Source organism: Streptococcus sp. A12 (genome assembly GCF_905372335.1).
GTDB lineage: Bacteria > Bacillota > Bacilli > Lactobacillales > Streptococcaceae > Streptococcus.
The window spans coordinates 1-42,962 of the sequence record NZ_CAJPOU010000011.1 but is presented as its reverse complement, the minus strand read 5'-3'; the positions used below and the strand labels follow the sequence as shown (position 1 = coordinate 42,962).

The following is a 42,962-nucleotide window of genomic DNA, read 5'->3' as shown; positions in this document are numbered from 1 at the left end:
AGCGTAGTAGAGCCCACTCAACCACTGCGTCTTGCTCGATAATCCAAAGACAATTTAGAGGCTAGGACTTTTGTCCCAGCTTTTTTTGTTTCTATGCAGGAGTAGTTCCGTCATTCTTCAAAAATTGGTTCCCAATGTCCATAAATCTGATTAAGCTTTCATTCACTATTCAAATGGCTTCTGATTTGTAAGGATTTATGTGATAATTTCACATTACAATCGAAAATAATAGTGTTTTACAGTATAATAGTTTTATTAGAATGAAGGAGTTGCCGTATGGAAAGGATCGTATATAGAGAAGCAAGGCTAGATGAGTACAAGCTAATTGGAAAAGTCTGCGCCGATGCTTTTATGAATTATCCATTTTTAACCGTCATTAAAGAAGATTTAAAAAAGTCTGAATACTTTCCGGCCTTTATTGAGCTATTACATACCTTGTTAGTCAAGCTCTACATCAAAGGGGAAACGTGCTTAGTTGCTGAACGAGATGGAGAAATTATAGCTGTAGGACTCTTGCAACAAAAAGATTTCTCGATGGTCTCTTACTTACTAAATGGAATTTTTAAGTTATTCCGTTACATTAGCCCTTGGAAATTGATGAAATATCTGGACCTGGTGGAGCGTTCGGAGCAACATTTGAAAAAATCCGGAAACTTCGACTGGTATTTAATGATGTTTGCTGTGAGGCCAACTGTTCAGGGCCAAGGGGTTGGTAGTCATTTTCTCCAAAACGGGATTGAGCCTTACGTCAAAGCCAAAGGTTGTAAGCGTCTAGGCTTGATTACCAGTACCCAGCAAAATGTCTTTTTCTATGAAAAAAATGAATTCGTCCTATTAGATTCTATGGTTCTTGACTATGGAAAACAAAGTGTTGGAAATTGGGCCTTTTTGAAGACCCTTGATGACGAATCCTAGATGATTAAAAAAAGGAGCTCTTGGGAGCTCCTTTTAGCATGCAAACAGATGATTGTTAGATCATTTAGGTGTCTTTTTGTTCTGGATCTAGTTTAGATTGTTGATGCTTGATATAGGTCAGTTTTTCCTCTCGGCTCTTCCGTTTAAAGAGTGCTTCGGCTGACATAGCAGCTCTTTTGTCGGGGAAAGACTCTTGGTAGATCAAGGTCACAGGAAGTCTGGGACGTGTATATTTGGCGCCTTTGCCAGCATTGTGGGTTTTGATACGGCGTTCGATATCGGTGGTGTAGCCAGTATAAAGGGTCCCATCTGCACACTGGACTACATACATATAAGCTTTAGTTTCCATAATAAATTTCATGAATCTCCGGCGTATAGCTTCCATCTTCCTCATGGATGAACAGTGGAGGCAGAATTTTTAGACCATCTCGCGATCCATCTTTAATGGCCTCAATGAGAAGCATGTTGGCATCTTTATGGACCTTGGGATAGACAAATTGAATCCGTTTAGGAGCCAGATTGTAGTGTTTCATGGTTTCAATGATATCTAAGAAGCGATCCGGACGATGGACCATGACGAGTCGGCCATTGGACTTGAGAGTCCGTTGGGCCACTTGACAAATTTGGTCCAAATTGGTGGTGATCTCGTGACGTGCTAGCAAATAATGAGGGCTCTCATTTAAATTGGAATGCTCGTCCACTTTAAAGTAGGGAGGATTACAGAGAATAAGGTCGATTTTACTACCAGGGAAATGGTGGGGCAAATTTTTTAAATCATCGGTAATCATGGACATACGGTCGGAGAGGTCATTCAATTGGATGGAACGCTCTGCCATGTCGGCGAGTCTTTCTTGTATCTCCACTCCAACGATGGTTGCTTTGGTTCGCGTGCTAGCGAAGAGTCCGACAGCGCCATTGCCGGCACAAAGATCGACAATCAGACCACGGTTGGGCAACTTAGGAAAACGTGACAAAAGGACACTATCAATAGAATAGCTAAAAACCTCTCTGTTTTGAATGATTTTTACATCACTAGAAAATAGTTGGTTGACGCGTTCGCCGTCTTTTAATTCGATATCGTTCATGGCTCTATTATAGCATGAAAAGAGGGCGGGGAAAAGCATAGAAAGGGATAAGAAAAAATAAGGACAGAACTTTTGTTCCATCCTTATCCAAGAGTTGTTTAATCAAATTCATAATTTTGATAAATAGTCGCCAAGATGAAGATTCCCGTAAAGAGAGCCATCAAGGCAAGGTAGACTGGGAAGGTCACAGCTGTCAATGTTCCGATTTCAATCAGACCTTTCAAGTAAAAGGCAGAGAGATAGAAACCGCAGACAGAGAAGATAATTAAGAGACCTCGCCAGATATTGAGTGGCAAGCAAGCTCGAATAACGGACAAGAAGCCAATAGATCCTAACAAGTAGTAGGAAAGGGTAGACATGTCCAGGATAGACCAGCCATGATGAGCTCCCCATAAACGAACAAATAAGACGCTAAAGACAACCATCAAGGCATTTGGTAAGGCCAGATGCAAGGAGCGTTTGAGGAAGTGTTTTTCCACTGGCTTAATGTTTCGTTCAAAGGTTAAGACAAATGGAGGGAATCCTTCGACAAACTGGTCAATCAGCGTAATCTGAATCGGAATAAATGGGAAGATCAACAAGTAGTTGATGTCAAATAAAAGGGCACTTGCGATACAAATAATCGCCAGAACGAAGGAGTAGATCGTCTTAATAAAGAAGATAGGAGCGATTCGTCCAATGTTATTGACGACCCGACGACCTTCAAAGAGAATTTCTGGAACATCATTAAAGTCAGAGTTTAACAAGACGAGATTGGCAATTTGACGGGTTGCAGGATCGCCTTCGGCCATCACGATGGAGCAGTCAGCTTCTCGTAAGGCTAGGATATCATTGACCCCGTCCCCTGTCATGGCAGTGGTTCGACCAGCGGCCTTGAGGGTTTGAATCAAGAGTTTCTTCTGATGAGGAGAAACCCGTCCAAAAATGGCTGTACTTTCAGCTAGGTCCACCAACTCATCGTCCTCAATCTTAGAACAGTCAATATAACTTTCGTAGCTTTCAAAACCAGCTTCCTTAGCAATGTAAGAAACAGTGACAGGATTATCACCAGAGATGATTTTGAGATCCACATCTTGGGAGCGAAGATAATCCAAGGTTTCGGCAGCCCCTTCGCGGATTGGATCGAGGATTTCAATGACGGCGATCGCTTCTACATCACTTGGCAAAGTCAAATCATGCATATCGATGGCTTCCACACTGCGAGCTAAGATCAAGACCCGAGATCCATGGGCTTGGGCTTCCAATACCGCTGGAAGATTTTCTTTGAGGAGCATTTCTGGTGCCCCCAAATAAACGGTCCCCAAGTTTTTCAGAGTCATGGCACCCCATTTTCGATCACTTGAAAATGGAATGATTGATTCGGCTGTATAAGCGTGTTCTAACTCGCCATATGCTTTGCGGATAGCTTGGGCAGTTGGGTTGTTATCCTCAGAATTTTGCATATAGGCAGAGAGAATAACTTCGATAGTTTCTTCAGAAAAGTGTTCAGACAGGGAGTGAATGCCTTTGACGGTCATTTTTCCTTGGGTGATGGTTCCTGTCTTATCCAAACAAAGAGTATCAACACGAGCCAAGGTTTCCACAGAGTACATCTCTTGGACCAAGACCTTGCGCATCCCTAACTTGATCACGGCTGTCAAGAGAGAGGTCACTGTCAGAAGGGCAATCCCTTTTGGCAACATGCCTAAGAGAGCAGTGGAAGAGGTAATCACAGAATCTTTCATTGGAAGCAGTTTAATCAAAAAGGCTTCACAGAAGAGAGCAATTCCAAATGGGATAATAATCTTTCCAGTAAAACTAGAGATTTTTGCGAGATTATAGAGAATGCGGGAATTGATGGGTTTGAGAGTTTTTGCCTCTACCATTAATTTATTAGCATAGTTATTGGCCCCCACACGACTGACACGAGCGTAGACCTGACCACTCGCTAAGAAGCTTCCGGATAGAAGTTCATCTCCCTCTTCCTTGAGAACCAAGTCACTTTCTCCTGTGAGCATGGCTTCATTGGCTTCAGCAACTCCCTTTTGAACGATGGCATCACTCGGAATTTGGCCTCCAGCTGATAGCTTAATCAGGTCGCCAAGGACGATTTTCTCTGGATCAATGGTTTCTTCTTCCCCGGCTCGGATGACAATGACGAGTTCCTTACTCATCAAATTCAATTTATCAATCATCCGTTTAGCGCGGAGCTCTGTGGCAATTCCGGATAAGGCATTAAAGCAGATGACTGCAAAAAAGACCAGGTTGCTCCAGGCTTGTACCGCAACCAAAGCGAGGGCGATCACAAAGTTTAAAGCATTAAACAAGGTGAAGACATTGCGCTTGATGATTTGCCAGGTACTGGTACTGGTATTCGCTTTAAATTCGTTGGTTTGGCCACGCTGTATTTTTTTGCGGACCTCTTCATGGGTTAATCCCTTTAATTCATTCATTTCCATAAAAACATCATATCATTTTTTTAAGAAAAAGACTAGGTGCAGTCGGTTTGTTGAGTCATCCAGTTTTTGAAAAGATTTGCGGGGAAGAGAAGGATAAGGTATAATGGATAAACAAGAGAATTATCAAAGGAGAAAGCATGTTTTATACCTATTTACGTGGCTTAGTGACCTTTATTTTATGGGTTCTGAATGGAAATGCTCATTACCATCATAAGGAACTGATTCCGAGTCAAGAGGAAAATTACATTCTCGTAGCTCCTCATCGAACTTGGTGGGATCCTGTCTACATGGCCTTTGCGACCAAACCCAAGCAATTTATCTTTATGGCTAAGAAGGAACTCTTTACTAATCGGATTTTTGGATGGTGGATTCGTATGTGCGGGGCTTTTCCAATTGACCGTGAAAATCCAGGTGCAGCAGCGATTAAATACCCAGTGAGTATGCTCAAAAAAAGCAAGCGTTCCCTGATTATGTTTCCAAGTGGAAGCCGCCATTCTCAGGATGTTAAAGGTGGAGTTGCCGTGATTGCCAAGATGGCCAAGGTACGTATTATGCCTGTTACTTATACGGGTCCAATGACTTTGAAAGGACTAGCGACCTGTGAACGGGTTGACATGAACTTTGGGCACCCTATTGATATCTCTGATATTGCAAAAATGAATGATGAGGGAGTGGAAGAAGTTGCAAGACGAATCCAGGCTGAGTTTGATCGCTTAGATGCGGAATCTCAGGCACTGCGCAATGACCGGAAACCTTTTATCCTCATCCGTTTGTTGAAGTTTTTACTGTTGCCATTTGTTTTGGTTGTTGCTCTATTGACCCTCTTGTTTAGTTATATCGCTAGTTTTGTATGGGATCCGGACAAGCATCGGAAAGACTAAGCAGTACTCTAGATAAAAAGAATGTCAAAAATCATGTGATTTTTGACATTCTTTTTTTATTTCTTCGATTTTTTACGAATAATAAAAATAAAAGGGGTATTTATGGAGACGTGGATTGAGAAGCTCAAGGAATATAAACTGTTTTTAGGTTTGGCTGCTGTGGGGCTAGTGATGGGAGGAATATTTCTCTTTTGGCCCAAGCAAGCTCCACAAGCACCGGAAACTGTCATTTCACAGTTAGAAATGGTGGATCAGGAGGCTTCTCCTAAGGAAGACACCAGCCTCCCTTCTAGCTCTCAGCAGAGGAGTGAGGAAAAGACGGACTCCTCTCAAGAGAAAATCATGGTGGATGTGAAGGGTGCTGTTAGACAGGAAGGGGTCTACGAACTTCCAGTGGGGAGCCGGGTCTATGATGCTGTCCAAAAAGCAGGAGGGATGACAGACGAAGCCAACAGCCAATCCGTCAACTTAGCGCAAAAATTGGAGGATGAGTCCATCGTCTATGTTGCTAAGAATGGAGAGGAGGTAGCGCCTGTTGCGTCCGCATCTGCTGGGACGACAGGTGGCGAAAAGCAGTCAAAAGATGGAAAGGTCAATCTCAATACGGCAACAGAAGCAGAACTACAGACGATTTCTGGGATAGGTCAAAAGCGAGCCCAAGATATCATTGCTTATCGAGAGGAAAAAGGAAAATTTCAGTCTGTTGATGAACTAAAGAATGTTTCTGGGATTGGCCAAAAGACGCTAGAAAAGTTAAAAGAGCATGTTACAGTGGATTAGAAGTCTCAACATTCATCCATTTCATCTCACCCTGCCGGTCTTATCTCTCTATTATTGGATATACACGGGACACTGGTTCGCTTCGTTCTTCCTTCTGGCCTTCTTCATCTTGTTTAGGAGACGCTACGATAGCAAACGATTTCTGTGCCTCATAGGGTTTCTTTCCCTCTTTGCCCTTTGTTTTGCTTTCCGGATCGAACAGGGAAAACAAGAGTCAAGCGATCATAGGGTCCCAAGGGTCATTCAGCTTTTACCGGATACCATCAAGGTGAATGGAGATGCTTTATCCTTTCGTGCCAAGTCAGGTAGCCGTACTTTTCAGGTTTTCTACCAGCTTCAGTCAGAGGAAGAACAAGCCTATTTTAAACACCTGGATCAGGGGCTAGAATTACGGATCAAAGGGGAATTGGAACCCCCGACAAAACAGCGTAATTTTATGGGCTTTGATTATCAGGCTTATCTGAAAACACAAGGGATCTATCACCTTTTGAAAATTAATCACATCCTTGAAAAGAGACCTGCTGAGCCTAGAGATTTCATAGGGCTACTGTCTAGTTGGAGGCGAAAGGCCCTTGTATGGGTTCACCAGCATTTTCCCCAGCCCATGAGCCACTATATGACGGGCTTGCTTTTTGGTTTTTTAGATGTAGAGTTTGAAGAAATGAGCCAGTTATATTCGAACTTGGGGATTATCCATCTGTTTGCCTTGTCGGGCATGCAGGTTGCCTTTTTCTTAGAAGCCTTTAGACGCTTTTTTCTACGTTTGGGACTGGAGCAGGAAAAGGTTGCCTACCTCCTCTATCCGTTTTCGCTTCTTTATGCTGGGATGACAGGCTTTTCGGTTTCGGTCGTTCGAAGCCTCTTACAGAAACTCCTGGCCCAGGCTGGGCTCAAAGGAATGGAGAATATGGGGGTCACTCTCCTCTTGTTAGTCCTTCTTTTACCATCCTCCTTGTTGACTGCTGGAGGTCTCTTATCCTGCGCCTACGCCTTTGTATTGACGCTAACCTCTTCTGAAGAGGAGAAGGAGGGAATCCGAAAAGTCATCAAGGAGAGTCTAGTGTTAACACTAGGGGTTCTTCCTTTTCTCATTTTTTTCTTTGGAGAATACCAACCCTGGTCCCTTCCTCTAACCTTCATTTTTTCTCTCTTATTTGACCTTCTGTTGTTGCCAGGACTGAGTGTCGTTTTTCTCCTCTCTTTTCTGTATCCCTTGACCTTCTGGAATCCTTTCTTCGTCTGGATGGAAAAAAGTATGGAGTATCTAGCGGGCTTCACTAGTCAATCCTTGGTTTTCGGGCAGCCAAGCATTTACTATTTCATCTTGCTCTTGTGCTTGCTAGCTTGTCTCTATGAGATGCGAAAGGTTAAGAAATGGAGATACCTGTTCCTACTCTTAGTATGCTCTGTATTTGCCCTTGTGAAGCATCCTTTAGAAAATGAGATTACCATCATTGATATTGGTCAAGGTGATAGTATTTTACTACGTGATTGGCGTGGGAAAACCATCCTAATTGATACAGGAGGAAAAGTGGACTTTGGCCAAAAGGAGGCATGGAAGAAGCGAAGGTCTACTAGCAATGCAGAACGGACCCTGCTTCCCTATCTCAAGAGCAGGGGGATTGACCAGATTGATCATATGATTCTCACGCATACTGACACAGATCACATGGGAGATTTGGAAGTGCTCGCGACTAAGGTTAGGATAAAGGAAATCAACATTTCCAAGGGGAGCTTAAAAAAAGCCTCTTTTGTCCGTTTGCTCAAACGGTTGAACTTACCGGTAAAAACGTTGGAGGCTGGTGATCAATTGTCGATCTTTGATGGGAGTGCAGAAGTCCTCTATCCGGTAGAAATAGGAGATGGGAGTAATAACGATTCCATTGTTCTTTATGGCCGCTTTTATGGGTTGTCCTTCCTTTTTACAGGAGATTTAGAAGAAGAAGGGGAAAAGACCTTGTTAGCCCGTTATCCTCAACTGCGCGTAGATGTCCTCAAAGCAGGCCACCATGGTTCTAAGGGTTCTTCTCACCCTGCCTTCTTAGAGAAAATACAAGCAAAAATTGCCCTGATATCTGCAGGCGAAAAAAATCGTTATCAGCACCCTCATCAGGAAACCTTGGAGCGTTTCAAAGAGTTACAAATGACTGTTTTTCGTACAGACCAGCAAGGAGCGATTCGTTTTAGAGGGTGGAATCAGTGGAAGATTGAAACCGTTCGATAGGAGCTGTTTGATTTCTAGCTTGAAAATTGCTATGATAAAGTCAAGGAAATGAGGTTACAAGTATGAAATCATTACAGTTGTTTTGGACGCAATATGCTGATTTTTCAAGAAGATCAGATAGAAAAGAATTTTGGATTAGCCAAGCCTGGCATTTACTATTTACAAGTCCATTTTGGATTTACCAATTGGTCTTACTCTTTTCAAATTCGAAATCAGAGGAAGACGTGATTCCCTTGACCGGGATGGACGTTTCAGCTTGGTTCAGCATCTTTTTTCTCCTTTATCTCTATCTTATTTTTGTTCCCCAGCAAGCAGTAGTCGTTCGGCGATTGAGAGATGCAGGTTTTCATTGGTCGTTGATTTTCCTATTTCTAGGCCCTATCTTGCTCTACCTTTTATCTCCTATTTCCATTTTTCTAGTCTTAGCTCTTGCGGGTTTGCTCTGCTTGGCTTGTCTCCTGGTCCTTCCAAGTGCTAGACTTGCACAACCGGACCAGAATGCTTCTCAAGGATTTGCTTCGACAAATCCAGTGGTCTCTTCGCCAAGTATGCCATCCCATTTGATGGATCCCAACAGTTTTTCATCTATTCCCCAGATTGTTTCGGCTCCACCAACTCCACTAGAGAAAGCACCGCTTGAAAAGAAAATGGAATCGGAACAGACCCAGCATCAGTTTAGAGAGTGGAATGAGGTACCTTCAGAACATGCAGGCTTTACAAACAATTAAAAAAATCAGTGCCGAGAACCTTCCTCCTATCCTGGTTTTATCAGGGGATGACATCGGTCAGTTTGAGTGGATGAAAGAGCAACTTTTAAAGAAAGTTGGCTACGATTCGTCTGATTTGAACTATTCCTATTTTGACATGAAGGAAACAGCTTATTCTGAAGTCGAGCTTGACTTGGTTAGCCTTCCATTTTTTGCGGACGAAAAAATAGTGATTTTGGATCATTTTGTCGATGTGACGACCGCAAAAAAAAGATACCTGACGGATGATGAATTGCAGTCCTTTGAAGGATACTTATCAGCACCTTTAGAAACGACTCGCTTGATTGTCTTTGCGGAAGGAAAACTGGATAGCAAACGAAGAATTGTCAAGCTCTTAAAAAGGGATGCCCAGTTGCTGGAAGCAACTGAATTAAAGGAACAGGAGTTGCGTGCCCATTTCACAGAAGAGATCAAGTCTCTAGGGCTAGCGATTGATTCACAAGCCTTCGACCAACTTTTGATCAAATCTGGCTTTGATTTTAGTGAGATTCAGAAAAATTTGGAGTTTCTTAAAAACTATAAGGGATCCTCAAGCATTACCATCTCAGATATTGAAGAGGCTATTCCAAAGACGCTCCAGGATAATCTGTTTGATCTGATCCAGATGATCCTAAAGAAACAAATTGATCCCGCCCGTAGTTTGGTCAAGGATCTTCGGCTGCAAGGAGAGGATGAAATCAAGCTTTTGGCCATTTTATTGAGTCAGTTCCGCATCTACACACAGGTCAAGCTGTTGAAGCAAGAGGGACGAACAGAATCCCAAATCGTTTCAGACCTATCAGAGCTGACCGGTCGAAAAGTAAATCCCTATCAAGTCAAATTTGCTCTAAGAGATAGTAGAGGGATATCTTTAAGCTATTTGGAGCAGGCGATTTGTCTTTTGATTAATACCGATTTCCAAATGAAATCGGGAACCTATGAGAAAGATTATCTATTTGATTTGACTTTGCTAAAGTTGGCCAACCCATCTGTGTAAGCAGAATAGTTGAATAAATTAGATGATTGCGTTATCATTTTTATATACATAAAGAAATAGAGGTATTTTCCATGGCAATTATTTTACCAGATCTTCCGTACGCATACGATGCATTGGAACCATATATTGATGCTGAAACAATGCACTTGCACCATGATAAACACCATCAAACTTACGTAAACAATGCAAATGCAGCTCTTGAAAAACACCCTGAAATTGGTGAAGACCTTGAAGCTTTGTTGGCAGATGTAGAATCTATCCCAGCTGATATCCGCCAAGCGCTTATCAACAACGGTGGTGGACACTTGAACCACGCTCTTTTCTGGGAATTGATGACTCCTGAAAAGACAGCTCCTTCAGCAGAACTTGCAGCAGCAATCGATGCAACATTTGGTTCATTCGAAGAATTCCAAGCAGCATTTACTGCAGCAGCAACAACTCGTTTCGGTTCTGGATGGGCATGGTTGGTTGTTAACAAAGAAGGTAAACTTGAAGTGACTTCAACAGCAAACCAAGATACACCAATCTCAGAAGGTAAAAAACCAATCTTGGGCTTGGACGTTTGGGAACATGCTTACTACGTGAAATACCGCAACGTGCGTCCTGACTACATCAAAGCTTTCTTCTCAGTGATTAACTGGAACAAAGTAGACGAGCTATATGCAACAGCTAAATAAGCTTTCATAATAAAAAAAGTTTGAATCAAGAGGTCACTTAAAGGAGCCCTCGATTCAGGCTTTTTATTTTTCGAATTGCTCAACATAGTCTCAAATGAAACCCCCATTTTAGGAGGGATATTTCTTGCGTTTATACCTGAAAATGATACACTAGAAGAGTATGTGAAAGTGAGGAGAAAGGCTTCCTACATAAGGAAGAAGCCGTGTCACTTTTTTTGAAAAAAAACTGTACCTCAACAAAAGGGAGAATGAAAATGACAAGTATTACGATTACAAAAGGAGCAGTGGATACGCCACTTTATCTAAAAATGATCAACCGCCACGGGTTAATTGCAGGAGCTACTGGTACAGGGAAAACCGTTACCCTAAAAGTCATAACTGAAAAATTAAGTCAGCAAGGGATTCCGGTGTTTCTAGCAGATATCAAGGGAGATCTTTCAGGTCTTGCCAAAGCAGGACAATGGACGCCAAAGATGGAAGAGCGCTATAAACTACTTGGTATTACAGATCCTTTTGAACCTCAAGCTTTTCCAGTTCGCCTATGGGATGTCTTTGGTCAAGCAGGCCATCCAGTCCGTGCAACGATTGAAGGAATGGGCTCTCTTTTGCTAGCTCGCTTGTTGGACCTCAACGAAACACAAACAGGGATTTTGGCCATCGTCTTTAAATTGGCCAAAGAAAAAAATTGGCCTTTGATTGATCTGAAGGATTTGCAGAGTCTTTTGAAGGAAGTATATGATCATGCCTCAGATTATTCCGCTCAATACGGCAATATCAGTAAACAATCAGTAGGAGCTATTCAACGAAGCTTGTTAGTGCTAGAGCAAGAGGGGGCAGATCAATTCTTCGGAGAGCCAGCCTTGGATCTTCAAGATTTTATGCAATTGGACAGCAGTGGACGAGGCTACATCAACATTCTATCAGCGACTCGTCTTTTCAACTCCCCTAAGCTCTATTCAACCTTCCTGATCTGGTTGTTGTCTCGTCTGTTCGAGACCTTACCAGAAGTTGGAGATCTAGAAAAACCGAAATTTGTCTTCTTCTTTGATGAAGCTCACCTCTTGTTTAATGATGCGAGCAAGCTCTTCCTTGAAAAAGTTGAGCAAGTCGTTCGCCTCATCCGGTCTAAAGGAGTAGGGATCTACTTTATTACGCAGAATCCTCAAGATCTTCCTGAGTCTGTCTTAGCTCAGCTCGGGAATCGTGTTCAACATGCTTTGCGAGCCTATACACCAAAGGAAATGAAGGCCATCAAGGTTGCTGCACAAAGTTTCCGGCCAAACCCAGAATTTGATACGGAAACTGTCTTGACGGAGTTGGGAACAGGGGAAGCTCTAGTTTCCTTCCTAAATGAAAAGGGGCAACCAAGTGTGGTGGAACGTTCTTATATTTTGTCTCCACAATCGAGCTTTGATTTGTTAAACGAGAGTGAACAGTTGGCCTTGATTACCAGCTCTCCTTTCCATCAAAAATATGCTGTTCGAGTAGACAATGAATCAGCTTATGAAAAATTGACTGAAAAATCTGCTAGAGAAGAGAAGGAAAAGGAGCGGGAAGAGGAAGATAAAGCAAGAGTTGCAGAAGAGAAGGCCAGTCAAAAACGGAGTCCGGGCCGTCCGCGGAAATCTAGTTTAGAAAAGGCCAAAGATTCCTTTATCAGTTCCTTGTTCCGTACCATTGCGCGTGAAGTGGCAAAATTGATCATGGGATCCTTTAAGAGGAAATAAGACAGTCAAAAGGGGATGGACTATTAGGAAAATGAAGAAGGATTGATCTGAAAATCGCTAAAAAATTTCTTCTAGAAGAAATCGTTTTCTGATCCGGAAACACCTTGTTATTTTAAAGAGAATCTTTTATAATTAACTTCATATGAAAAAAATATTTAATGTTCGATCGATCATGATTGTGTTGGGAATTTTACTATGTATAGGAGGAGTTGGAGCTTTAACTTACCTCCATCTTCATCAGGCTCCAGCCTCACCACTTGCTCAAGAGGGAACGACGGCTCAAGCAGTGGACTCCAAGGAAGAGAAGCAACCCCTCCAACCTCCTCGTGTCAAAACTCCTGAGGAAAAACAAGCTGTCATGGATCAAGATCGTGAAACCATGGAGAATTTGGGTCTTGTCTATGATTATGCCAATAAAGGCATGGTAGAAGTTGTACAAGACTACATGGCTGAATATGGTGTTGATCCTTCCCAAATTACCTTTACCTACAAAAATCCTGCGACAGGCCAACAATTTTCGATGAATGAGTTGCAGCCGATGAGAGCTGGAAGTACCTATAAACTACCCCTAAATATGTTAGTCGTGGATGAAGTCGATGCAGGGAAGTTAAACTTAACGGATGAATTTGATATTACCAATACTTACTACGAGTACCTTGAGGAGCATGATAATTATGTAGCTGCCTTTGGTGGAGCTATGACGATTCCAGATATGCAGCGATATTCTCTTGTCTATTCAGAAAATACGCCAGCATATGCCTTGGCCGACCGCTTTGGTGGTATGGATAATGTCTACGGGAAGTATGAAAAGTATGGAAAATCCCGTGCAGAAATAAAAACAATTAGTCCTGAAAACAAAACGACTTCTGATTACTATATTCAAGTCTTGGACTATCTATGGAATCATAAAGAAAAATATGCGACCTTGCTAGAATTAATCGGAGAGTCCTTCCCGAATGAATACTACAAACGGTATTTACCAGATTTAGTCATTCAGCAAAAACCTGGTTATGTAGCGGAAGCACTCAATGTCGAAGCCATCGTTTACGAACAAACACCTTACCTCATCTCGATTTTTACAGCTGGTCTAGGGGGAACAACTCCAGAAAGTACGGAGATCAGTGGTTACGGCCTTCATTTACTTGGTCAACTCTGCTATGTGATCAATGAATGGCACCGTGTAAATGTCAATTAATGATTTAGAAGCTTTCCCAAAACAGCTTTGGGAAGGTTTTTTCTATGGAAAATATTGTTTCATGGTTAAATCTTGGGGACATTCTTTGAGGTCAGTGAATAAATATGATAGAATAACTAAAGAACCTAAAGAAAGAATAGAAATGATTACAAAAGAAGATTATCAGTTGATTCGCTCCCATCCAGCTTTCTCTGAGATTCCAGTTGAAAAATTTGATAAATTAGCTGTCGAAATCCATTATAGAGAAATCCCAAAGGGACAGATCCTATTTTTTGCCGGTGATAAGCGCGATCGAATTTTTTTAGTGGTGGAAGGCTATGTCCGTATTGAGGAGTTTGACTCTTCAGATACCTTCTCGTATATGGATTACATTAAAGAAGGAGCCGTCTTCCCATACGGTGGTATGTTTACAGATTCCAATTATCACTATACAGCCACTTCCATGACAACCGTTAAATACTTCAGTATTCCTGTTCAGCTTTATGAGGAAATTGTCCAGTCCAGTATGGAACAAGTTCTCTTTATAACGAGAAAACTTTCAAAAATATTGGAATTTCAGGAGTTGCGACTTCGCAATGTGGTTGCAGCCAGTGCCAGTGATCGTGTGATCCAATCCTTAGCTCTACTCTGTAAGGATTATCAAAAGTTTGGTCCAACCATTCCTTTTCCGATGAGTATGAAAGAGTTGGCCAGATTAGCTGCAACGACGAGAGAAACGGTCAATCAAGTATTAAAGAAGCTCCTAGAAGAGGAGCGAATCGAGTACAAACATAAGAAATTGACCTTTCTCGATCTTCCATTCTTTTTAGATAGTTTTGAAGAAGCTTAGTAGGGCTTCTTTTATTTTCTGTCAAAAACGATAAAAGTTCTTCAATTTAAATAAAAAATATTTACCCGCAAAAAAAATATATATAATAAAATATCCAAAGAAAGCGGTTCATATTTCATAAAATGAGGGTGATATTTAAAAAAACGTCAGATTCTTGGCATTCGTAATGGAAGATTGGTTGTGAAAGCGATACCAATCGGTGGTAAAATTAAACCTGTAAACGGGATTAGCTATGCTAAACCGCAAGAAAAAAGGAGGACTATAGATGTCTACACACCCAATTCATGTTTTCTCAGAAATTGGAAAACTGAAAAAAGTTTGTTTGCACCGTCCAGGTAAAGAGTTGGAAAACTTGATGCCTGACTATCTTGAACGTCTTCTTTTTGATGATATTCCATTCTTGGAAGATGCTCAAAAAGAACACGACGCATTTGCTGAAGCACTTCGTAACGAAGGTATCGAAGTACTTTATCTTGAACAGTTGGCTGCTGAGTCATTGACTTCTCCAGAAATTCGCGATCAGTTCATCGAAGAATACCTTGAAGAAGCAAACATTCGTGGACGCCAAACAAAAGTTGCGATCCGTGAATTGCTTCACAGCATTGAAGACAACCAAGAATTGGTTGAAAAAACAATGGCAGGGGTTCAAAAAGCTGAACTTCCAGAAATTCCTGAAGAAGCAAAAGGATTGACAGACCTTGTTGAATCTGACTATCCATTTGCCATCGACCCAATGCCAAACTTGTACTTCACACGTGACCCATTTGCTACAATTGGTAATGCAGTATCATTGAACCACATGTACGCAGATACACGTAACCGTGAAACTTTGTATGGTAAATACATCTTCAAATACCACCCAGTTTATGGTGGAAAAGTTGAACTTGTCTACAACCGTGAAGAAGATACTCGTATCGAAGGTGGAGATGAGTTGGTACTTTCTAAAGATGTCTTGGCAGTTGGTATCTCACAACGTACAGATGCTGCATCAATCGAAAAATTGTTGGTAAACATCTTCAAGAAGAACGTTGGCTTCAAGAAAGTATTGGCCTTCGAATTTGCTAACAACCGTAAATTCATGCACTTGGATACAGTATTCACAATGGTGGACTACGATAAATTCACAATCCACCCAGAAATCCAAGGCAACCTTCGCGTCTTCTCTGTAACTTATGAAAACGAACAATTGAAGATCGTTGAAGAAAAAGGTGATTTGGCTGAATTACTTGCTGAAAACCTTGGTGTTGAAAAAGTTACTTTGATTCCATGTGGAGATGGCAACATCGTTGCTGCTGCGCGTGAACAATGGAACGACGGATCAAATACTCTTACAATCGCACCTGGTGTGGTAGTCGTATACGACCGTAACACTGTAACCAACAAGAAATTAGAAGAATACGGACTTCGTTTGATCAAGATCCGCGGAAGTGAATTGGTTCGCGGTCGTGGTGGACCTCGTTGTATGTCAATGCCATTCGAACGTGAAGAAATCTAATCATCCTTCTACAGGTTAGACGGGCTCAGTGTCTAAACTGAGCCCTCTAAACTGGTTGACAGGATCCAATCAAGCATAATAAAAGGAGATAATTAATGACAACTTCAGTATTCCAAGGACGTAGCTTTTTAGCAGAAAAAGACTTTACACGTGCAGAGTTAGAATACCTTATCGGACTTTCAGCTCACTTGAAAGATCTTAAAAAACGCAACATCCAACACCACTACCTAGCTGGTAAAAACATTGCGCTTTTGTTTGAAAAAACTTCAACTCGTACTCGTGCTGCCTTCACTACTGCAGCCATCGACCTTGGTGCTCACCCAGAATACCTTGGTGCAAACGACATCCAACTCGGTAAAAAAGAATCTACAGAAGATACTGCTAAAGTTCTTGGACGTATGTTTGACGGTATTGAATTCCGTGGTTTCAGCCAACGTATGGTTGAAGAATTGGCTGAATTCTCAGGTGTTCCAGTATGGAATGGTTTGACTGACGAATGGCACCCAACTCAAATGCTTGCAGACTACTTGACTGTTCAAGAAAACTTTGGACGCCTTGAAGGTTTGACACTTGTGTACTGTGGTGACGGACGTAACAACGTTGCAAACAGCCTTCTTGTAACAGGTGCTATCCTTGGTGTGAACGTACACATCTTCTCACCAAAAGAACTCTTCCCAGAGCAAGAAATTGTTGAATTGGCAGAAGGATTCGCAAAAGAAAGTGGCGCTCATATCTTAATCACTGAAGATGCTGACGAAGCTGTGAAAGGTGCTGATGTACTTTACACTGACGTTTGGGTATCTATGGGTGAAGAAGACAAATTTGCAGAACGCGTTGCCCTTTTGAAACCTTACCAAGTAAACATGGAATTGGTTAAGAAAGCTGATAACGAAGATTTGATCTTCTTGCACTGCTTGCCAGCTTTCCACGACACAAACACTGTTTATGGTAAAGATGTTGCTGAAAAATTCGGCGTAGAAGAAATGGAAGTTACTGACGAAGTGTTCCGTAGCAAATATGCTCGTCACTTTGACCAAGCTGAAAACCGTATGCACACCATCAAAGCGGTGATGGCAGCTACTCTTGGTAACTTGTACATTCCAAAAGTTTAAGACTTTATAACCGTATACCAACAGCTATAGGGGCTGGACTGCTAGCTTTAGTCCTGCCCCTATTTTTTATAGAAAGGGAAAACCTATGTCAAGAAAAATCGTCGTTGCTTTGGGAGGAAACGCCATCCTTTCATCTGATCCTTCTGCAAAAGCTCAACAAGAAGCACTTGTAGAAACAGCAAAACACTTAGTAAAATTAATCAAAAATGGGGATGACTTGATCATCACTCACGGAAATGGTCCTCAAGTAGGAAACCTCTTGCTCCAACACTTGGCAGCTAATTCTGAAAAGAACCCAGCTTTCCCATTGGATTCATTGGTTGCAATGACTGAAGGAAGCATTGGTTTCTGGCTTCAAAACGCTCTTCAAAATGCTCTTCTTGAAGAAGGAATTGAAAAAGATGTGGCTTCCGTTGTGACACAAGTCGTTGTCGATAAGAACGACCCAGCCTTCGTCAACCTCAGCAAACCAATCGGTCCTTTCTACTCAGAAGAAGAAGCAAAAGCAGAAGCTGAAAAATCTGGAGCAACCTTTAAAGAAGATGCTGGTCGTGGCTGGCGTAAAGTTGTTGCTTCACCAAAACCAGTGGATATCAAAGAAATCAATACCATCCGTACTTTGTTGAACGACGGTCAAGTCGTGGTTGCTGCTGGTGGTGGCGGTATCCCAGTTGTGAAAGAAGCAAATGGTAGCTTGACTGGTGTTGAAGCCGTTATCGATAAAGACTTTGCATCTCAACGTTTGGCTGAATTAGTAGAAGCAGACCTCTTCATCGTTTTGACTGGTGTAGACTATGTTTTTGTAAACTACAACAAACCAGACCAGGAAAAATTGGAACATGTCAATGTCGCTCAATTGGAAGAGTACATCAAACAAGATCAATTTGCACCAGGAAGCATGCTTCCTAAAGTAGAAGCTGCCATCGCCTTTGTAAACGGTCGTCCAGAAGGAAAAGCAGTCATCACTTCACTTGAAAACCTTGGCGCTTTGATTGAGTCTGAAAGTGGAACGATTATCGTAAAAGACTAATTCATATACATGAGTGAGGGGAGTGAATCCCATATTTACAGGAGTTTGTACAAAGTTCCTCCCCTCTTTTTTTCTAAAAAAGATTAGGAAAAACTAGTTTTTTAATCTTAAATATGGTAAAATTAACATATAGGTAAGCGCTTTCTAAAAGTTTAATCTTTTGAAAGACTCACTCAAATTTTGTTGCGTTAGGAGGATAAACAAATGAGTGAAAAAGCGAAAAAAGGGTTTAAGATGCCTTCATCTTATACCGTATTGTTAATCATCATTGCCATTATGGCAGTGATGACTTGGATTATCCCAGCAGGGGCTTTTGTCGATGGTGTTTATAAATCACAACCTCAAAACCCTCAAGGTATCTGGGATGTATTGATGGCACCGATTCGTGCTATGCTAGGAACGACTCCTGAAGAAGGATCTTTGATTAAAGGAACTAGTGCAGCGATCGACGTAGCCTTCTTCATCTTGATGGTTGGTGGTTTCCTTGGTGTAGTCAATGAAACTGGTATGCTAGACACTGGTATTGCTTCTATCGTGAAGAAATACAAGGGTCGCGAAAAAATGTTGATTTTGGTGCTTATGCCTTTGTTTGCCCTTGGTGGTACAACTTATGGTATGGGTGAAGAAACCATGGCCTTCTATCCTCTCCTTGTGCCAGTTATGATGGCCGTTGGATTTGATAGCTTGACTGGGGTAGCCATTATCTTGCTCGGTTCACAGATTGGATGTTTGGCATCTACCTTGAACCCATTCGCGACAGGTATCGCATCTTCAACTGCAGGTGTTGGTCTTGGTGAAGGGATCATCCTTCGTTTGATCTTCTGGGTTGTCTTGACTGGTCTTAGCACTTGGTTTGTATACAAGTATGCAGATAAGATTCAAAAAGATCCAACTAAATCCCTCACTTATGCAACTCGTGAAGAAGATATGAAATTCTTCAATGTTGGTGAAGATGAAGAAAATGTTAATTCAACTCTTTCAAAGAAACAAAAACAAGTCTTTGTACTCTTTGTATTGACCTTTGTTTTGATGGTCTTGAGTTTCATTCCTTGGAAAGATCTCCATGTTACTATTTTCAGTGACTTTAATACTTGGTTAACTAGTCTTCCAGTTGTTGGTAAGATTGTTGGTGGCTCAACTGCAGCCCTAGGTACTTGGTACTTCCCTGAAGGAGCAATGCTCTTTGCCTTTATGGGTATCTTGATTGGTATTGTCTACGGATTGAAAGAAGAACAAATCATTTCTTCCTTTATGACTGGTGCAGCTGACTTGCTCAGCGTAGCCTTGATCGTAGCGATCGCTCGTGGTATCCAAGTTATCATGAACAATGGTATGATTACAGATACGATCCTTAACTGGGGTAAACAAGGACTCAGTGGTCTATCTTCTCAAGTCTTCATCGTCTTGACTTATATCTTCTACTTGCCAATGTCATTCTTGATCCCATCTTCATCTGGTCTTGCCAGTGCGACAATGGGTATCATGGCTCCATTGGGAGAATTCGTCAATGTACGTCCTAGCTTGATTATCACTGCCTACCAATCTGCATCTGGTGTCTTGAACTTGATCGCTCCAACTTCTGGTATCGTAATGGGAGCTCTTGCTCTTGGACGTATCAACATTGCAACTTGGTGGAAATTCATGGCAAAACTTGTTGTTGCCGTTATTGTGATCACCATTGCCCTCCTTCTTCTCGGAACTTTCGTTCCATTCCTATAAGAAGTAAAGAGGTGATTCCATGAAAATTGAGATTACAAATCAAGTCAAAGATGACTTTCTAGATTCATTAAAGACTCTGATTTCTTATCCTTCGGTTTTAAACGAAGGTGAAAATGGAACACCGTTTGGACAAGCTATCCAAGATGTCCTTGAGAAAACGTTAGAAATTGCTCAAGAAATGGGCTTTCAAACCTATCTAGATCCTGAAGGATACTATGGATATGCAGAGATCGGTCAGGGGGAAGAACTCCTGGCCGTTCTTTGTCACTTGGATGTTGTTCCAGCCGGTGATTTAGAAGATTGGCAAACGCCACCTTTTGAGGCGATTCTGAAAGATGGATGGTTGATTGGACGTGGAGTGCAAGATGATAAGGGACCATCCCTTGCGGCGCTTTACGCAGTTAAGAGTCTGCTTGACCAAGGAGTTGTATTTACCAAACGGATTCGTTTTATATTTGGTACAGACGAGGAAACTCTCTGGCGCTGTATGAACCGCTACAATCAGCTAGAAGAAAAAGCAGATCTTGGCTTTGCTCCAGATTCGTCCTTCCCATTAACCTATGCTGAAAAAGGCTTGCTTCAAGTGAAGCTCCATGGACCAGGCTGGGAGGATCGTCCCTTACAAGCTGGTCGTGCCCTTAACGTGGTACCAGATAAAGCAATTTATAAGGGTGACCTCTTAGAGGAACTCTTACCAGTCATCGAGCAAAGTGGTGTGAACTATACAGAAGAAGCAGGAGCAGTAACCGTTCATGGTCTGTCTAAACACTCCAAGGATGCGGCTGAGGGTGTCAATGCCATTGTAGGCTTAGCTGAAAGTCTTTCATTGATCCAGCCTCATCCAGCCCTTCTCTTTATCGCAGATGCTGTTGGGGAAGATGCGACAGGAGCAGCTCTCTTTGGTGAAATAAAAGATGAACCAAGTGGTGCTCTTTCCTTCAATATTGCAACCCTCTCCATTGATGAACAGCAATCTGAAATCGGGATTGATATTCGGATCCCTGTCTTAGCGGATAAGGAGGCTTTGGTAAAACGTTTAAGTGAGGTGGCAACTAACTATCAACTTCAGTATGAAGAGTTTGATTATGTAGCTCCACTATACGTTCCATTAGATAGTCCGTTGGTGAGTACCCTGATGGCGGTCTACCAAGAGGAAACGGGGGATCAGACCCCAGCTATGTCCTCAGGGGGAGCGACCTTTGCTCGAACCATGGAAAATTGTGTGGCTTATGGGGCCCTCTTCCCTGATGCTCTCCAAACAGAGCACCAGGCGAATGAACGAGCTAAACTGGATGATTTATATCGTGCAATGGAAATCTATGCAGAGACCATTCGACGATTAGCAGTCAAGGAAGCCTAATAGAGATTAGAAAAAAGCTTAGATGGTCTGACCATCTAAGCTTTCTTTTATTTGCTAAAGAAGAAGGGAGGAGTGAATTCTTTCAATTTTTCAAAGCAGTCCAAGGCTCCCTGATTGTCTTCACAAATGATGAGGCAGACATCATCCCCGCAGACGGTTGCGACAATTTGTGGCAATTCAAGGGCATCTAAGATGGCTCCGAAGGACTGGGCCAGACCAGGGAGTGTTTTGACGACTACTTGGTTTTGGACGGGACGAAGCATGACGAGGGCATCTTCCATATAAAAACGCAGTCGGTTTTCCCAGCGAGATGGGGCAATGCTATTGATGGCATAATAAGAGCTATCCCCTTCGTTAATTTTTACCAGATTCAAGGATTTGACATCTCTTGAGAGGGTTGACTGGGTCACGATGATGCCGTTCGCTTTCAGGCTGTCCTGCAATTCTTGTTGGGTTCGAATTTTCTTTTCTGAAATAATGGACCGGATCAGGCGGTGGCGACTTTCAATCTTATTCATAAGGGGCTCTCTCCTTATTTGATAAACATAGCATCTCCAAAGCTAAAGAAACGGTAGCCTTGGTCGATAGCGTGCTGATAAGCATCCAGAGTGAGTTCTCGACCTGCGAAGGCAGAAACGAGCATGACTAAGGTTGATTTTGGTAAGTGGAAGTTGGTTGAAAAGGCGTCGACAACCTGCCACTGATAGCCTGGTTTGATAAAAATATTGGTCCAACCAGAGTCGGCTTGTAACTCTCCATTAAACTTGTTGCCAATTGTTTCTAAGGTTCGGATAGAAGTGGTCCCAACGGCAATGATGCGGTGTCTACTCGCTTTGACTTGTCGAAGGGTTTGGGCAGCTTCTTCAGAGAGCTGATAAAATTCGGAATGCATCTCATGTTGGTCTAGATCATCGACGGATACAGGACGGAAGGTACCCAGCCCGACATGAAGGGTTAGATAAACCAAGTGAACCCCTTTGTCTTCGATCTTTTGTAAGAGCTCTGGTGTGAAATGGAGGCCAGCTGTAGGAGCTGCGGCAGATCCATTTTCTTTGGCATAGACCGTCTGGTAACGTTCCTGATCTTCTAATTTTTCATGGATGTAAGGTGGTAGGGGCATTTCTCCTAGACTTTCCAAGACTTCAAGGAAAATCCCTTGGTAAGAAAACTCTACGATACATCCTCCGTGTTCCAGCTTTTTGATTAGGGTAGCTTGAAGACGTCCATCTCCAAAGCTGACGACCCCTCCCTCTTTGAGACGTTTAGCAGGTTTGGCAAGCACCTCCCATTGATCGCCCTCGATATTTTTTAAGAGGAGAAGCTCCACATGACCTCCTGTATCCGGTTTGACCCCATGGAGACGAGCTGGAAGGACACGGGTATTGTTCATGACCAAAGCATCCCCTGGTTCTAATTCATTGATAATGGCGTCAAAATGCTGGTCTTCCATCTGACCTGTTTGTCGATTGAGGATTAGTAGTTTTGAGGCATCGCGCTTCTCTAGTGGGGTTTGCGCAATTAACTCCTCGGGGAGGTGGAAATCAAAGTCATTCGTGTTCATGTTCTCTCCTTGTATCTAAATTCTTCTATTTCTTACATTTAACCTTCCCCATTATATCATGAAATAAGAGTGAAACAAAGGAAATCACTAGCCGAATTTTAAAGGGATGAAGGTAAAAAATCCTTTTCTAACATCAAGAAAGCGCTTGACAAAAATTGGTCTATACCATATAATAAATATAAGAAATAAGCGGAGGATTTATCATGAAAGTTATTGAAGTAGCTAATCAAATCGAAGGAGGGCAGGTTGCTTTTGACCTGCTAAAAGAAAAGTTAGAGCAGGGTGCCAAAACTCTGGGGCTTGCGACTGGAAGCAGTCCACTTGAATTTTATAAATTAATTCGGGAGAGTGACCTGGATTTCTCAGATATGGTCAGTGTCAACTTGGATGAGTATGTCGGCTTGACGGGAGAAGATCCTCAATCCTATCGTTACTTTATGCAGGAAAATTTATTCAATGAGAAGCCGTTTAAAGTTAGCTATCTTCCAAAAGGAAACGAAGATACTGCAGAAGAAGAAACAGCCCATTACAATGAAATTTTGGCCCAACATCCAGTAGATCTGCAAATTCTAGGGATTGGTCGCAACGGCCACATTGGTTTTAACGAACCAGGTACACCATTTGATAGCCAAACGCATTTGGTCCATTTGGATCAATCAACGATTGAAGCCAACTCTCGCTTCTTTGAAAAAATCGAAGACGTTCCAACTCAAGCCATCTCTATGGGGATTGCAAACATTCTCGCGGCTAAATCCATCATTCTCTTTGCATATGGAGAATCAAAGGCGCAAGCAATCGCAGGAACGGTTAATGGTCCAAAAACAGAGAGTTTACCAGCGAGTGCCCTTCAAGGTCATCCAGATGTCGTGATTATTGCAGACCAAGCAGCCTTGAGCCTACTGTAACCAGTTGAAACAGAGAGACCTATCTGAAATATCCTGAAAGATAGGTTTTTTTATAGATTGAAGTATGGTACAATAAGATAAAATTCTATATTTGAGGAAAATATATTTTGAAAAAGAAGTTGCTCGTTTTAGGAATCGTCATTCTATCTCTACTCCGCCCTCTGTCGATCGCGGCGGATGAGCTAGTGGATATGGCGCAAAAAATGTATCCCAATGATCATGTGCAGGCCTATAACCGACCAAGGTCTTCTCTCGTCATCGATGCGAATACCGGTGATGTTTTGTGGAGAGACAATATTGATGAAGTGCGGGATCCAGCAAGTATGAGTAAGCTCATGACTCTGTATCTGCTCTTCGAAACCATGAAAGAGGGAAAAATTACCAAAGATACGGTTGTCACTGCAACAGCTGCGGATCAATCCATGTCAAAAATCTATGAGATTTCCAACAATAACATCGTTGCAGGTGTGGACTATACGGTCTCTGAATTGATTACCATGACGGCTGTTCCATCTTCCAATGTGGCTACGATTATGTTGGCCAATCTCCTTTCTAACCACGATGCTGACGCTTTTATTCAGCGGATGAACGAAAAGTCCAAGGAGTTGGGGATGACCAATACCATTTGGAACAATCCTAGTGGAGCGGCCATTTCAACCTTCCAAGGTTTGTATACCAGTTATAACTATCCAAATGATGCAGCCAACCAGACAACTGCAAGAGATTTGGCGATTCTCGTCTATCATTTCGTGAAAGAATATCCAGAGATCCTTAGTTATACCAATCAGGCTAAGGTGACCGTGAAACAAGGAACGCCTTATGAGGAGACTTTTGATACCTATAACTATTCCTTGCCAGGAGCTAGATATGCTCTTGAAGGAGTAGATGGTCTGAAGACAGGTTCGAGTCCACGTGGTGCTTTTAACTATATCGCAACCGCTAAACGGGGGGAGCAACGAATTATCTCCGTAGTCATGGGTGTTGGTGATTGGTCCGACCAGGATGGTGAATACTATCGACATCCATTTGGTAATGCCTTGATTGAAAAGGCTTTTGCAGATTATAGTTATAAGAAGTTGTTGGACAAGGGTGTTCAGACGATCGATGGAAAGACCTACACCCTAGATCAACCTTTCTATGCCACGGTCAAAAAGGGAGAAGAGGATCCGAAACTCGTTGTCAAAGATGGACAGGTTGAAGCGGATTCAGGCTTGGTGACCCTATCAGAAAAGATTTCTGATGGACTTCCAGTCAAAGAAGGAGCAGTGAATCAATCGGATTCCCAAAGTACTGCGTCCCCAGCAAGAGAGAAATCCTTCCATTTTCCTCTTGAAATCCTGGTTATTCTGATTCCAATTTTCATTCTTGCGATGATTCTGTATATAGAAAGAGCCCATCGCAAAGGACGTGCGCGCAAGGCTCAGGATCACTACAAAAAATAACTGATCAAAACTCAACTGAAATCCAGTTGGGTTTTGTCATTGCCTTTTATTTCTCAAATTGAAAGGAAACTTATGAAAGCATTTCGAAATTCCTATCCTGCTTATTTATTTTTATATAGTTTTTACTTCATGTCGACTGCCCTCTTTACGACTTTGATTTCTGTCTATCTGATAGGCCAGCAGTATTCAGCCAGTCAGGTCTCTAATTTGGTATCGACTGCCTTTTTCCTATCCATGCTTACCCAGCCCTTGTTTGGTTATATCAATGAACGGTTTGGTATTGTTAAAATAACGACCTTGAGCTTAGGAGTCCTCATGGCAGGAGTGGGTGGCTTTATCTGGGCCCCTAACTTCTTTTGGTTGACGATTTTTTATGGCTTGGTATTACTGTGTCTAAATGGGACGGCTCCCATGATGGAGATTTTAGCTACCCAGAGTCCCTATGCTTTTGGAAAAATCCGCGTTTGGGGGACGCTAGGGTATGCGGCTGGAGCCCACCTAGTTGGTTGGCTCTATGCTCATCTTAGCCCCCAGTCTGTATACTATTGTGTATTGGTTACGATCCTTCTTAGTTTCTTCAGTTTAGGGGCTATCCGTATCTTCAGGACCAATCGGGTACAGAAAGAAGCTGTCTCGATCCGTCCTTTGCTCCATAATGGACCCTATCTCTTTTTCCTACTACTAATGGGGCTTGTGTCGGGTGTGGGCAATATCGGCCATACCTATATTCCAGCTCTTTTAATGGATAGTGGGCTCCCTGTTCAGATAGCTTCTACAGTTGTGGCTATATCTGTCGTTGTAGAAGCGCCCCTCATCTTTTTCTCGGATCGTTTTATGGACCATTGGCCCTTACGTTTACTAATTTTGCTTCCTGTGGGGATTCTCTTGCTCCAGTATTTCATCTATGCTCTTCCGAGTCCGGTCTTCTTAAAAGTGATGGTCACCCTCTTGGCTAAGCATACGACAGGGATGGTCTTGATCATGGTCTCCTTGCGTTTTATCTCCCAACAGGTGGATAAAAAAGATCTAGTCTTAGCCATGGCTCTTGTGCAAGGAGTCCGCTATCTTGGTACCATTCTCTTGCAACCGCTAGCAGCTTTCTTTGTGGATCACGGAGGATTTTCAATGATGAGTTACTTCTTGGTGGCTGTCCTGGTCCTCGTCCTTCTACTAAGTCTCTTTTTAAAGATGCCAAAAGGTAAATCTCCAGGTCTCTTTGGGAACACGAAGGAGTAAAAAGTTTAGGAAATAGAGTTTGTGAATAGCAGGACTTATGCTATAATGAAGAACGATGATGTTTATGAAAGAAATGAGAGAGAATGAAGTTTAAACGTGCCTTATTTGCGACACTTTCCCTTGGTTGCCTATGTTTTTCAATGCTAGCAAAGGCGGATGATCTTTATCAACAGGAAGATATCATGTCGATCACAGAAAAATCAGGGACTTCGGTGGATGAATTTTTCCGTCCCAAGGCTGATATTGTCGTTGATGCTCACACAGGAGCGATTGTTTATGGAGATAATATTGATGCTCCTCGTGACTCCGGCAGTATGGCTAAATTGATGTCCGTCTACGTGCTTCTGAGAGCTATTAAAGAAGGGCAGCTGGATTATGATACCATGATTACCGCGACAGATGCGGATGTAATCATTTCTCAAAACCAGAAGTTGAGCAATAGTCCCATTGTGGCGGGTGCTCAATACAAGGTATCGACCCTCCTAAATATGATTTTTGTTCCTTCATCTAGTGCGGCTACCATCATGATTGCCAATAAGGTGTCTGGAGGAGATCCAGATAAATTCTTGGATTTAATGAACCAGCGGGCCCAGGAAATTGGAATGAGCAATACCAAGTGGAACAATCCTAATGGTGCCCCAACTGCAGTCCTAGATGGCTACTATAATCCGACCCGCTATGATCAAAATGCCATTAACCAAACAACAGCAAGAGATATGTCTATTTTGGCCTATCATATAGTTAACGAGTTCCCTGAAATCCTCAACTATACTAAAAATGCCAAGATAACCCTCTTCCAAGGGACAAATTATGAAGAAACCCATGAAAATTATAATTATTCTTTGGAAGGTGGAAGGTATTCTCTAAAGGGAGCGGATGGCCTAAAAACCGGCTCTAGTCCGACAGCAGATTATAATTACACCTTGACGGTTAATCGCGGAAATCAGCGATTTGTTCAAGTCATTATGGGAGTTGGGCATTACGATGTGGAAATTGCAGAGAGCCTGCGCCACGTCATTGGAAATGCCCTGATTGAAAGACTCTATCAGGATTATGAGTACAAAGAGGTCCTACCTGCGGGGGATCACACGATTCAGGGGCAAACCTATCACTTAGACAAACCCTTCTATGCTACAGTGAAAAGAGGGACCAATCCAGAGATCAGTGTTAAAAATGGCCAACTACAAATTGCCAATGGTTTGCAAACTCTTTCTCCGTCTATTCAGCAAACACAGTCTGTAACCGCAGTACAAGGGGCTCATCAGAAGTCCACTAGCACGCGTCAAAAAGGCTGGGATCCAATGTGGCTCTGTTGCTTCCTTCCTTTTATTTTCTTAAGAATTTTCTTTAGCGTGAGATATAAGAGAAAATAAAAAGATTTCCGTATTTGGAAATCTTAAATTGAAGAAATTATATTCCTAGAAACTTCCATAGGTGAGTACGGACGTCATGGAACTTCGAAGAAGTTCCATGACTAATTAAGATATAAAGGGCGTCTGCGGATAAAGTCAAAATAGGAAGTTTGACGCAGAATCTTTGGATTCTAGGAGAACTTATCTTTTTGACACAATCCGCAGCCCGTGTTCAATTAGTTTTGGATCTAAGGCTCCAAAACTCCCGAGCTTGATGCTAAAATGGTAGTGGAAGGTTAAAAAGGAGAGAGTGAATGAAAAAAATACTATTATCGACGCTTCCTTTACTGGGAGTGATGGGGCTAGTAGCCTGCTCAAATCAAGAAGGAACCTCGTCCAGTGAAAAGTCAGTTCAGGGAACAGCCCAGTCTTCTAGGGCCTCTCAGAGCAAGAAAGTGACCAGTTTGAAAGGATCCTCAGAATCTCCTTTTGTTTTGTATACTGATGAGGAACTTGAAAATACCAGAACCGTTGGGGATTTTAAAGCTCTCTATGCTTTGATGATGGACCGAACAGTTGCTCATTCGGAGGAAGCAGGAGCATCACTCACGGGCTCTGCAAAAGAGACCTATGAGACTTATCTGAAAAACTTGAAGGAGAAAATGGAAACGAGCAAGGCCCGCTTTAATGAATCCATGGATACGATAGGGTCCGAAGACACCGAAGTTCCGGATGCTACTCGTGCAACCATTGTTGAAAAATTTGAAACGGCTCGAGAACAAGCTGAAGCATCTGAAAATGGGACCGCTCCATCATCGAAAACTCCAGATCCAGCATCAGACGAGAATTCGGGTGAGTCAGATCAATAGGTGAGAGACGTTCTTAAACGTATCGTCAAGGATAGATGAGCAGTTGCTTTACATGTAAGAATGATCATATCTAAACAAGGAGCTTGGCTCCTTTTTTTCTTTCTCTACTATATGAGTGTCTTCGGTTACGAATTATATAAGTGGAGGTGATGACATGTTTATTGCGACTGATGCAAAGCAACAGCGTTGGAATTGTTTGGAGAAGATCCCGATGAAAAAGGATGGTCCCTTTTTCTGTCTCTTGTGTGGAAAGGAAGTTCGATTAAAGAAAGGGCCTGTGATGCGTCCTCATTTTGCTCACGTTAGCCTAGAGGCTTGCCCCTTTCATCATGAGACGGAGAGTCCAGAGCATTTGGAGTTAAAGTTGGGGCTTTATCAATGGGCCAAGCAAAACACCCAAGCTGAAGTGGAAAGTCCTTTGCAGGCACTCCAACAGATTGCGGATGTTCTCCTTCCAGATCAAAAGATTGCCTTAGAAGTTCAATGTAGTTCCTTGTCTATGGACCGTTTAAAAGAACGGAGCGATACCTATCGCAAGCATGGCTATCAGGTCTATTGGTTGTTGGGGAAGAACTTATGGCTCAAGAAAAGCTTGTCTGCTCTGCAAGAAGGTTTTGTCTATTTTAGTCAAAATAGGGGCTTTCATCTCTGGGAGTTAGACCTAGAGAAGCAGGAAATTCGTCTCCACTATCTCATTCATCAAGACTTACGAGGGCGTCTTCATTATCGGACTCAACATTTTCCTTTTTATGAAGGGAATTTGTTAGAAGTTTTGCGGACGCCTTATGCCCAACAAAGCTTGCAACAAATGACAGTCCCTCTAGACAGACAGTTTAAGGACTATCTTCGTCAACAGCTATATTACCGTCATCCTAAATTTATGGCCCTTCAGGAACAACTCTATCTGAAAGGAAAGCATCTCCTGGAATTGGACTTGGAAGCCTTTTATCCCCTTTGTCGGCCACTGAAGTCTTCCCATTTTATCCAGATTAGGGGAGATTGGAGAAGCTATTACCAGAACTTTATGACCTACTATCGTCGAACTGGAATGAAAGCGACGCAGACTCTCTATTCCCCTCGTTTTTATCAGAATGGGAAAGCGTAAATTTCCGTGAATCAAATACCCCCAAATGGTAATATATGTGATAAAATAGAAACATTGGAGGATTTTTGTAATGGTAAAACAACGAAATGAAATTGATGAAAAATACCAATGGGATTTGTCGACCATTTTTGCGACAGACCAAGCTTGGGAAGAAGAAGCAACTGCTTTAGCTGCAGCGATTAAAGATGCTGCCCATTTTGCAGGCTCTTTATTGTCTTCTCCAGCTAACTTATTAGAAACAACAGAAGTTTATTTGGACTTGAGCCGTCGTTTGGAGAAGGTCTATGTCTACGCTCATATGAAGAATGACCAGGATACACGCGTAGCCAAATACCAAGAATTCCAATCAAAAGCAATGTCTCTTTACAGCCTTTTAGGGGAGACCTTTGCCTTCTACGAACCAGAATTTATGGAGATCACCGAAGAGCAATATGCCAACTTCTTGAAAGAAGTCCCTGCCTTAGAAGCTTATGCTCATTACTTTGACAAATTGCTCAAAACCAAAGAGCATGTCCTTTCTCAAAAAGAAGAAGAGTTGTTAGCAGGAGCGGGTGAAATCTTTGCTGCTGCGGGTGAAACCTTTGAGATTTTGGACAATGCCGATATCGTCTTCCCAATGGTGAAAGATGACCAAGGTCAAGAAGTGCAGTTGACTCATGGAAACTATATTTCTTTGGTAGAGTCGAAGGATCGCCAAGTCCGTAAGGAAGCTTACCAAGCCTTGTATGGTGTCTACGAACAGTACCAACATACTTATGCCAAGACCCTTCAGACCAACGTCAAGGTCCACAATTACAATGCAAAGGTTCGCAAATTCTCAAGCGCGCGTGAAGCAGCTCTTTCTGCTAACTTTATCCCAGAGAGCGTCTATGACAGTTTGGTAGAAGCGGTGAACAAGCATTTGCCACTCTTGCAACGTTACGTGGAACTTCGCTCAAAAATCTTGGGAATTGAAGATTTGAAGATGTATGATGTCTACACACCATTGTCTTCTACTGACTACAAGTTCACTTACGAAGAAGCCCTTGCCAAATCTGAGCAGGCTTTGGCGGTGCTTGGTGATGATTACCTATCCCGCGTGAAGCGCGCCTTTACCGAACGTTGGATCGACGTCCATGTCAACCAAGGGAAACGCTCAGGTGCCTATTCAGGTGGATCGTATGATACCAATGCCTTTATGTTGTTGAACTGGCAGGATACATTGGACAATCTCTTTACCTTGGTGCATGAGACCGGCCACAGTATGCATTCTAGCTATACTCGTGAGACTCAGCCTTATGTCTATGGGGATTATTCTATCTTCCTTGCTGAGATTGCTTCCACAACCAATGAAAATATCTTGACTGAGCAATTGTTGGCAGAAGTAGAAGATGATGAAACCCGTTTTGCTATTCTCAACCACTTCTTGGATGGTTTCCGTGGTACAGTCTTCCGTCAAACCCAGTTTGCTGAGTTTGAGCATGCCATTCATAAAGCAGATCAAGAAGGACAAGTCTTGACCAGCGAATTCTTGAATGAGCTCTATGCGGACTTGAACGAGAAATACTATGGTCTTTCTAAAGAAGACAATCCAGAAATCCAATACGAATGGGCTCGTATTCCTCATTTCTACTATAACTACTATGTTTTCCAATATTCAACTGGTTTTGCGGCAGCCTCTGCCTTGGCTGAGAAAATCGTTCATGGAACACAGGAAGATAAGGACAAATACCTAGAGTATTTGAAGGCTGGAAATTCGGATTACCCACTCAACGTGATCCGCAAGGCGGGTGTGGATATGGAAAAAGAAGACTACCTCAATGCCGCCTTTGAAGTCTTTGAACGTCGTCTCAATGAATTTGAGGCTCTCGTTGAAAAATTAGGATTGGCCTAAGATGGTAGAGTCTTACAGTAAAAATGCCAACCACAATATGCGCCGCCCAGTTGTCAAGGAGGAAATTGTCTCCTTCATGCGGGAGCGCCAAGCGCCGGTAACGGATGCTTTAAAGGAGCTAGAAGAATTTGCTCGTCGGGAGAATATTCCCATCATCCCTCATGAAACGGTTGCTTTCTTCCGTCTCTTTTTGCAGACCATGCAACCCAAGTCGATCTTAGAAATCGGGACGGCGATTGGTTTTTCAGCCCTCTTGATGGCGGAGCAAGTGCCGGATGCAAAGATTATGACCATTGATCGCAACGAGGAAATGATTGGTTTTGCCAAGGAAAACTTTGCACGTTTTGACCAGCGCAAGCAAATCACCCTTTTAGAGGGTGATGCGGTGGACCTGCTGGAGCATATCGAGCAACGCTTTGACTTGATTTTTATGGATTCGGCTAAATCCAAGTACATCGTCTTTCTCCCAGAAGTTCTCAAACGGTTGGAAGTTGGGGGAGTAGTCATTTTGGACGATATCTTCCAAGGAGGAGATGTGGCGCGTGATATTATGGAAGTTCGTCGTGGACAACGCACCATCTATCGAGGTTTGCAGCGTCTCTTTGATGCCACTTTGGACCATCCTGGCTTGACGACCAGTCTGATTCCCCTAGGAGACGGCATTCTTATGATTCGTAAAAATCAGGAAGAGATTTCTTTGCCGACAGAAGAGTAGCTTTTAGACTTATTTAAGTTATCTGCTTGAATTTGTGGTAAAATAGTAGCAGTGAATTTTAGAATGGAGAAATAAACATGAAGAAAAAATTTGTAGCTGGAGCGGTGACCCTTTTATCCGTTGTAACGCTAGCAGCTTGTGCAAAAGGTGGCAGTGACAAAGATATCGTCACAATGAAGGGTGACACGATCACTGTTGGTGATTTCTATGATGAAATCAAAAACAACCAAGGTGCACAACAATATCTTTTCCAAATGACCATTAATAAAGTCTTTGAAAAAGAATACGGCTCAAAAGTCTCAGACAAAGATGTTGAGAAAAAAGTTGATGAGCAGAAAAAACAATTGGGTGAATCCTTCAATAGCTACCTCACACAACAAGGGTTAACAGAAGAAACCAACAAACAACAAATCCGTAGTAACCTTTTGTTAGAGTATGCGGTTGACCAAGCTATTTCAAAAGAGTTGACAGACGAAGCTTATAAAAAAGCCTTTGAAACCTATACACCAGAAATCACTGCAAATGTGATCAAAGTGGATTCAGAAGAAAAAGCGAATGAAGTTCTTGCAAGTGTAAAAGCTGAAGGCGCTGACTTTGCACAAATTGCCAAAGAAAATTCTACAGATGCTAGCACCAAAGAAAAGGGTGGAGAAATCAAATTTGACTCTGGAACCACGACTGTTCCAACTCGTGTCAAGGAAGCAGCATCTAAGCTTGATGTAAATGGTATTTCAGATGTCGTTATTGATCCTGCTAGTCAAAAAAGCGCTGGTGCCTACTATATCGTTAAAGTAACTAAGAAGGAAGAAAAAGGATCTGACTGGAAGAAATACGAAAAACGCTTGAAAGAAATTCTGACGGCAGGACGTAAAAATGATGCCAACTTTATCCGTAGCATCATTGCCAAAGCAATGTCAAATGCCAATATCAAGGTCAAAGATGATGCCTTCAAGGCAACCTTCAACCAATACATGCAAAATATTGGTGCAACAACAGAAGGTAGCTCATCTTCTAAATAAGGATATTAGTTGACGAGCATTGTATTTATCTGTATAATGAGATAGTTGAGAATAAATCATTTAGAATCGGATGTAGAGAAGTGGCGGGGGTGCGAGCCATGGAAGAGAAATGATTTTGCTACTCAATAGAACAATTACATAATCGAATGAAGAATGACAAGTTCATTGAATGAAGGTGGTACCGCGGTTTTTCGCCCTTCGTTAGTGAGCTTGTCTTTTTTTCAGCATTTCTACCAGAGATCCTTTCTAATAAGAGAAAGGTTTTCATAAGGATTTGCAGGAGGAAACTGATGAAAAAGTATCTGGTCAAACAAAAGTTTCGACTTGGAGGGGAACGCTTTGATATCAAAAATGATCTGGGAATGGTAGAATACCAGGTAGAAGGTTCATTTTTGAAGATTCCTAAGACCTTTACGGTATTTGATGTGGAAGGCCAGAAGGTCAGCCATATCACGAAGAAGCCTTTTAGCCTCTTACCCCAATTCACTGTAGAATTAGCGGATGGCTCCATTTTTTTCATCCGTAAAAAACTAACCTTACTCCGTGATAAATACGATATTTCTAATTTAGGACTACGCATCGAAGGCAATATCTGGGATTTGGATTTCAAGTTATTGGATGATCGCGACCAGCTGGTTGCAGAGATTAGCAAGCAAGTCTTTACCTTGACGTCGACTTATCAGGTTTCCGTCTATAAAGAGGAATATGCCAATCTGGTGATTTCCTTGTGTCTTGCCATTGACTATGTAGAAATGATGGAAAATGGCTCCTAAGCCAATCAATAGAAAACAATAAATAGAGGAGAAAACATGAAACAATTATCTAGTGCACAAGTCCGCCAAATGTGGCTTGATTTCTGGGCGACCAAAGGTCACTCAGTAGAACCATCTGTTAGCTTGGTTCCAGTAAACGATCCAACCCTATTGTGGATTAACTCAGGGGTCGCAACCCTTAAGAAATACTTTGATGGAACTATCATCCCTGAAAACCCACGGATTACCAATGCGCAAAAGGCTATCCGTACCAACGATATCGAAAACGTCGGGAAGACTGCTCGTCACCATACTATGTTTGAAATGCTGGGGAACTTCTCAATCGGTGATTACTTCCGTGACGAAGCTATTACATGGGCATATGAGCTTTTGACAAGTCCTGAGTGGTTTGACTTCCCTAAAGACAAACTTTACATGACTTATTATCCAGATGACAAGGATTCATATAATCGCTGGATTGAAGTGGGAGTAGACCCAAGTCACTTGATCCCAATCGAAGACAACTTCTGGGAAATCGGTGCTGGACCTTCTGGACCTGATACAGAAATCTTCTTTGACCGTGGAGAAGCATTTGACCCAGAAAATATCGGTCTTCGTCTGCTTGCAGAAGATATCGAAAACGACCGTTACATCGAAATCTGGAACATTGTATTGTCACAATTTAACGCTGACCCTGCGGTTCCTCGTAGCGAGTACAAAGAATTGCCACACAAAAATATTGATACGGGCGCTGGTTTGGAGCGTTTGGTGGCAGTTATCCAAGGGGCTAAGACCAACTTTGAAACAGACCTCTTCATGCCGATCATTCGTGAGGTTGAGAAGTTGTCTGGTAAGGTCTACGACCAAGATGGCGACAATATGAGCTTCAAGGTGATTGCTGACCACATCCGTTCGCTCTCATTTGCCATCGGTGATGGTGCCCTTCCTGGAAATGAAGGTCGTGGTTATGTCCTTCGTCGTCTCCTCCGTCGTGCTTCCATGCACGGTCAAAAATTGGGCATCAACGAACCTTTCCTTTACAAATTAGTTCCAACTGTTGGAAAAATTATGGAAAGCTACTACCCAGAAGTCCTTGAAAAACGTGACTTTATCGAAAAAATCGTCAAGAGCGAAGAAGAGTCATTTGCTCGTACCCTTCACTCAGGTCAACACTTTGCCCAAGGTATCGTAGCAGACTTGAAAGAAAAAGGGCAAACGGTCATTGCTGGTCAAGATGTCTTCAAACTCTATGATACATACGGATTCCCAGTGGAGTTGACAGAAGAAATCGCTGAAGAAGCTGGCATGACGGTAGACCGTGAAGGTTTTGAAGTAGCCATGAAGGAACAACAAGAGCGTGCGCGTGCATCTGCTGTCAAAGGAGGATCTATGGGGATGCAAAATGAAACCCTTCAAAACATTACAGTTGAGAGCATCTTTAACTACAATGCTAGCCAATTGTCTTCTAAGTTAGTGGCTATCGTAGCAGACAATGCTGAAGTAGAAGCTGTTTCAGAAGGAACTGCATCACTAATCTTTGCAGAAACACCATTCTACGCTGAAATGGGTGGACAGGTTGCGGACCACGGTCAAATCTTGGATGCTGCAGGAAATGTCGTAGCGACTGTAACAGATGTACAAAAAGCACCAAATGGCCAACCACTTCATACCGTTGAAGTTCTTGCGCCACTTGCTTTGAACCAAGAATACACTTTGGCCATCGATAGCAATCGTCGTCACCGTGTCATGAAGAACCACACAGCCACTCACTTGCTCCATGCAGCTCTTCATAATATTCTTGGCCACCATGCTACTCAAGCAGGATCACTTAATGAAGTGGAATTCCTACGCTTTGACTTCACTCACTTCCAAGCTGTGACTCCAGAAGAGTTGCGTGCTATTGAGCAACAAGTCAATGAGAAGATCTGGGAAGCCATTGCAGTCAAGACTGTTGAGACAGACATTGACACCGCTAAAGAAATGGGAGCTATGGCCCTCTTTGGTGAGAAATACGGTAAGGAAGTTCGCGTTGTCACTATCGGGGACTACTCAGTGGAACTGTGTGGTGGTACCCACGTTGGCAATACTTCTGAGATTGGTCTCTTCAAGATTGTCAAAGAAGAAGGTATCGGATCAGGAACTCGTCGTATCTTGGCAGTAACTGGTAAGGAAGCCTTTGAAGCCTATCGTGAACAAGAAGACGCTCTGAAAGCCGTCGCAGCAACCTTGAAAGCACCTCAACTCAAGGAAGTTCCTCATAAGGTTGAAGGACTTCAAGAGCAACTTCGTCAATTGCAAAAAGAAAATGCAGAATTGAAGGAAAAAGCAACAGTAGCGGCAGCAGGTGATGTCTTCAAGAATGTTCAAGAAGCAAATGGACACCGTTACATTGCCAGCCAAGTTTCAGTTTCAGATGCAGGTGCTCTTCGTACCTTTGCGGATAACTGGAAACAAAAAGATTACTCTGACGTCCTTGTTCTTGTCGCAGCAATCGGTGACAAGGTCAATCTTCTCGTAGCCAGCAAGACAAAAGACATCCACGCAGGTAACGTGGTCAAAGAATTGGCTCCAATCGTCGATGGACGTGGTGGTGGTAAACCAGACATGGCCATGGCAGGAGGAAGCAACCAAGCGAAAATCCAAGACTTGTTGGATGCCGTAGCAGGTAAATTGTAAGAATCGAAGAGGTTGGATGTTTGTCCAACCTCTTTTTTCAAAAAGGAATTGGCTCCAATCAGAAAAAGATTGCAACAACCTTTCCGTTTGGAAAGGTTTCAGATTGAAGATAAAGTCTTTTAAAAAACTTTCCTTAGGTGAGTACGGACGTCAACGAACTTCTATGAAGTTCCATGACTTAGTTTTGAGCCTCTTCGCTCTTTAATTTCAGGGCTCAGGCTAAAACAGTTTCCCAAACTGTTTTACTCTCAAAACTCCCGAGTGCTAGATACAAGAGTGTTTCTAGCACTTTTCTCACGGCGAAAAGTTTTTAATATTCTTTAATGGTTAAAAAAATAAAAGTCCTTTTTTGAAAATCATTTATCTGTTTTATATAAAACAATAGTTTGTTTACATTCAAAAACCTTTCCGTCTGGAAAGGTTTTTGTCTTATAGTCCGTAATTATAATCGTCATCCTGCATGGCTTCTACTTCACCGAGAAGGTAACCATTTCCGACTTGAGAGAAGAAGTCGTGGTTGGATGTTCCGGTTGAGATTCCGTTCATGACGATTGGGTTGACATCATCTGCTGAGTCTGGGAAAAGTGGATCTTGTCCCAAGTTCATGAGGGCTTTATTAGCATTGTAACGAAGGAAGGTTTTAACTTCCTCAGTCCAGCCAACACCGTCATAGAGGCTTTCTGTATAGCCCTCTTCGTTCTCGTAGAGGGTATAGAGCAGGTCGTACATCCATTCTTTGAGTTTTTCTTGCTCTTCTTCAGGCAATTCGTTAAAACCAAGTTGGAATTTGTAACCAATGTAGGTTCCGTGAACAGACTCATCACGAATGATCAACTTGATGATTTCAGCAACGTTGGCTAACTTGTTGTTTCCAAGATAGTAGAGGGGTGTGAAGAAACCAGAGTAGAAGAGGAAGGTTTCAAGGAAGACACTGGCGACTTTCTTTTCAAGAGGAGTCCCATTGAGGTAGATTTCATTGATGATTTCTGCCTTCTTTTGAAGGAAAGGATTGGTATTGGTCCATTCGAAAATCTCTTCGATTTCTGACTTGGTATTCAAGGTCGAAAAGATAGAAGAGTAAGACTTAGCATGGACAGATTCCATGAATTGGATGTTGTTAAAAACAGCTTCCTCATGCGGTGTACGGATGTCGGAACGAAGAGCCTGAACCCCTGTTTCAGATTGCATGGTATCAAGAAGCGTTAAACCACCAAAGACTTTTCCTACCAAGTCTTTTTCCTTGTTTGATAGTTTTCTCCAGTCATCAAGGTCATTTGACAAGGGGATACGAGTGTCGAGCCAGAATTGCTCCGTCAATTTTTCCCAAGTTGATTTGTCGATGACATCTTCGATGGCATTCCAGTTTATGGCTTTATAGTAAGTTTCCATGATAATCTCCTATGAACTAATTTTTAAAGTGACGAGATTTATATAACCAGTTTATATTCTTAAAACGATTATAAATATACATCTGTTGTGTAATATTAAATGGCTTATTTGATATTACATAATAGTTGGCAGTATTAATAGTAGCTTCATTGATATAGCGTAATTTTTCATTTGTCATTTTTACCCATAATTTATCAGAGCAATTCATTTCATTATTTTGAAATTCAAAACACAGATAGGGGGAAATAGGCATTAGGATTTGAAATCCATTGGGAATGTTTGGAGGTCCGAATGTTGAAACAACTGGATTATCACTAGTTAGAAAGCCATTGCCAATAGAAATATGAAAATTCATTTGTTTAGGCTTTTTAAAAAAACTGAGAAAACTCTCTAAATTTTTATCTTTTTTCATTACTTTATTAAAAATATTTATATTTTCTAGATTGTTCTTTATTTCAGTTAATTCAATTGGGAACTCCCGTGATTCTGAGAAATGATTAATAAAATTAGATACCAACCTTACTCTGCCAGAGTCAGTTCTGATTTCTTGGAGAAACATATATTTCCAGATTGTTTCAATTTCGCTTTGATTTAAGATACATGGTTTTCTTGATGATACGATATGTTCAACTATTTTAGAAATCTCTCCTTCAAATCTACTAAGCTTATTTTCAAGAATATTATCAACAATAATGCGATCATCTGATATTTTTTCTTCGTAGGTATATTTTTTGTAACATATACTTTCATAGTGGACATATTGTTCTATATTAGCGACACAATTATAAACATAAAACTTGCTTGTACTATCAGCAAAATGTTTAAGTAAGCTTCTTGGATAATAATGTTGTTTTTTGGTAACCATAAATAATCAAATCACACAGCTTTCACATTGGTTCGCGCCAACTTCTCCACCATCATCGGTAAAGGTGCGGACGTAGTAGATAGACTTGATTCCCTTATTAAAGGCATAGTTGCGAAGGATAGACAAGTCACGAGTGGTTTGTTTGTTTTCAGTTTTCCATTCGTAAAGGCCTTTTGGAATATCACTGCGCATGAAGAGAGTGAGTGAAAGTCCTTGGTCTACATGCTCAGTTGCGGCAGCATAAACATCGATGACTTTACGCATATCCATGTCGTAGGCAGAAGTGTAGTAAGGAATGGTATCTGTTGATAAACCAGCTGCAGGGTAGTAGATCTTCCCGATTTTCTTCTCTTGTCGTTCTTCAATCCGTTGTGTGATTGGGTGGATAGAAGCAGATACGTCATTGATGTAGCTGATGGAACCATTTGGTGCGACAGCCAAGCGGTTTTGGTGGTAAAGACCATCTGCCTTGACTTTATCACGAAGTTCTGCCCAGTCTTCTGCACTAGGAATAAAGATATCTTTAAAGAGCTCTTTGACGCGATCAGATTTTGGTACAAATTCTCCACTTGTGTACTTATCAAAGTAGCTACCGTTGGCATAGTCTGATTTTTCAAAGTTGTGGAAGGTAACGCCCCGTTCACGTGCGATGTTGTTTGATTCTACGAGAGTCCAGTAGTTCATGAGCATGAAGTAGATGCTAGTGAACTCGACAGATTCAGGTGATCCATATTCAATCAATTGTTGGGCAAGATAGCTGTGAAGTCCCATAGCGCCAAGACCAAAGGTATGCGCTTGGCTATTTCCGTGGTCAATTGTTGGAACAGCTACAATGTGAGAGCTATCTGTGACGAAGGTCAAGGCACGAACCATAGCTCGGATGGAACGACCAAAGTCAGGTGAGGTCATCATGTTAACCACGTTGGTTGAACCAAGGTTACATGAGACGTCAGTCCCCATTTTAATGAATTCTTGAGCATCGTTGATCAAGCTTGGCTCTTGAACCTGGAGGATCTCTGAACACAAGTTACTCATGATGATCTTGCCATCAACAGGGTTTGCCCGGTTAGCAGTATCGATGTTAACTACATATGGGTAACCAGATTCTTGTTGCAATTTAGAAATTTCAGTTTCCAAATCACGCGCCTTGATTTTTGTCTTGCGGATATTTGGATTAGCAACTAACTCATCGTATTTTTCAGTGATGTCGATGTAGTTAAATGGCACTCCGTATTCACGCTCTACAGAATATGGGCTGAAGAGATACATTTCTTCATTCTTACGAGCCAACTCGTAGAACTTGTCTGGCACGATGACACCAAGTGAAAGGGTCTTAACACGAACTTTTTCATCGGCATTTTCCTTCTTAGTAGAAAGGAAGGCGATAATATCTGGGTGGAAGACATTGAGGTAAACCACCCCAGCCCCTTGGCGTTGTCCCAATTGGTTAGAGTAAGAGAAGCTATCTTCGAAGAGTTTCATGACTGGTACGACCCCAGAAGCGGCTCCTTCATAGCCCTTGATCGGTGCGCCAGCTTCACGAAGGTTGCTGAGGGAGATTCCAACCCCACCACCGATACGAGACAGTTGAAGAGCTGAGTTGATAGAGCGTCCGATCGCATTCATGTCGTCGGTTACCTGGATCAAGAAACAAGAAACCAATTCCCCACGGCGAGCACGTCCAGCATTTAAGAAAGAAGGAGTAGCTGGTTGGTAGCGTTGGTGAATGATTTCATTTGCGATGTCTTTAGCAATTTCTTCATTTCCATCCGCAAAGTAGAGAGCATTGAAGAAGACGCGGTCTTCCATGCTTTCGAGATAGTATTCTCCATCATTTGTTTTCAGAGCATACTGGTTATAGAATTTATAGGCAGCCATGAAGGACTTGAATTGGAAGTTTTGGTCTTTGATAAATTGGGCCAATTCTTCCAAAAATTCAGGACGGTACTTCTGAATGAAGGCTGTTTCGATATAGTTGTGTTCAATAAGGTAGTTGATTTTATCCGTTATTGAATCAAAGGCCATGGTATTTGGCACAACATTCTCTTTGAAGAAAGCATCCAAGGCTTCTTTATCTTTATGAAGCATGATTTGACCGTTAACTGGACGGTTGATTTCATTATTAAGACGGAAGTAAGTTACGTCTTCAAGTGATTTTAATCCCATAATGTTCCTTTTTCTAATTCAAAAATAAAGGGGAGGCAAGCTCCCCTGTACAAGTAAAAGGGCTAGGGGAACACTGTAGTCGAGAACTACAGTAATCCATTCCCTAGACCAATCAGATCCTGTTTGATAGTTTTAAGATAATTTCTTGAGTTTAGCTGGTTGGAAGCCAGAAAAGACTTCATCTGCCGTTTGAATAACTGGTGCAGCGTTGAAACCAAGGTTCTTCACATGGTCTACAAACTCAGGTTGCTCATCTAGATTAATTTCACGGTATTCAACGTGATTGGTATCTAAAAAACGTTTGGTCATTTTACATTGAACACAATTATTTTTTGAATAAATTGTCACCATAATGTGATCTAACTCCTCTAAATTCATAAATCTGTATCTAGTATAAACAAAAGGTTTTTTCTTGTCAAGAGTTTTAACTAAATATTGTGCACATAAATTAACTATACCGAAGGATACCACAATATGTAGTATTGTAAGAATTAGTGAAAATTGAGGAAAACGTGATAAAATATAGGTTTTTTAAGTCAAAGGAATTCGGACCACTTTCCTAAAATTCTATATACTGTATCCCTGAAAGCAATTCAATTTATTTAATAGAAGAAAGTAAAAAAAAGTAGTTCAAAAGAAGAGAAAAATTGAGTGCTTCCTGTAAGTATTTTCAGTAAGTGTGTGATAAAAATCTTGAAAAATAATGAAGAAGATGATATAATAGCAAATTGTAAGGGTTATCACAGATAACTCAAAAACTAATTTTAAAAGGAGAGTCAAACTATGGCTTCTAAAGATTTCCACATCGTGGCAGAAACAGGTATCCACGCACGTCCAGCAACTTTGTTGGTTCAAACTGCTAGCAAATTTGCTTCAGATATTACTCTTGAATACAAAGGTAAATCAGTTAACTTGAAATCAATCATGGGTGTTATGAGCCTTGGTGTTGGTCAAGGAGCTGACGTTGTAATCTCAGCTGAAGGAGCTGACGCTGATGATGCTCTTGCAGCAATCGCTGAAACAATGGAAAAAGAAGGATTGGCATAAACATGACAGAAATGCTTAAAGGAATAGCAGCATCTGATGGTGTTGCCGTTGCTAAGGCATATCTACTTGTTCAACCCGACTTGTCATTTGATACAATCTCAGTTGAAGATACAAATGCAGAAGAAGCTCGTTTGGATGCAGCTCTTGAAGCTTCACAGAACGAGCTTTCTCTTATTCGGGAGAATGCAGTAGCGAGCCTTGGTGAGGAAGCGGCACAAGTATTTGATGCTCACATGATGGTCCTTTCTGACCCTGAAATGGTTGGTCAGATCAAGGAAACAATTCGCACGAAGAAGGTGAATGCTGAAGCTGGCTTGAAAGAAGTCACAGACATGTTTATCACCATCTTTGAAGGAATGGAAGATAACCCATACATGCAAGAACGAGCAGCAGATATTCGCGATGTGACCAAACGTGTTCTTGCAAACTTGCTTGGTAAGAAATTGCCAAACCCTGCAACCATCAATGAAGAAGCAATCGTGGTTGCGCATGACTTGACTCCATCCGATACCGCTCAATTGAACAAACAGTTCGTTAAAGCCTTTGTTACAAACATTGGTGGACGTACAAGTCACTCAGCTATCATGGCGCGTACACTTGAAATCGCAGCGGTTCTTGGTACAAACAACATTACAGATCTTGTAAAAGATGGTGATGTGTTGGCTGTATCTGGAATCACTGGTGAAGTAGTCATCAACCCAAGTGAAGAACAAATTGCAGCCTTTAAAGCAGCTGGTGAAGCTTACGCTAAACAAAAAGCTGAATGGGCTCTTTTGAAAG

The 42,962-nt window shown here is 41.9% G+C and carries 37 protein-coding genes; 28 read left to right on the top strand and 9 right to left on the bottom strand.

All coding sequences use genetic code 11. From position 1 onward, the window contains the following. The first annotated feature begins 276 nt into the window (after nt 1–276). Nucleotides 277–915 (top strand): GNAT family N-acetyltransferase, encoded by a 639-nt coding sequence (locus QZ158_RS02805; protein WP_293874555.1) that lies wholly within the window; start codon nt 277–279, stop codon nt 913–915. Between the two features lie 64 nt (nt 916–979). Here QZ158_RS02805 and QZ158_RS02800 read toward each other — a convergent pair whose 3' ends face one another. The 3 genes from QZ158_RS02800 to QZ158_RS02790 all read right to left on the bottom strand — a co-directional run bounded on the left by QZ158_RS02800 (nt 980) and on the right by QZ158_RS02790 (nt 4,438). Beyond that, entirely contained in the window at nt 980–1,264 is a 285-nt protein-coding gene (locus tag QZ158_RS02800; protein ID WP_123160071.1) for a GIY-YIG nuclease family protein, read from the bottom strand. Then, on the bottom strand, nt 1,254–2,000 hold the full coding sequence (locus QZ158_RS02795) for a tRNA1(Val) (adenine(37)-N6)-methyltransferase (protein WP_048789615.1): 747 nt from the start codon (nt 1,998–2,000) through the stop codon (nt 1,254–1,256). Before QZ158_RS02795 ends, QZ158_RS02800 begins: the two co-directional genes overlap by 11 nt. Nucleotides 2,001–2,098: 98 nt before the next feature. After that, nucleotides 2,099–4,438, bottom strand: a complete 2,340-nt coding sequence (locus QZ158_RS02790) for a cation-translocating P-type ATPase (protein ID WP_293874552.1) — start codon at nt 4,436–4,438, stop codon at nt 2,099–2,101. Between the two features lie 137 nt (nt 4,439–4,575). Here QZ158_RS02790 and QZ158_RS02785 point away from each other — a divergent pair, with 137 nt between their 5' ends. The 14 genes from QZ158_RS02785 to QZ158_RS02720 all read left to right on the top strand — a co-directional run bounded on the left by QZ158_RS02785 (nt 4,576) and on the right by QZ158_RS02720 (nt 21,210). Beyond that, the gene (locus QZ158_RS02785; protein ID WP_125329633.1) at nt 4,576–5,319 is read left to right on the top strand and encodes a 1-acyl-sn-glycerol-3-phosphate acyltransferase; all 744 of its coding nucleotides are present in this window, start codon (nt 4,576–4,578) and stop codon (nt 5,317–5,319) included. Between the two features lie 102 nt (nt 5,320–5,421). Next, the gene (locus QZ158_RS02780; RefSeq protein ID WP_293874547.1) at nt 5,422–6,099 is read left to right on the top strand and encodes a helix-hairpin-helix domain-containing protein; all 678 of its coding nucleotides are present in this window, start codon (nt 5,422–5,424) and stop codon (nt 6,097–6,099) included. Continuing rightward, nucleotides 6,083–8,323: a DNA internalization-related competence protein ComEC/Rec2 gene (locus QZ158_RS02775; RefSeq protein WP_293874545.1), complete on the top strand. Its 2,241-nt coding sequence runs from the start codon at nt 6,083–6,085 to the stop codon at nt 8,321–8,323. Before QZ158_RS02780 ends, QZ158_RS02775 begins: the two co-directional genes overlap by 17 nt. A 62-nt stretch (nt 8,324–8,385) precedes the next feature. Beyond that, entirely contained in the window at nt 8,386–9,051 is a 666-nt protein-coding gene (locus QZ158_RS02770; RefSeq protein ID WP_293874543.1) for a DUF805 domain-containing protein, read from the top strand. Beyond that, nucleotides 9,029–10,066 (top strand): DNA polymerase III subunit delta, encoded by a 1,038-nt coding sequence (gene holA, locus QZ158_RS02765; RefSeq protein WP_293874541.1) that lies wholly within the window; start codon nt 9,029–9,031, stop codon nt 10,064–10,066. The genes QZ158_RS02770 and holA overlap by 23 nt, the downstream gene beginning before the upstream one ends. Nucleotides 10,067–10,137: 71 nt before the next feature. Next, entirely contained in the window at nt 10,138–10,743 is a 606-nt protein-coding gene (sodA, locus tag QZ158_RS02760; RefSeq protein ID WP_261073674.1) for a superoxide dismutase SodA, read from the top strand. A 254-nt stretch (nt 10,744–10,997) separates the two neighbouring features. Continuing rightward, complete coding sequence (locus QZ158_RS02755) at nt 10,998–12,470, top strand: helicase HerA-like domain-containing protein (protein ID WP_293874529.1); 1,473 nt, start codon at nt 10,998–11,000, stop codon at nt 12,468–12,470. A 142-nt stretch (nt 12,471–12,612) separates the two neighbouring features. Further along, nucleotides 12,613–13,665 (top strand): serine hydrolase, encoded by a 1,053-nt coding sequence (locus QZ158_RS02750; protein ID WP_293874526.1) that lies wholly within the window; start codon nt 12,613–12,615, stop codon nt 13,663–13,665. Between the two features lie 142 nt (nt 13,666–13,807). Beyond that, a complete protein-coding gene (locus QZ158_RS02745; protein ID WP_293874523.1) occupies nt 13,808–14,494 on the top strand; it encodes a Crp/Fnr family transcriptional regulator in 687 nt (228 codons plus the stop codon). Between the two features lie 265 nt (nt 14,495–14,759). Beyond that, nucleotides 14,760–15,989: an arginine deiminase gene (gene arcA / locus QZ158_RS02740; RefSeq protein ID WP_009732527.1), complete on the top strand. Its 1,230-nt coding sequence runs from the start codon at nt 14,760–14,762 to the stop codon at nt 15,987–15,989. Between the two features lie 95 nt (nt 15,990–16,084). Beyond that, nucleotides 16,085–17,101 carry an ornithine carbamoyltransferase gene (gene argF / locus QZ158_RS02735; protein ID WP_023022690.1) on the top strand — a complete coding sequence of 339 codons (1,017 nt, stop codon included), beginning with the start codon at nt 16,085–16,087 and terminating at the stop codon, nt 17,099–17,101. An 85-nt stretch (nt 17,102–17,186) separates the two neighbouring features. Further along, nucleotides 17,187–18,131 carry a carbamate kinase gene (arcC, locus tag QZ158_RS02730; protein WP_293874511.1) on the top strand — a complete coding sequence of 315 codons (945 nt, stop codon included), beginning with the start codon at nt 17,187–17,189 and terminating at the stop codon, nt 18,129–18,131. A 204-nt stretch (nt 18,132–18,335) separates the two neighbouring features. Further along, nucleotides 18,336–19,850, top strand: a complete 1,515-nt coding sequence (locus QZ158_RS02725; protein ID WP_293874509.1) for a YfcC family protein — start codon at nt 18,336–18,338, stop codon at nt 19,848–19,850. A gap of 19 nt (nt 19,851–19,869) precedes the next feature. Then, nucleotides 19,870–21,210 (top strand): dipeptidase, encoded by a 1,341-nt coding sequence (locus QZ158_RS02720; RefSeq protein WP_293874507.1) that lies wholly within the window; start codon nt 19,870–19,872, stop codon nt 21,208–21,210. A gap of 47 nt (nt 21,211–21,257) precedes the next feature. On the opposite strand, the gene QZ158_RS02715 is transcribed toward QZ158_RS02720, so the two are convergent. Both QZ158_RS02715 and queA read right to left on the bottom strand, forming a co-directional pair. Next, nucleotides 21,258–21,728 carry an arginine repressor gene (locus tag QZ158_RS02715; protein ID WP_293874504.1) on the bottom strand — a complete coding sequence of 157 codons (471 nt, stop codon included), beginning with the start codon at nt 21,726–21,728 and terminating at the stop codon, nt 21,258–21,260. Nucleotides 21,729–21,742: 14 nt separating this feature from the next. Then, nucleotides 21,743–22,771, bottom strand: a complete 1,029-nt coding sequence (gene queA / locus QZ158_RS02710; RefSeq protein ID WP_293874501.1) for a tRNA preQ1(34) S-adenosylmethionine ribosyltransferase-isomerase QueA — start codon at nt 22,769–22,771, stop codon at nt 21,743–21,745. 203 nt (nt 22,772–22,974) lie between these two features. Between queA and QZ158_RS02705 the strand changes: the two genes are divergently transcribed. From QZ158_RS02705 to alaS, 11 genes are all read left to right on the top strand, one after another. Then, entirely contained in the window at nt 22,975–23,676 is a 702-nt protein-coding gene (locus tag QZ158_RS02705) for a glucosamine-6-phosphate deaminase (protein WP_233331682.1), read from the top strand. Nucleotides 23,677–23,783: 107 nt separating this feature from the next. After that, the gene (locus tag QZ158_RS02700; RefSeq protein ID WP_293874489.1) at nt 23,784–25,118 is read left to right on the top strand and encodes a DUF1958 domain-containing protein; all 1,335 of its coding nucleotides are present in this window, start codon (nt 23,784–23,786) and stop codon (nt 25,116–25,118) included. Nucleotides 25,119–25,190: 72 nt separating this feature from the next. Next, nucleotides 25,191–26,354, top strand: a complete 1,164-nt coding sequence (locus QZ158_RS02695; protein ID WP_293874486.1) for an MFS transporter — start codon at nt 25,191–25,193, stop codon at nt 26,352–26,354. An 83-nt stretch (nt 26,355–26,437) separates the two neighbouring features. Continuing rightward, nucleotides 26,438–27,727, top strand: coding sequence for a DUF1958 domain-containing protein (locus tag QZ158_RS02690; protein ID WP_293874483.1), 1,290 nt, complete (start codon nt 26,438–26,440; stop codon nt 27,725–27,727). Between the two features lie 293 nt (nt 27,728–28,020). Further along, nucleotides 28,021–28,575 carry a hypothetical protein gene (locus QZ158_RS02685; protein WP_293874480.1) on the top strand — a complete coding sequence of 185 codons (555 nt, stop codon included), beginning with the start codon at nt 28,021–28,023 and terminating at the stop codon, nt 28,573–28,575. Between the two features lie 154 nt (nt 28,576–28,729). After that, a complete protein-coding gene (locus QZ158_RS02680; RefSeq protein WP_293874477.1) occupies nt 28,730–29,680 on the top strand; it encodes a competence protein CoiA family protein in 951 nt (316 codons plus the stop codon). A 70-nt stretch (nt 29,681–29,750) separates the two neighbouring features. Then, entirely contained in the window at nt 29,751–31,553 is a 1,803-nt protein-coding gene (gene pepF / locus QZ158_RS02675) for an oligoendopeptidase F (RefSeq protein WP_293874474.1), read from the top strand. Nucleotide 31,554: 1 nt separating this feature from the next. Then, on the top strand, nt 31,555–32,268 hold the full coding sequence (locus QZ158_RS02670) for an O-methyltransferase (RefSeq protein WP_293874471.1): 714 nt from the start codon (nt 31,555–31,557) through the stop codon (nt 32,266–32,268). A 77-nt stretch (nt 32,269–32,345) separates the two neighbouring features. Further along, entirely contained in the window at nt 32,346–33,287 is a 942-nt protein-coding gene (locus QZ158_RS02665; protein WP_293874468.1) for a peptidylprolyl isomerase, read from the top strand. Nucleotides 33,288–33,577: 290 nt separating this feature from the next. After that, nucleotides 33,578–34,060, top strand: a complete 483-nt coding sequence (locus QZ158_RS02660; RefSeq protein WP_293874465.1) for an LURP-one-related family protein — start codon at nt 33,578–33,580, stop codon at nt 34,058–34,060. Between the two features lie 36 nt (nt 34,061–34,096). Next, complete coding sequence (alaS, locus tag QZ158_RS02655; RefSeq protein ID WP_293874462.1) at nt 34,097–36,715, top strand: alanine--tRNA ligase; 2,619 nt, start codon at nt 34,097–34,099, stop codon at nt 36,713–36,715. A 429-nt stretch (nt 36,716–37,144) separates the two neighbouring features. Here alaS and nrdF read toward each other — a convergent pair whose 3' ends face one another. The 4 genes from nrdF to nrdH form a co-directional block, all read right to left on the bottom strand. Continuing rightward, entirely contained in the window at nt 37,145–38,104 is a 960-nt protein-coding gene (nrdF, locus tag QZ158_RS02650; RefSeq protein ID WP_293874459.1) for a class 1b ribonucleoside-diphosphate reductase subunit beta, read from the bottom strand. 16 nt (nt 38,105–38,120) lie between these two features. Then, nucleotides 38,121–38,969 carry a DUF4238 domain-containing protein gene (locus tag QZ158_RS02645; protein ID WP_293874456.1) on the bottom strand — a complete coding sequence of 283 codons (849 nt, stop codon included), beginning with the start codon at nt 38,967–38,969 and terminating at the stop codon, nt 38,121–38,123. 6 nt (nt 38,970–38,975) lie between these two features. After that, entirely contained in the window at nt 38,976–41,135 is a 2,160-nt protein-coding gene (nrdE, locus tag QZ158_RS02640) for a class 1b ribonucleoside-diphosphate reductase subunit alpha (protein ID WP_293874453.1), read from the bottom strand. Nucleotides 41,136–41,267: 132 nt separating this feature from the next. After that, nucleotides 41,268–41,486 (bottom strand): glutaredoxin-like protein NrdH, encoded by a 219-nt coding sequence (nrdH, locus tag QZ158_RS02635; RefSeq protein ID WP_006596951.1) that lies wholly within the window; start codon nt 41,484–41,486, stop codon nt 41,268–41,270. 432 nt (nt 41,487–41,918) lie between these two features. Between nrdH and QZ158_RS02630 the strand changes: the two genes are divergently transcribed. Both QZ158_RS02630 and QZ158_RS02625 read left to right on the top strand, forming a co-directional pair. Then, complete coding sequence (locus QZ158_RS02630; protein ID WP_006596636.1) at nt 41,919–42,182, top strand: phosphocarrier protein HPr; 264 nt, start codon at nt 41,919–41,921, stop codon at nt 42,180–42,182. A gap of 2 nt (nt 42,183–42,184) precedes the next feature. Continuing rightward, nucleotides 42,185–42,962: phosphoenolpyruvate-utilizing N-terminal domain-containing protein (locus tag QZ158_RS02625; protein ID WP_293874436.1), on the top strand; the 778-nt coding region annotated here is incomplete at its 3' end.

Excerpts from the sequence above, each read along its gene's own strand:
- QZ158_RS02770 (WP_293874543.1), top strand. The coding sequence starts at position 8,386 with ATGAAATCATTACAGTTGTTTTGGACGCAATATGCTGATTTTTCAAGA.
- QZ158_RS02785 (WP_125329633.1), top strand. The coding sequence starts at position 4,576 with ATGTTTTATACCTATTTACGTGGCTTAGTGACCTTTATTTTATGGGTT.
- queA (WP_293874501.1), bottom strand. The coding sequence starts at position 22,771 with ATGAACACGAATGACTTTGATTTCCACCTCCCCGAGGAGTTAATTGCG.
- QZ158_RS02645 (WP_293874456.1), bottom strand. The coding sequence starts at position 38,969 with ATGGTTACCAAAAAACAACATTATTATCCAAGAAGCTTACTTAAACAT.
- arcA (WP_009732527.1), top strand. The coding sequence starts at position 14,760 with ATGTCTACACACCCAATTCATGTTTTCTCAGAAATTGGAAAACTGAAA.
- QZ158_RS02745 (WP_293874523.1), top strand. The coding sequence starts at position 13,808 with ATGATTACAAAAGAAGATTATCAGTTGATTCGCTCCCATCCAGCTTTC.
- QZ158_RS02705 (WP_233331682.1), top strand. The coding sequence starts at position 22,975 with ATGAAAGTTATTGAAGTAGCTAATCAAATCGAAGGAGGGCAGGTTGCT.
- QZ158_RS02800 (WP_123160071.1), bottom strand. The coding sequence starts at position 1,264 with ATGGAAACTAAAGCTTATATGTATGTAGTCCAGTGTGCAGATGGGACC.
- holA (WP_293874541.1), top strand. The coding sequence starts at position 9,029 with ATGCAGGCTTTACAAACAATTAAAAAAATCAGTGCCGAGAACCTTCCT.
- pepF (WP_293874474.1), top strand. The coding sequence starts at position 29,751 with ATGGTAAAACAACGAAATGAAATTGATGAAAAATACCAATGGGATTTG.
- QZ158_RS02795 (WP_048789615.1), bottom strand. The coding sequence starts at position 2,000 with ATGAACGATATCGAATTAAAAGACGGCGAACGCGTCAACCAACTATTT.
- QZ158_RS02790 (WP_293874552.1), bottom strand. The coding sequence starts at position 4,438 with ATGGAAATGAATGAATTAAAGGGATTAACCCATGAAGAGGTCCGCAAA.
- nrdF (WP_293874459.1), bottom strand. The coding sequence starts at position 38,104 with ATGGAAACTTACTATAAAGCCATAAACTGGAATGCCATCGAAGATGTC.
- QZ158_RS02750 (WP_293874526.1), top strand. The coding sequence starts at position 12,613 with ATGAAAAAAATATTTAATGTTCGATCGATCATGATTGTGTTGGGAATT.
- alaS (WP_293874462.1), top strand. The coding sequence starts at position 34,097 with ATGAAACAATTATCTAGTGCACAAGTCCGCCAAATGTGGCTTGATTTC.
- QZ158_RS02690 (WP_293874483.1), top strand. The coding sequence starts at position 26,438 with ATGAAGTTTAAACGTGCCTTATTTGCGACACTTTCCCTTGGTTGCCTA.
- QZ158_RS02660 (WP_293874465.1), top strand. The coding sequence starts at position 33,578 with ATGAAAAAGTATCTGGTCAAACAAAAGTTTCGACTTGGAGGGGAACGC.
- QZ158_RS02695 (WP_293874486.1), top strand. The coding sequence starts at position 25,191 with ATGAAAGCATTTCGAAATTCCTATCCTGCTTATTTATTTTTATATAGT.
- nrdH (WP_006596951.1), bottom strand. The coding sequence starts at position 41,486 with ATGGTGACAATTTATTCAAAAAATAATTGTGTTCAATGTAAAATGACC.
- argF (WP_023022690.1), top strand. The coding sequence starts at position 16,085 with ATGACAACTTCAGTATTCCAAGGACGTAGCTTTTTAGCAGAAAAAGAC.
- sodA (WP_261073674.1), top strand. The coding sequence starts at position 10,138 with ATGGCAATTATTTTACCAGATCTTCCGTACGCATACGATGCATTGGAA.
- arcC (WP_293874511.1), top strand. The coding sequence starts at position 17,187 with ATGTCAAGAAAAATCGTCGTTGCTTTGGGAGGAAACGCCATCCTTTCA.
- QZ158_RS02685 (WP_293874480.1), top strand. The coding sequence starts at position 28,021 with ATGAAAAAAATACTATTATCGACGCTTCCTTTACTGGGAGTGATGGGG.
- QZ158_RS02680 (WP_293874477.1), top strand. The coding sequence starts at position 28,730 with ATGTTTATTGCGACTGATGCAAAGCAACAGCGTTGGAATTGTTTGGAG.
- QZ158_RS02725 (WP_293874509.1), top strand. The coding sequence starts at position 18,336 with ATGAGTGAAAAAGCGAAAAAAGGGTTTAAGATGCCTTCATCTTATACC.
- QZ158_RS02665 (WP_293874468.1), top strand. The coding sequence starts at position 32,346 with ATGAAGAAAAAATTTGTAGCTGGAGCGGTGACCCTTTTATCCGTTGTA.
- QZ158_RS02780 (WP_293874547.1), top strand. The coding sequence starts at position 5,422 with ATGGAGACGTGGATTGAGAAGCTCAAGGAATATAAACTGTTTTTAGGT.
- QZ158_RS02775 (WP_293874545.1), top strand. The coding sequence starts at position 6,083 with ATGTTACAGTGGATTAGAAGTCTCAACATTCATCCATTTCATCTCACC.
- QZ158_RS02670 (WP_293874471.1), top strand. The coding sequence starts at position 31,555 with ATGGTAGAGTCTTACAGTAAAAATGCCAACCACAATATGCGCCGCCCA.
- QZ158_RS02755 (WP_293874529.1), top strand. The coding sequence starts at position 10,998 with ATGACAAGTATTACGATTACAAAAGGAGCAGTGGATACGCCACTTTAT.
- QZ158_RS02630 (WP_006596636.1), top strand. The coding sequence starts at position 41,919 with ATGGCTTCTAAAGATTTCCACATCGTGGCAGAAACAGGTATCCACGCA.
- QZ158_RS02720 (WP_293874507.1), top strand. The coding sequence starts at position 19,870 with ATGAAAATTGAGATTACAAATCAAGTCAAAGATGACTTTCTAGATTCA.
- QZ158_RS02805 (WP_293874555.1), top strand. The coding sequence starts at position 277 with ATGGAAAGGATCGTATATAGAGAAGCAAGGCTAGATGAGTACAAGCTA.
- QZ158_RS02715 (WP_293874504.1), bottom strand. The coding sequence starts at position 21,728 with ATGAATAAGATTGAAAGTCGCCACCGCCTGATCCGGTCCATTATTTCA.
- nrdE (WP_293874453.1), bottom strand. The coding sequence starts at position 41,135 with ATGGGATTAAAATCACTTGAAGACGTAACTTACTTCCGTCTTAATAAT.